52 protein-coding genes and 2 pseudogenes (1 of these 54 only partly in view) are annotated in these 57,225 nt (G+C 56.1%); 29 read left to right on the plus strand and 25 right to left on the minus strand.

Annotation, left to right across the window (positions count from 1 at the left end; translation table 11 throughout):
* A partial coding sequence (locus VGM55_RS23245; protein ID WP_331636871.1) for a hypothetical protein occupies nt 1–183 on the plus strand: 183 nt, incomplete at its 5' end.
* 144 nt (nt 184–327) lie between these two features.
* Here the strand turns inward: VGM55_RS23245 and VGM55_RS23250 are convergent.
* Entirely contained in the window at nt 328–1,362 is a 1,035-nt protein-coding gene (locus VGM55_RS23250) for an AI-2E family transporter (protein ID WP_331636872.1), read from the minus strand.
* A 458-nt stretch (nt 1,363–1,820) separates the two neighbouring features.
* On the opposite strand from VGM55_RS23250, the gene mdtJ reads away from it, so the two are divergent.
* From mdtJ to VGM55_RS23265, 3 genes are all read left to right on the plus strand, one after another.
* Nucleotides 1,821–2,198: a multidrug/spermidine efflux SMR transporter subunit MdtJ gene (gene mdtJ / locus VGM55_RS23255; RefSeq protein WP_331636919.1), complete on the plus strand. Its 378-nt coding sequence runs from the start codon at nt 1,821–1,823 to the stop codon at nt 2,196–2,198.
* The gene (gene mdtI, locus VGM55_RS23260; protein ID WP_154185820.1) at nt 2,185–2,514 is read left to right on the plus strand and encodes a multidrug/spermidine efflux SMR transporter subunit MdtI; all 330 of its coding nucleotides are present in this window, start codon (nt 2,185–2,187) and stop codon (nt 2,512–2,514) included. Before mdtJ ends, mdtI begins: the two co-directional genes overlap by 14 nt.
* A gap of 128 nt (nt 2,515–2,642) precedes the next feature.
* The gene (locus VGM55_RS23265) at nt 2,643–4,811 is read left to right on the plus strand and encodes a bifunctional diguanylate cyclase/phosphodiesterase (RefSeq protein WP_331636873.1); all 2,169 of its coding nucleotides are present in this window, start codon (nt 2,643–2,645) and stop codon (nt 4,809–4,811) included.
* A 3-nt stretch (nt 4,812–4,814) separates the two neighbouring features.
* On the opposite strand, the gene VGM55_RS23270 is transcribed toward VGM55_RS23265, so the two are convergent.
* The 4 genes from VGM55_RS23270 to VGM55_RS23285 all read right to left on the minus strand — a co-directional run bounded on the left by VGM55_RS23270 (nt 4,815) and on the right by VGM55_RS23285 (nt 9,262).
* Nucleotides 4,815–5,621, minus strand: coding sequence for a trypsin-like serine peptidase (locus VGM55_RS23270; protein WP_154185818.1), 807 nt, complete (start codon nt 5,619–5,621; stop codon nt 4,815–4,817).
* 308 nt (nt 5,622–5,929) lie between these two features.
* The gene (asr, locus tag VGM55_RS23275; RefSeq protein WP_331636875.1) at nt 5,930–6,301 is read right to left on the minus strand and encodes an acid resistance repetitive basic protein Asr; all 372 of its coding nucleotides are present in this window, start codon (nt 6,299–6,301) and stop codon (nt 5,930–5,932) included.
* Nucleotides 6,302–6,452: 151 nt separating this feature from the next.
* Nucleotides 6,453–7,937, minus strand: a complete 1,485-nt coding sequence (locus VGM55_RS23280; protein ID WP_331636876.1) for a carboxypeptidase M32 — start codon at nt 7,935–7,937, stop codon at nt 6,453–6,455.
* Between the two features lie 74 nt (nt 7,938–8,011).
* Nucleotides 8,012–9,262, minus strand: a complete 1,251-nt coding sequence (locus tag VGM55_RS23285) for an MFS transporter (RefSeq protein WP_331636877.1) — start codon at nt 9,260–9,262, stop codon at nt 8,012–8,014.
* A gap of 99 nt (nt 9,263–9,361) precedes the next feature.
* On the opposite strand from VGM55_RS23285, the gene VGM55_RS23290 reads away from it, so the two are divergent.
* The 3 genes from VGM55_RS23290 to bioD all read left to right on the plus strand — a co-directional run bounded on the left by VGM55_RS23290 (nt 9,362) and on the right by bioD (nt 12,428).
* Nucleotides 9,362–10,264 (plus strand): LysR family transcriptional regulator, encoded by a 903-nt coding sequence (locus tag VGM55_RS23290; RefSeq protein ID WP_331636879.1) that lies wholly within the window; start codon nt 9,362–9,364, stop codon nt 10,262–10,264.
* A 125-nt stretch (nt 10,265–10,389) separates the two neighbouring features.
* Nucleotides 10,390–11,607 carry a sugar metabolism global transcriptional regulator Mlc gene (mlc, locus tag VGM55_RS23295; protein ID WP_331636880.1) on the plus strand — a complete coding sequence of 406 codons (1,218 nt, stop codon included), beginning with the start codon at nt 10,390–10,392 and terminating at the stop codon, nt 11,605–11,607.
* 125 nt (nt 11,608–11,732) lie between these two features.
* Nucleotides 11,733–12,428, plus strand: a complete 696-nt coding sequence (gene bioD / locus VGM55_RS23300) for a dethiobiotin synthase (protein WP_331636881.1) — start codon at nt 11,733–11,735, stop codon at nt 12,426–12,428.
* On the opposite strand, the gene clcB is transcribed toward bioD, so the two are convergent.
* From clcB to VGM55_RS23340, 8 genes are all read right to left on the minus strand, one after another.
* On the minus strand, nt 12,381–13,673 hold the full coding sequence (gene clcB / locus VGM55_RS23305; RefSeq protein WP_331636882.1) for a voltage-gated ClC-type chloride channel ClcB: 1,293 nt from the start codon (nt 13,671–13,673) through the stop codon (nt 12,381–12,383). The genes bioD and clcB overlap by 48 nt on opposite strands.
* A 97-nt stretch (nt 13,674–13,770) precedes the next feature.
* Nucleotides 13,771–14,916 (minus strand): osmoprotectant ABC transporter ATP-binding protein OsmV, encoded by a 1,146-nt coding sequence (gene osmV / locus VGM55_RS23310; RefSeq protein WP_154185803.1) that lies wholly within the window; start codon nt 14,914–14,916, stop codon nt 13,771–13,773.
* 36 nt (nt 14,917–14,952) lie between these two features.
* On the minus strand, nt 14,953–15,591 hold the full coding sequence (osmW, locus tag VGM55_RS23315; protein WP_331636883.1) for an osmoprotectant ABC transporter permease OsmW: 639 nt from the start codon (nt 15,589–15,591) through the stop codon (nt 14,953–14,955).
* Between the two features lie 9 nt (nt 15,592–15,600).
* Entirely contained in the window at nt 15,601–16,506 is a 906-nt protein-coding gene (locus VGM55_RS23320) for a glycine betaine ABC transporter substrate-binding protein (protein ID WP_154185801.1), read from the minus strand.
* Nucleotides 16,507–16,524: 18 nt separating this feature from the next.
* Nucleotides 16,525–17,241, minus strand: coding sequence for an osmoprotectant ABC transporter permease OsmY (gene osmY, locus VGM55_RS23325; RefSeq protein WP_154185799.1), 717 nt, complete (start codon nt 17,239–17,241; stop codon nt 16,525–16,527).
* Nucleotides 17,242–17,554: 313 nt separating this feature from the next.
* Nucleotides 17,555–18,181 (minus strand): Tat proofreading chaperone DmsD, encoded by a 627-nt coding sequence (gene dmsD, locus VGM55_RS23330; RefSeq protein WP_331636884.1) that lies wholly within the window; start codon nt 18,179–18,181, stop codon nt 17,555–17,557.
* 13 nt (nt 18,182–18,194) lie between these two features.
* A complete protein-coding gene (ynfE, locus tag VGM55_RS23335) occupies nt 18,195–20,636 on the minus strand; it encodes a selenate/tellurate reductase subunit YnfE (protein ID WP_331636885.1) in 2,442 nt (813 codons plus the stop codon).
* A gap of 202 nt (nt 20,637–20,838) precedes the next feature.
* Entirely contained in the window at nt 20,839–21,111 is a 273-nt protein-coding gene (locus tag VGM55_RS23340) for a DUF1161 domain-containing protein (RefSeq protein WP_154186299.1), read from the minus strand.
* A gap of 239 nt (nt 21,112–21,350) precedes the next feature.
* On the opposite strand from VGM55_RS23340, the gene VGM55_RS23345 reads away from it, so the two are divergent.
* From VGM55_RS23345 to paaY, 7 genes are all read left to right on the plus strand, one after another.
* The gene (locus VGM55_RS23345) at nt 21,351–22,061 is read left to right on the plus strand and encodes a YnfC family lipoprotein (RefSeq protein ID WP_331636920.1); all 711 of its coding nucleotides are present in this window, start codon (nt 21,351–21,353) and stop codon (nt 22,059–22,061) included.
* A gap of 135 nt (nt 22,062–22,196) precedes the next feature.
* Entirely contained in the window at nt 22,197–23,615 is a 1,419-nt protein-coding gene (locus VGM55_RS23350; RefSeq protein ID WP_154185790.1) for a DUF3404 domain-containing protein, read from the plus strand.
* Nucleotides 23,605–24,264, plus strand: a complete 660-nt coding sequence (locus VGM55_RS23355; RefSeq protein WP_154186297.1) for a response regulator transcription factor — start codon at nt 23,605–23,607, stop codon at nt 24,262–24,264. The genes VGM55_RS23350 and VGM55_RS23355 overlap by 11 nt, the downstream gene beginning before the upstream one ends.
* Complete coding sequence (locus tag VGM55_RS23360) at nt 24,261–25,079, plus strand: DUF2861 family protein (RefSeq protein ID WP_331636887.1); 819 nt, start codon at nt 24,261–24,263, stop codon at nt 25,077–25,079. The genes VGM55_RS23355 and VGM55_RS23360 overlap by 4 nt, the downstream gene beginning before the upstream one ends.
* A gap of 89 nt (nt 25,080–25,168) precedes the next feature.
* On the plus strand, nt 25,169–26,356 hold the full coding sequence (locus VGM55_RS23365; RefSeq protein WP_154185786.1) for a glycoside hydrolase family 5 protein: 1,188 nt from the start codon (nt 25,169–25,171) through the stop codon (nt 26,354–26,356).
* Nucleotides 26,357–26,482: 126 nt separating this feature from the next.
* Nucleotides 26,483–27,409: a phenylacetic acid degradation operon negative regulatory protein PaaX gene (gene paaX, locus VGM55_RS23370; protein ID WP_331636889.1), complete on the plus strand. Its 927-nt coding sequence runs from the start codon at nt 26,483–26,485 to the stop codon at nt 27,407–27,409.
* Between the two features lie 14 nt (nt 27,410–27,423).
* On the plus strand, nt 27,424–28,020 hold the full coding sequence (gene paaY, locus VGM55_RS23375) for a phenylacetic acid degradation protein PaaY (protein ID WP_331636890.1): 597 nt from the start codon (nt 27,424–27,426) through the stop codon (nt 28,018–28,020).
* Nucleotides 28,021–28,145: 125 nt separating this feature from the next.
* On the opposite strand, the gene azoR is transcribed toward paaY, so the two are convergent.
* Nucleotides 28,146–28,751 carry an FMN-dependent NADH-azoreductase gene (gene azoR / locus VGM55_RS23380; protein WP_008459208.1) on the minus strand — a complete coding sequence of 202 codons (606 nt, stop codon included), beginning with the start codon at nt 28,749–28,751 and terminating at the stop codon, nt 28,146–28,148.
* A 213-nt stretch (nt 28,752–28,964) separates the two neighbouring features.
* Between azoR and hrpA the strand changes: the two genes are divergently transcribed.
* Nucleotides 28,965–32,864, plus strand: a complete 3,900-nt coding sequence (hrpA, locus tag VGM55_RS23385; RefSeq protein ID WP_331636891.1) for an ATP-dependent RNA helicase HrpA — start codon at nt 28,965–28,967, stop codon at nt 32,862–32,864.
* 624 nt (nt 32,865–33,488) lie between these two features.
* On the opposite strand, the gene VGM55_RS23390 is transcribed toward hrpA, so the two are convergent.
* The 3 genes from VGM55_RS23390 to VGM55_RS23400 are packed head-to-tail and all read right to left on the minus strand — an operon-like array spanning nt 33,489 to nt 35,303.
* The gene (locus VGM55_RS23390) at nt 33,489–34,148 is read right to left on the minus strand and encodes an anti-sigma factor (RefSeq protein ID WP_154189249.1); all 660 of its coding nucleotides are present in this window, start codon (nt 34,146–34,148) and stop codon (nt 33,489–33,491) included.
* Nucleotides 34,145–34,699 carry an RNA polymerase sigma factor gene (locus VGM55_RS23395; protein ID WP_331636892.1) on the minus strand — a complete coding sequence of 185 codons (555 nt, stop codon included), beginning with the start codon at nt 34,697–34,699 and terminating at the stop codon, nt 34,145–34,147. The genes VGM55_RS23390 and VGM55_RS23395 overlap by 4 nt, the downstream gene beginning before the upstream one ends.
* A gap of 43 nt (nt 34,700–34,742) precedes the next feature.
* Nucleotides 34,743–35,303 (minus strand): fasciclin domain-containing protein, encoded by a 561-nt coding sequence (locus VGM55_RS23400; protein ID WP_154189251.1) that lies wholly within the window; start codon nt 35,301–35,303, stop codon nt 34,743–34,745.
* 227 nt (nt 35,304–35,530) lie between these two features.
* Here VGM55_RS23400 and pqqU point away from each other — a divergent pair, with 227 nt between their 5' ends.
* Both pqqU and VGM55_RS23410 read left to right on the plus strand, forming a co-directional pair.
* Complete coding sequence (pqqU, locus tag VGM55_RS23405) at nt 35,531–37,672, plus strand: TonB-dependent receptor PqqU (RefSeq protein ID WP_331636893.1); 2,142 nt, start codon at nt 35,531–35,533, stop codon at nt 37,670–37,672.
* A 47-nt stretch (nt 37,673–37,719) separates the two neighbouring features.
* Nucleotides 37,720–38,178: a GNAT family N-acetyltransferase gene (locus VGM55_RS23410; protein WP_331636895.1), complete on the plus strand. Its 459-nt coding sequence runs from the start codon at nt 37,720–37,722 to the stop codon at nt 38,176–38,178.
* A gap of 19 nt (nt 38,179–38,197) precedes the next feature.
* On the opposite strand, the gene VGM55_RS23415 is transcribed toward VGM55_RS23410, so the two are convergent.
* The 3 genes from VGM55_RS23415 to VGM55_RS23425 all read right to left on the minus strand — a co-directional run bounded on the left by VGM55_RS23415 (nt 38,198) and on the right by VGM55_RS23425 (nt 39,947).
* The gene (locus tag VGM55_RS23415; protein ID WP_331636896.1) at nt 38,198–38,563 is read right to left on the minus strand and encodes a DUF4186 domain-containing protein; all 366 of its coding nucleotides are present in this window, start codon (nt 38,561–38,563) and stop codon (nt 38,198–38,200) included.
* A gap of 95 nt (nt 38,564–38,658) precedes the next feature.
* Nucleotides 38,659–39,171, minus strand: coding sequence for a PadR family transcriptional regulator (locus VGM55_RS23420; protein ID WP_126356239.1), 513 nt, complete (start codon nt 39,169–39,171; stop codon nt 38,659–38,661).
* Between the two features lie 11 nt (nt 39,172–39,182).
* Nucleotides 39,183–39,947: a siderophore-interacting protein gene (locus VGM55_RS23425; protein ID WP_331636897.1), complete on the minus strand. Its 765-nt coding sequence runs from the start codon at nt 39,945–39,947 to the stop codon at nt 39,183–39,185.
* Nucleotides 39,948–40,208: 261 nt separating this feature from the next.
* Here VGM55_RS23425 and VGM55_RS23430 point away from each other — a divergent pair, with 261 nt between their 5' ends.
* Nucleotides 40,209–40,430 (plus strand): YdcH family protein, encoded by a 222-nt coding sequence (locus VGM55_RS23430; RefSeq protein WP_038472217.1) that lies wholly within the window; start codon nt 40,209–40,211, stop codon nt 40,428–40,430.
* A 197-nt stretch (nt 40,431–40,627) separates the two neighbouring features.
* On the opposite strand, the gene VGM55_RS23435 is transcribed toward VGM55_RS23430, so the two are convergent.
* The 3 genes from VGM55_RS23435 to VGM55_RS23445 form a co-directional block, all read right to left on the minus strand.
* A complete protein-coding gene (locus VGM55_RS23435; RefSeq protein WP_331636898.1) occupies nt 40,628–42,016 on the minus strand; it encodes a hypothetical protein in 1,389 nt (462 codons plus the stop codon).
* Between the two features lie 128 nt (nt 42,017–42,144).
* Nucleotides 42,145–42,462: a N(4)-acetylcytidine aminohydrolase gene (gene yqfB / locus VGM55_RS23440; RefSeq protein WP_154189256.1), complete on the minus strand. Its 318-nt coding sequence runs from the start codon at nt 42,460–42,462 to the stop codon at nt 42,145–42,147.
* 39 nt (nt 42,463–42,501) lie between these two features.
* On the minus strand, nt 42,502–43,704 hold the full coding sequence (locus VGM55_RS23445; RefSeq protein WP_331636899.1) for an NAD(P)/FAD-dependent oxidoreductase: 1,203 nt from the start codon (nt 43,702–43,704) through the stop codon (nt 42,502–42,504).
* A gap of 172 nt (nt 43,705–43,876) precedes the next feature.
* On the opposite strand from VGM55_RS23445, the gene VGM55_RS23450 reads away from it, so the two are divergent.
* The 3 genes and pseudogenes from VGM55_RS23450 to VGM55_RS23460 all read left to right on the plus strand — a co-directional run bounded on the left by VGM55_RS23450 (nt 43,877) and on the right by VGM55_RS23460 (nt 46,775).
* The gene (locus VGM55_RS23450) at nt 43,877–44,383 is read left to right on the plus strand and encodes an RrF2 family transcriptional regulator (RefSeq protein ID WP_154189258.1); all 507 of its coding nucleotides are present in this window, start codon (nt 43,877–43,879) and stop codon (nt 44,381–44,383) included.
* 267 nt (nt 44,384–44,650) lie between these two features.
* Nucleotides 44,651–45,610, plus strand: a pseudogene (locus tag VGM55_RS23455) (PLP-dependent cysteine synthase family protein); the annotation flags it as partial.
* 22 nt (nt 45,611–45,632) lie between these two features.
* A pseudogene (locus VGM55_RS23460) lies at nt 45,633–46,775 on the plus strand (trans-sulfuration enzyme family protein).
* A gap of 266 nt (nt 46,776–47,041) precedes the next feature.
* Here the strand turns inward: VGM55_RS23460 and VGM55_RS23465 are convergent.
* Nucleotides 47,042–47,698: a GntR family transcriptional regulator gene (locus VGM55_RS23465; protein ID WP_154189261.1), complete on the minus strand. Its 657-nt coding sequence runs from the start codon at nt 47,696–47,698 to the stop codon at nt 47,042–47,044.
* Between the two features lie 184 nt (nt 47,699–47,882).
* On the opposite strand from VGM55_RS23465, the gene VGM55_RS23470 reads away from it, so the two are divergent.
* The 7 genes from VGM55_RS23470 to VGM55_RS23500 are packed head-to-tail and all read left to right on the plus strand — an operon-like array spanning nt 47,883 to nt 55,341.
* Complete coding sequence (locus tag VGM55_RS23470; RefSeq protein WP_154189262.1) at nt 47,883–49,376, plus strand: ABC transporter substrate-binding protein; 1,494 nt, start codon at nt 47,883–47,885, stop codon at nt 49,374–49,376.
* Nucleotides 49,373–50,233 (plus strand): ABC transporter permease, encoded by an 861-nt coding sequence (locus VGM55_RS23475; RefSeq protein ID WP_154189263.1) that lies wholly within the window; start codon nt 49,373–49,375, stop codon nt 50,231–50,233. Before VGM55_RS23470 ends, VGM55_RS23475 begins: the two co-directional genes overlap by 4 nt.
* Nucleotides 50,233–51,147 (plus strand): ABC transporter permease, encoded by a 915-nt coding sequence (locus tag VGM55_RS23480; protein ID WP_331636900.1) that lies wholly within the window; start codon nt 50,233–50,235, stop codon nt 51,145–51,147. Before VGM55_RS23475 ends, VGM55_RS23480 begins: the two co-directional genes overlap by 1 nt.
* Complete coding sequence (locus VGM55_RS23485; RefSeq protein WP_331636901.1) at nt 51,144–52,478, plus strand: M20 family metallopeptidase; 1,335 nt, start codon at nt 51,144–51,146, stop codon at nt 52,476–52,478. Before VGM55_RS23480 ends, VGM55_RS23485 begins: the two co-directional genes overlap by 4 nt.
* A gap of 37 nt (nt 52,479–52,515) precedes the next feature.
* Nucleotides 52,516–53,514, plus strand: a complete 999-nt coding sequence (locus VGM55_RS23490; protein WP_154189266.1) for a 1-aminocyclopropane-1-carboxylate deaminase/D-cysteine desulfhydrase — start codon at nt 52,516–52,518, stop codon at nt 53,512–53,514.
* A gap of 2 nt (nt 53,515–53,516) precedes the next feature.
* Entirely contained in the window at nt 53,517–54,512 is a 996-nt protein-coding gene (locus tag VGM55_RS23495) for an ornithine cyclodeaminase family protein (RefSeq protein ID WP_154189267.1), read from the plus strand.
* A complete protein-coding gene (locus VGM55_RS23500; protein ID WP_331636902.1) occupies nt 54,502–55,341 on the plus strand; it encodes a sulfurtransferase in 840 nt (279 codons plus the stop codon). Before VGM55_RS23495 ends, VGM55_RS23500 begins: the two co-directional genes overlap by 11 nt.
* Here VGM55_RS23500 and VGM55_RS23505 read toward each other — a convergent pair.
* Complete coding sequence (locus VGM55_RS23505; protein WP_331636903.1) at nt 55,318–56,946, minus strand: ABC transporter ATP-binding protein; 1,629 nt, start codon at nt 56,944–56,946, stop codon at nt 55,318–55,320. The genes VGM55_RS23500 and VGM55_RS23505 overlap by 24 nt on opposite strands.
* Nucleotides 56,947–57,173: 227 nt before the next feature.
* On the opposite strand from VGM55_RS23505, the gene VGM55_RS23510 reads away from it, so the two are divergent.
* Nucleotides 57,174–57,225: the start of a nickel/cobalt transporter gene (locus VGM55_RS23510; RefSeq protein ID WP_414648310.1), read on the plus strand. Its footprint extends 842 nt past the window's final position; the window shows 52 of its 894 coding nt (coding positions 1–52); its start codon is at nt 57,174–57,176; its stop codon lies off the right edge, out of view.

Here is a 57,225-nt window from a genome sequence, read left to right on the forward strand (position 1 = left end):
GCTCTCATCGCCCCCGGTGATGACCCAACTCAGGCGGGGTTGAGCTGCCGGGAGCAGCGAAAGAGAGCGATCGTCGGGAACGAATCGCGAACGACCCCGAATGTTTGGGTGATAGCCGGTGGGTTTACCGCTTCAGCGGCGATGAGCTTGCCGGGCGCCGGGGTTGCCAGGGAGATGGCGTAATCTCCCTGGCACGTTCACCGTGCCGGGAACGTGCAGGGAAAACAGATCTATGGGTGAACGGAACTCCGCAAAGTAACAGAATCCCATCGTGGTTTGGATCCTCTCTTCCCGGTGGGGAGAGGACCAGGGTAAAGAGCTCAACCTTCAAGACTTACTCATATCACTCAACAGCACGGCAATACTCTTGCCACCCTCCGTTTGTTCAAGCGCAATTTTTACCGCAATGGTCAGCGGAACAGAAAGCAGCATGCCTACCGGGCCAAGCAGCCAACCCCAGAAGATTAACGACAGAAACACCACCAGCGTCGACAGCCCAAGCCCGCGGCCCATTATTCGTGGTTCGAGGATGTTGCCGAACACCAGGTTAATCAGCAGGTAGCCCGCCACGACGATCAGCGCGTCATATAACCCGTTGAACACCAGAACCTGTACAACAGGCGGAATCGCCGCCAGCACGGACCCAATGTTTGGAATGTAGTTGAGCGCGAAGGCCAGCAGGCCCCAGATAAAGGCAAACCGGACGTCGAGTGCGGCGAGCATGCCCCAGACCACCAGCCCCGTGACGATGCTAATTGCCGTTTTAAGGACCAAATAATGGCTGACGCTATCCAGCGCGCGCTGAATGGCTCCCATGCCTTCTTCCGGACGGGACATCAGTTGCTGCAGTTTGCGCGGCAGCTGCGGGACTTCAATCAGCATAAACACCACGGTGAGCAGCAGCAGGAAGATGGAGGTCATCGCGTTAGAAAGCTGAGTGAGTAGGCCGGTCACCAGCGTCATCAGCGCGTTAGGATCAACGTACTTTATTAATTCGTCGACAGAAACCGAGATCCCTGCTCGCTGCAGCCAGGGCTCAATCGTCTTTAACGGTACGACCAGCGAAGAGCGGTACTGTGGCAGAGTGCGCGCCAGCTCGTTAAGCGAAGTGCCGAGGTAGGCAAGCAACAGCACCATACTCAGAATAATGACAACCACCACCAGGATAATCGCCAGCACGCGCGGCACCCGCACCCGTTCAAGGCGGTGAATCAGCGGGTTAAGAATAACGGCAATAAACAGGGCAAGAATAAAAGGCACAATGATATCTGCCGCGGCTTTAATGCCCACCAGAATAATGACCAACATACCCAGCATAATCACGGCTTTTAACGCTTTCAGAGTAATAATCGATTTAGCCATCGTTGCTGATTCTCCAGTTCGGCGGGTCGAAAAATAATACACCACTGTTAAAACATTCATCCATTAATTACGCTATTTTAAACGTTGAAAGCAGTTTAATACATTACTGTCAGGCTGCTGTGTAGCGTAAAGGAGTGTAAATATCAGGCGCCGATTTACCAAATTATGCTATAAAATTAGCGTGTTTAACTACCGAGGACAATTTTCTATCCGCAACTGACGAGAAGCAACACCGCGGATAAGTTGGAAAAATTATGGACAATATGTTCAGCACTTCTTTAAATCATCAATTCGTTTTCGTTATCTCCACATCTTCACTCTCCGGTGAGCAGCACTGGCGCAACGCGCTATAGTCCCTTTCTTCTGACAATTTTTTTGGTTTTTTAATTTGCTCTTGCTCGTCGTCTTGACGTGTCTTGCAGACTTTTTGCAGCACTATTTTCTCTGTCAGGAGAGAAATCATGATTTACTGGATTTTACTGGGACTGGCTATCGCTGCCGAAATTACCGGCACTTTATCTATGAAATGGTCAAGCGTCAGCGAAAATAACGCAGGTTATATTTTCATGCTGGTGATGATCGCGCTTTCTTATATTTTACTGTCGTTTTCGGTGAAAAAGATTGCCCTCGGCGTGGCCTATGCCATGTGGGAAGGGATTGGCATTCTGTTTATTACCCTCTTCAGCGTCCTGCTGTTCGATGAATCCATTTCGCCATTAAAAATACTTGGATTGACCACGCTGGTTGTCGGTATTGCGCTGATTAAATCCGGTACGCGAGCGAAAAAAGCGCGCCCGGTGACGCCAGAGAAGGGGGAGCATCATGCCGTCGTTTGAGTGGGTTCACGCTCTGTGGCTGCTGCTGGCTATCGTTCTGGAAATCGCCGCCAATATATTATTAAAACAGTCGGATGGTTTCCGTCGCCCGCTGTACGGCGTGCTGTCCCTGCTGGCGGTTCTGGCGGCATTCAGCGCTCTGGCGCAGGCGGTTAAGGGTATCGAACTGTCCGTCGCTTATGCGCTGTGGGGCGGGTTTGGTATTGCCGCGACCGTCGCCGCGGGCTGGATCCTCTTCGGCCAGCGACTCAACCGCAAAGGTTGGATAGGCCTCGGTTTACTGCTGGTCGGGATGATTATTATCAAAATTGCCTGATCTATCACGCTGCCCGCTAATTATTCGGGCAGCGCTTTCCTCCAGGTGTATTACGCTTATTTTACGGTAAAAGAGCCTTCTCTTAATTAATAGCCGGTTATCTCAACGTTATTTCACTTAAAAGAGAGATGAAATTGCGTAATCCCATTAGCTGGAAAAGTACGCCCGTTGCCGGAACCCTGTTTGCCATGGTCTTTATGGCAGGGATCGGGCTGATCGTTTCTATTATCGCGTTGCTGTACCTGTCCCTTCACCTTATCAGTAGTAAAACCAACGAGATAGATGAGCATCGAAGCGCGATGTCGGTGCAGGGGGCTATTCAGACCTCGGTCAACCGCGTGTGGGCGCTGGTCATTGACAATGCCGTGTGGGATGACGCCGTGAATCAGGTTTATCGCCCGGTACTGGACGTGAACTGGCTGTATAACACCTGGGGCGCGGGCTACAAAATCAATAACCTTTATGACGGCGTTTACGTGCTGGATGAAGGGTTCAATATCCTCTGGGGCTCTTTTCGCGGCCAGCGAGTGGCGGGGCGGGATATCAGCCTGCTGGGTAAGGGATTTGAAGCTCTGGTTCATCAGAATGCCCAAACGCTGAGGGACGATAAAAAGATTTTCGCCGGTATCACCCAAACTGAATATGGCGTGTCGTTTATCGGCATTGGCCTGATTCGTCCGATGCTGGGGCGGCTTCAGGTGCGCGACGCCACGCGCCGCTATCTGGTGATTGGCCGACAGATTAATAGCGGCATGCTTAAAGAGCTGGGTAACACGTTTCAGATTGAAAACCTGCGCTTAACGTCCAGCCCGTCGGTTTCGTCCAGCGTACCGTTAGACAGTACGTCAGGTGAGACGCTGGGCTACCTGAGCTGGCGGCCAAGGCTGCCGGGCGCGGAGGCGGCACATGCGGCATCGGCCGACATTATGCGCATTGCGGTGCTTGCCGCGGTGCTGATTCTGGTGTTTATCGCCATCAGTAGCCTGGGGTTGTACAAGCTGGCGCGTGGTGAAAAGCAGGCCAGAACTATCGCGCTGACCGACTGGCTAAGCCATTTGCCTAACCGCCGGGCATTGATCGAGCGGCTGGAAACCATCAGCAAGCGCGGCGATACCGATGAGAAAAGCGTGGTGTTTATCGATCTCGACGGCTTTAAGGACGTGAACGATATTTACGGGCACGACATTGGTGACAAGCTGATCGTCACCATTGCTCACGAGCTGCGCGACAGGGTGCCGGAAAACGGCATGCTGGTCAGAATGGGCGGAGATGAGTTTGCCATGATGCTCGGCGGCGAGCACGCCGGGGAACACTCTTCTGCCTTTGCAGGCTCGGTGCTGGATTTCCTGAGCCAGCCGATTCCCGTGGGGGAAAACACTATCCACATCAGCGCCAGTATCGGCATTGCCTGCGGTTCGCTGGTCGATTGCAGCAGCTCTGAGCTTTTCCGCCGTGCGGATATCGCCATGTACCATTCCAAAATTACCGGTAAAGGGCGCACCACTTATTATGATGCGGCGCTAAACAACGTTCGTGAGCGTCGGTTAATTATCGAAAATGATATTCGCGCAGGCCTGGCGCGGGATGAGTTTGAGGTCTGGTATCAACCTATTATTGATGCGCGTAGTCAGGTGATGACCGGCGTTGAAGCGTTGGTACGTTGGCCACGTCGTCCAGGGGGAGAGCTGTTACCGGATGCGTTTATCACCGTGGCCGAAACCAGCGGTCTGATTTACGCCCTGGGGCAGTTTGTACTTCGCCGCGCGTGCCGCGATTTACAGCCCTTTGAGGATTTACGGTTGTCGGTGAATATTTCCCCGGCGCAGTTCCGTGACCCTGAGTTTGAAGATAAGGTCGCCAGGGTATTGCAGGACACGCAGTTTTCGGCGCAGCGGCTGGAGCTTGAGGTTACCGAAAGCTACGTGCTGGAAAACCCGGAACGTGCGCTGGCGGCCATCCGTAATCTTAAATCTCAGGGGATGGCGGTGGCGCTCGACGACTTCGGCAACGGCTATTCGAGCATTGGCTATCTGCGCCGCTTTAATTTCGACACCATCAAAATAGACAAATCGCTGGCCGGGCTGGTGGACAGCGATGAGCAAGCGCTGGCCCTGGTCAGCGGCACGGTGCGGATTGCCAGCGCCCTGGGAATGGCGGTAACGGCGGAAGGGGTGGAAAACGACTATCAGCTAAAGCTGCTATGCCTTGCGGGTTGTGACCGGCTGCAGGGGTACTTCTTCAGCCAGCCGGTGCCGCTGGACGCAGTCTTATTGCTGCGCCAGCGGCATCAGGCATAGTGCTTACTGTGCCAGCGCTTCCAGCCGGTCGCGGAAGCCGGTGACAGAAATAGCCCGGTTATCCGCACGGTAGCGGTCTTTCGCCGCCGGTGCAGAGCTTTGCACTGCAATCAGCTGCCAGCCCTCGGCGGTATTCAACAGCAAGGGTGAACCGCTGTCGCCGGGCAGGGTATCGCACTGGTGCGACAGCACGGACGCTTGTGCCCAGCCGGTTATCAGGCAATTGTTATGGGTATACAGGTCGTCCAGATGATCCAGCGGATAGCCGGATTGCGTGACTTTGCGATCCTGCGTTTTTAACGCTTCGGTCAGGGCGTCCTTGTCGCCGGTAAACAGCGGCAGCGGCGTGATCCCCGAAGGCGGATTGCGGATAATAATCAGGCCAAAGTCATAGGGTGCGGCGCTCGACGGTACTATCCAGCCGTCTCCGTCCGGCTTAAGGCGGCGACCCAGTGATTTATCCACCCGGCCTTCAATATCATGAATTTCATAGCGCCATTGCCCTTTGTGGGAAATAAAGCGCAGTGCAATCGCTTTATCCGCTTTACCGCGCGGCGGCTGCAGCAGGCAATGTCCGGCGGTTAAAGCCAGATGCGGGGAAATGAGTGTGGCGGTGCATAGATTGCCGCTGGCGGTTTCCAGCTGGCCGATGGCATCCCAGGGGGCATCCTGAGGATTGGTGACGCGAATACGGTCATCTTTACCGAAGAACAGCGTTTTAACGTTAGCCGGGCTATCGTCATCATCCGCATGACCGAGTTGAGGTAAAAGGATCAAAGCTCCTAAAAACAACACAACACTTTTGCGCATAGCTTTCTCTGAAGGGGCTAATAATTATGGTTTTTATAGATGAAGTAACTATAGTCGGAACGGACCGAAAGTGGGAGTAAAAACAGCAGACTACGCTATCAGAGCCAGAAGCTCAGCGTAATAATACCGCAGATGATCAGCAGGGCGAGGATTAACTCGAAACTGTAGCGTCGCAACATTATCCGCACTCCAGAAATAAGTACGTGCTAAAGGCTGTGCCTTATTCCTAAGAAAACACCCGGCAAGCCGGGTGTCTTTGTAAACGTTTTAAGGTAAACGCTTTAAGCTAACGGGTTACCCCGTCTGGCTTATGCTGCTGGCTGTGCAGCTGGTTTAGCAGCGGCTTTGTGATGTTTTTTCACGTGTTTTTTAGCAGCCTGAGCTTTCTGTGCAGCTGGTTTTACTGCTTTTTTGTGGTGCTTTTTGGCAGCCTGAGCTTTCTGCTCTGTCGCTGGTTTAGCGGCTTTTTTGTGTTTCTTTTTAGCAGCCTGCGCTTTCTGAGCGGCAGCTTTTTTGTGTTTTTTATGGTGAGTTACTTTTGCAGCTGGTGCTTTAGCAGCAGGTGCAGCAGCGGTGGTTGCTGGAGCAGCAGCTGGCGCGGTAGCGGTAGTGTCAGCAGCGAAAGCAGCAGAAGACAGACCCATAGCAGCGGCAACAACCAGAGCTAATACTTTTTTCATTTCGACATCCTCGAATTTGTTTATATGTAACCCCACTGCGGGGCCGTTGAAATGAACTATAGGCTGGGGAGACTAAGTCTTCAGTGAGTGATTGGTATCGGCGTGTAACGTAATGTACAACGCCGGGTACAGACGACCCGGCGTGAGGTGTTTACAGGTAACGTGATTCTAAATGCTTGCGGAAATACAATGGGTTGAGATCTTCGCCCGTCGCATTTGTTATCAGCTGTGAGGTGGTGAAACGGCTGCCGTGCTGCCAGATATTTTGTTTTAACCAGTCAAACAGCGCCCTGAAATCGCCACCGGCAATCTCCTGCTCCAGGTTTGGCAAGGCGCGAGAGGCGGCGCTAAACAACTGTGCCGCATACATGGCACCGAGCGTGTAGGACGGGAAGTAGCCGAACGCGCCGTCGGTCCAGTGAATATCCTGCATACAGCCGTTGCGATAGTTACCCTCGGTGGACAGGCCAAGCCAGGACTGCATTTTCTCATTCCACAGCGACGGGATGTCGTCGACTTCGATATCGCCGTCGATAAGCGCCCGTTCAATCTCATAGCGCAGAACAACGTGCGCCGGATAGCTCACCTCATCAGCATCAACGCGAATAAAGCCGCGCTCAACCTGCTGGTTAACGTTGATAAAGTTGTTTAATTCGAACGCCGGCTGCGGGCCAAAACGCTCAATCACCTTCGGCAGCAATAGCTTCAGGAAAGGTGCGCTGCGGCCAAGCTGCATTTCAAAGAACAGGCTTTGCGATTCGTGGATAGCGGTAGAGCGGGCCAGGGAAACGGGCTGGCCAAGCCATTCACGCGGCAGGTTCTGTTCGTAGCGAGCGTGGCCGGTTTCATGGATCACGCCGAACAACGAGCTGAACAGCTCTTCTTCGTTATAGCGCGTGGTGATCCGCACGTCCTCAGGCACGCCGCCACAGAACGGGTGTGCGCTGACGTCAAGACGGCCACCGTTAAAGTCGAAGCCCAGTAGCGCCATGGTATCAAGGCCCAGCTGGCGTTGCGTTTCCGTAGCAAAGGGGCCTTGTGGAACAAGCGTTTTCTCTTTGGCCTGCTTGTCGACCACGTTCTGCAGCAGGTTCGGTAGCCAGTCACGCAGGTCGCCAAACAGCACGTCGAGCTTGGCGCTGGTCATACCTGGCTCGTAGATATCCAGCAGCGCGTCGTAGCGGGAAATGCCTTTTGCCTCCGCCCGCAGACGGGCTTCCTCGCGGCTGACGCGAACGACCTCTTTCAGGTTCGTGGAAAAACCCTGCCAGTCGTTGGCCGGGCGCTGGGTGCGCCAGCCGTGTTCACAGCGGGTGCCCACCAGCGATTTTTCTTCAACCAGCGCGTCCGGCAGCAACACGGCTTCCTGATAATGGCGGGTCATTTCGCGCAGGTTAGCGCGCTCAACGTCATTAAGATCTTCCTGAGCGGCGGCCTGCAGCAGAGTAGCGATTTTTTTGTCGGTCAGGATCTGGTGCTTAAGCACGCTAAGTTCAGCGAGGGCCTCGCCGCGAGCCTGACTGCCGTTAGCCGGCATCATGGTGGACATATCCCAGCCTGCAATGGCAGACAGGTGATCAAAACGGGACAGACGCTGGAAGGTTCGGGTCAGGTGATTATAGTTTTGCTTTTCCATATGGCCTCGTGAACAGGTTGTTAACGCCAAAGAAAATAGCATTAAGCTTACCTGAACACGAGAGCGGCAGCAGGTTAGTGTGCTTTGTGGTGTAAACGCGAGGCGACAAGCAGAGCGACCAGCAGCAGCGAGCCGATAAACGCCGCAACGCCGTTCCAGCCGAACTGGTGCCAGAACACGCCGCCGAGGGTGCCTGCGAGACTGGAGCCAAGGTAATAGCTAAACAGATACAGCGAGGAGGCCTGGCCTTTTGCGCGGCGTGCGCGTGGGCCAATCCAGCTGCTGGCAACCGAGTGGGCGGCGAAAAAACCTGCGGAAAATAGCAGCATCCCGGCAAAAATCACGATAAGCGAGGAGAAAACGGTCAGCGTCAGGCCAAGGAACATAATGGCCGTGAAGCCAATCAGCACCGGCCCACGGCCATATTTAGCGGTCATTGCGCCTGCTTTTGGCGAGCTCCAGGTGCCGGTGAGGTAGGCCACGGAGAGCAGGCCCACAATGGCCTGGCTGAGGAACCACGGCGCTTCCATCATCCGGTAGCCAATGTAGTTAAACAGCGTGACAAACGCCCCCATCAGCAGGAAGCCCTCGGCAAACAGCAGCGGCAGCCCTTCATCACGCCAGTGCAGGCGGAAGTTAATAAACAGCGTTTTTGGCCGCAGGCTGGAGGCGCGGAAATGCCGGGACTGGGGCAATATTTTCCAGAACATCAGCGCCGAGGCGAGGGCAAAACAGCCGATAGCCGCCACCGCCACGCGCCAGGTAAAGAAGTCGGTCAGTACGCCGGTAATAAGCCGGCCGCTCATACCGCCGATGGAGTTCCCGCTAATGTATAAGCCCATCGAGAAGGCCACCACGCTGGGGTGCATCTCCTCGCTGAGGTAGGTCATGCCGACTGCCGCAACGCCGCTTAAAGAGAGGCCGATAAGGGCGCGCATAATAAGAATGCCGTGCCAGCTGGTCATCAGCGTCGACAGCAGGGTACAGCATGAGGCCAACAGCAGCGCGGTCACCATCACCTGTTTACGGCCAATGGCGTCCGAAAGCGGGCCGGTAAACAGCAGGCCGATGGCCAGCATGGCGGTAGACACCGAGAGCGAAATACTGCTGCTTGCCGGGCTGACGCCAAATTCACGCGATAACACCGGCAAAATAGGCTGGACGCAATAAAGCAGGGCAAAGGTGGCAAGGCCGGCGGAAAACAGCGCCAGCGTCACGCGCATAAACTGGGGTGTACCTCGTTTGATATAGCTGACAGAGTGGGAAGCAGGGCTTTCGTCGGCATCCTCTGTCGGGGCGGTGCTGACGGTAGTTGTACGACTCAAGATAAATCCTTACGCGGGCGTTAACTTATTCTTTACAGAGTAGAAAAGTGTAAATGTTCTGTCTAATATATTAATAATCTCAAATGATACTTTAAACATATGAATATTGAGCTGCGCCATCTTCGCTATTTTGTCGCCGTCGCCGAAGAGCTGCATTTTGGCCGGGCGGCCGCCCGGCTGCGGATCTCCCAGCCGCCGCTTAGCCAGCAAATTCAAATCCTTGAAGAGCAAATCGGCGCCCGACTGCTGGCGCGCACCAATCGTAGCGTTAACCTGACCGCGGCGGGGCAGCAGTTTCTCAGCGATGCCCGGCAAATTCTTAGTCAGGTTGATGCCTCTGCCGCACGGGCCGCACGCCTGCATCAGGGGGAAACCGGCGAGCTGCGTATCGGTTTTACGTCCTCCGCGCCGTTTATTAAAGCAGTTTCAGACAGCCTGTCCCGCTTTCGCAAGCGTTACCCTGACGTGCATCTCCAGATGCGTGAGGTGAATACCCGCGAGCAGATTGCGCCTCTTAACGACGGTGAACTGGAGCTGGGGCTAATGCGTAATACGCGCCTGCCGGATACCCTGAACTGGACGCTGATTTTGCGTGAACCGCTGCTGGCGATGGTTCATCGCGACCATCCGCTGGCCAGCAGCCGCTCGGTATCGCTTAAGCAGCTTGCGCAGGAGCCGTTTGTTTTCTTTGATCCGCACGTTGGTACCGGGCTGTACGACGACATTATCGGCTTACTCCGACGTCATCATATCGTGCCGTACATCACTCAGGAGGTCGGTGAGGCGATGACTATCATTGGGTTAGTGTCTGCCGGGCTTGGCGTGTCAATTCTCCCTGCTTCGTTTCACCGCATTCGCCTGAGTGATGTTGTATGGTTGCCGATTGACGAGCAGGAAGCGGAGTCTGAGCTGTGGCTGGTGTGGCCGAAGCACCGGGAATTATCGGCGGCGGCAAAGCGTATCTCGGCGCTGTTAACCGAGGCGTCTTCAGGGCTAAAATAGGGCGAATGTGGCGGGATTATGTGCGGTAAATCACAACCCTACGTAAATATTTGACGACCCCACTTGAAGTGTTTAACCATAGCCTAAAAGTTTATTTCGAAGCGCGAAAATAAAGGGAGTACCACGTGGTTGCTGATAGTCAACCGGGCCATATCGATCAGATTAAGCAAACCAACGCTGGCGTTGTTTATCGCTTGATTGATACCCACGGTCCGGTGTCGCGAATCGATCTTTCCCGCCTGGCGCAGCTGGCTCCGGCCAGTATCACCAAGATTGTACGGGAAATGCTTGAAGCGCATTTGGTACAGGAAACGGAAATTCAGGATCCCGGCAGCCGGGGGCGCCCCGCGGTGGGCCTGATGCTTGAGACGGAAGCCTGGCATTACCTTTCAATACGCCTGAGCCGCGGTGAAATCTCTCTTGGCTTGCGCGATCTTAGCAGCAAGCTGGTGGTAGAAGATGTCGTGGAACTGCCGATTACCGACCCGCAACCGCTGCTGGAACGTATTGTTTTCCAGGTCGACCAATTCTTTATTCGCCATCAGCAAAAGCTTGAGCGCCTTACCGCCATCGCCATTACGCTACCCGGAATTATTGATACCGTGCGCGGCATTATTCATCGCATGCCGTTCTACGATATCTGCGATATGCCGCTGGGCGAAGCGCTCGAAAACCACACGGGTGTGCCGGTATTTATCCAGCACGACATCAGCGCGTGGACCATGGCAGAAGGGCTTTTTGGCGCCTCTCAGGGAGCCAGAGACGTCATTCAGGTAGTGATTGATCATAACGTGGGGGCCGGGGTTATCACCGATGGCCGCCTGCTTCACGCCGGCAGCAGCAGTCTGGTGGAAATTGGCCATACGCAGGTCGACCCGTACGGGAAACGCTGTTACTGCGGCAACCACGGCTGCCTGGAAACTATCGCCAGCGTGGAAAGCGTGCTGGAGCTGGCGCAGCAGCGTATGAGCCAGTCTATGGGCTCGATGCTGCACGGTCAGCCGCTGAACGTGGAATCACTGTGCGATGCCGCGCTGAGCGGCGATCTGCTGGCGAAAGACATTATTATCGGCGTTGGGCAAAACGTGGGGCGCATTCTGGCTATTATGGTCAACCTGTTTAATCCGCAAAAAATCCTTATCGGTTCGCCGCTTAACCGCGCAGCCTCTATCCTTCACCCGGCTATCACTGACTGTATACGCCAGCAGGCGTTACCTGCCTATAGCAGCCACACCATTGTGGAGGGGACGCAGTTTAATAACCGCGGAACCATGGCCGGAGCGGCGCTGGTAAAAGACGCAATGTATAACGGCTCTTTACTAATTCGCCTACTGCAGGGCTGATCTTACGCCCTGATTCACCAAATATTGCGCTATCTCAATCTGGCTACAGCGCCATTCTTTTAGACTTTCCCGGGTTAATTTTTCTCTTTATTTTTTTCTTGCTAGCATTACCTCGGGAGACAGTCATGCTTAAGCGTTTCTTTATAACAGGTACCGATACTGCCGTAGGGAAGACGGTGGTTTCACGAGCCTTGCTGCAGGCGTTGTCGGCCAGCGGTAAAAGCGTTGTCGGCTATAAACCGGTCGCGAAGGGCAGTAAAGAGACGCCAGAGGGGCTGCGCAACAGGGATGCGTTGGTACTGCAAAGCGTCTCGACGATCAAACTGCCTTACGAAGCCATTAACCCCATTGCACTCAGCGAAGAAGAGAGCAGCATCAGCCATCACGGGCCGATTAACTATTCGCTGCTGTCGAGCGGGCTGCAAAGGCTTTCCGACCAAATGGACCACGTCGTGGTGGAAGGCACCGGCGGCTGGCGTAGCCTGATGAACGATCTGCGCCCGCTGTCTGACTGGGTTGTTCAGGAACAGTTACCGGTGCTGCTGGTGGTGGGGATACAGGAAGGATGCATCAATCACGCCTTACTGACCGCCCAGGCCATTGCCAGTGACGGCCTGCCGTTTATCGGCTGGGTAGCTAACCGCATCAACCCGGGCCTTGCGCACTACGCTGAAATTATCGACGTGCTCAGTAAAAAATTACCGGGGCCGCTGGTCGGTGAGCTGCCGTATCTGCCCCGAGCAGAACAGCGCGAGCTGGGCGCATATATCGATTTATCCCGGTTGCGCAACGCTCTGACGGTAGACCGACTGCGGGCGTAGCCAGCGCGACAGCGTTGAGGCGATAACGCAGGTCAGCAGTAAACCGGGGAGCAGCGTAAACTCCCCGGTCATTTCACAGATCATCAGCGTCGCCATAATCGGCGCATGCGTTGTTGCCGCCAGCAAAGACGCCATTCCCGCCAGCCCCAGCAGGATAATCAGCGGTTCGCCCCCTCCCCATAGCCCACAAATCTGCCCAAACAGCATTCCCAGCGCCGCACCCATAAACAGCGTTGGCGTAAACACGCCGCCCGGTGCCCCGGAGCCGCTGCTTGCCATCACCGCCAGCAGTTTGCACAGCAATACGCCAGCCACAAACAGCAGCGCGGGTGGGCTGGTCAGAAACGACTGCACCACGCTGTACCCGTTGCCCCAGGCGGTTGGCGTCACCAGCGAAAGCAGGCCGACAATCAGCCCGCCGAGCGCCAGCTGTAACGGAGGAGACAGCTTAAGTCCGCGAAACAGCGTACTGCTCCTGGCCAGTAGCCACAGCATTAGCGGGCCAATGACGCCCGCCGTTAACCCGAGCAGCGCCATCAGCCCGTAGTGGGAAGGCAAAGGCGGGTCGAGCAGGGTGACGATGTAAAGCGGCGTCTGTCCGCCGTTCAGCAAGTGGGTCATCAGCAGGGCGCTGACGGCGGCAATCACCACCGGCCCCAGCGAGGCAAGCATCAGCGAGCCAAATAAGATTTCCGCGATAAACAGGCTTCCCGCCAGCGGCGCGTGGTAGGCGCTGGCCATTCCGGCTGCGGCTCCGCACGCGACCCATAGCTTCCACTCTTTGCCCGGGGTAAAGCGCTGGGCAAACACGGAGGCAAACACCGTTGCCAGCAGGATCATCGCCCCTTCACGGCCGATTGCGCTGCCGCTTGCCACGACGATCAGAGAAGCGGCGGACTTAACCAGGCTGGAAGGAACGTCCAGCCGGCCGTCGCCGGTTTCAATGGCTTCCATATAGTCGGTTGGCGCAGAAGGGCGCTGACGGGTTGCTCGCTGCCAGCCCCAAAGCAGAAGCCCGGCCAGCAGGCCGCCTGCCGCAGGTGTGAGTACGCGCCGCCAGGGGGCAAGCGCCGCCGCTGCCGCGACAAGGCTGCCGCCGCTATCGCCAAGGAAGGCGTTTTCAAGCAGATACATAGCCTGACGAAACAGCCAGACAACCAGCGCGGAGGCCAGGCCAATGAAGACCGCAATCACCAGGCGGCGAAGCATTTCTCTGATGTCAGGAAAGGCGTGTAAACGGTGCATAGCGCATAAAGTAGCGGGGGAATGGCGCTATTGTGGGGGAGAAAACGAATAAGCTCAAAAGGAAAATGCGCCACCCGTTGGCAGCGCATTAAGTTGATTAACTCTGCTGAATATTCAGCGCCCGACGCGTTCGGCCTGAGCTGAGGTAATCCGCAATATAATCCTGAGAAATTTCCCCGCTGTAGCGGCCATCTTCATCGGTGATCGGCATCCAGACCATATTGTGCTCGTAGAGCTTCGACAGCACGATACGCAGGTTTTCTTCCGCTCGCCCGGTTACGCGGAACGGGTGAATCAGATCGGAGCAGGTTCCGGTTGCGCCACGCGCTTCACGACGCTTAACGAAGCCCAGCGGTTTACCCTCGCCGTCAACCACCGTAATTGAGCGCATGTCGTTATCATCCATGGTGGCAAAGGCTTCTGCCAGCGGCGTGGATTCACGTGCGGTAATGGTCGGCTGCTGGTCGGTAACGTCACCTGCCTGCACCAAAAGCAGGCGCTTAAGGGTGCGGTCCTGGCCGACGAACGATCCCACAAACTCATTGGCCGGTTTTGCCAGCAGTTCATCCGGGCTGGCGCACTGGATGATTTTACCCTGGCGGAATACCGCAATACGGTCACCCAGCTTCAGCGCCTCATCAATATCGTGGCTGACCAGCATCACCGTTTTTTTCAGCTGACGCTGCATATCCAGAAACTCGTTCTGGATGGTTTCGCGGTTAATCGGGTCAACCGCGCCAAACGGTTCATCCATCAGCAGCACCGGAGGATCGGCCGCCAGGGCGCGGATCACGCCAATTCGCTGCTGCTGGCCGCCGGACATTTCGCGCGGGTAGCGGTTAAGAAAACGGTTGGGGTCGAGCGCCACCATGCTCATTAGCTCGCTGGCGCGCTCTTTACAGCGGGCTTTGTCCCAGCCCAGCATGCGCGGCACGACGGTAATGTTTTCTTCGATCGTCATGTTCGGGAACAGGCCGATTTGCTGGATAACGTAGCCGATATTACGGCGCAGGGTGACGGTATCCAGGTCGTTAGTGTTCTGGCCATTGATTAGAATATTGCCGCCGGTCGGTTTTATCAGGCGGTTAATCATCTTCAGGGTGGTGGTCTTGCCGCAGCCGGAGGGGCCGAGCAGCACGCACATTTCCCCTTCGGGCACGTTCAGGCTGACGTTGTCGACGGCGTTAAAGGTCTGACCGTTTTTCTGTACAAATTGTCGTGTGAGGTTTTCAAGTTTTATCATTATTAACTCTCCTTTGAATACGGCTTCACGGCGTGGTTACCACTTCGTGAAATGCAGCTGCAGGCGATGCAGCAGCCAGTCGAGCACGATGGCTAACAGGCAGATCATCACCGCGCCGGCAATCAGCATGCGGATGTCGCTCCCGCCGATGCCGTTGAGCAGCAGCAGACCCAGGCCGCCTGCGCCGATGACGGCGGCAATCGCCATGACGCCAATGTTCATGACTACGGCGGTGCGGATGCCGCCAAAAATCACCGGCAGCGCCATGGGAATTTCCACCCAGCGCAAGCGTTGCCAGAATGTCATGCCGATGCCGCGTCCGGCTTCACGCAGCCCCGGTGGAAGGCTGTCCAGCGCGGTGTGGGTGTTGCGCACAATCGGCAACAGGGAGTAGAGGAACACCGCCGTGACGGCAGGCACCACGCCAATACCCTGACCGATCAGCGAAAACAGGGGGATCATCAGGCCAAACAGCGCCACGGACGGAATGGTCAGCAAAATCGTGGCAAAGCCCAGAATCGGCGTAGCAAGCCATTTATGGCGCACGATAAGAATGCCCAGCGGCACGCCGATGATGATGGCCAGGCCGACGGCAATCAGGACTAACCAAAGGTGGTGCAGGGTAAGAGAGCCAATATACCCAGCATTATCAATCATATAATGTAACGTTTCCACGATACCTCCTTAGAGCAAGCCTTTCTGCTGCAGGAATTCACGAGCGACCTGCTGCGGGGTTTCATGGTCGATATCAACTTTGGCATTCAGGGTTGTTATCACCTCATTATTCAGCTCGGACGAAAGGGTGTTCAGCGCCTCCTCAAGCCCCGGATGCGAGTCCAGCACGTCTTTGCGCACGACGGGCGTGACAGCGTAACTTGGGAAGAAGCCCTTATCGTCCACCAGCGCTTTCAGGTCAAAGCCCTTCATACGCCCGTCGGTGGTGTAGATAAGCCCGGCATCGACAAAACCGTCGCGGATGGCGTTATAGACCAGCCCGGGGTCCATCTGGCGGATCTGCGGGCGGTCCAGCGGCATGTTGTAAACCTGTTGCAGAGGCTTCAGGCCGTCGCTGCGTCCGGCGAATTCGAGATCCAGGCCCAGCATCCAGTTATGTTTCGGGTCGGTCTGGCGAATATGTTCGATGCGTTCTACCAGCTGCGACATCGTGGTGATGCCTTCTTTTTCTGCCCGCTCACGCTTCATGGCGAAGGCGTAGGTATTGTTCATCTCGGCCGGTTTCAGCCAGACGAGGCCCAGCTTTGCATCCAGCTTTTTGACCGTGTTGTACGACTCTTCCGGCGTCATTCGCTTATTAATATGGTTGAAGATAATCAGCGAGGTTCCGGTGTACTCCCATGTCATATCAATCTGTTTGTTGATCATCGCATTACGGGAAATCACCGTCGCGATGTTGGTCTGGGGCGTAACCTGAAAGCCTTTTTTTGCCAGATACTGCGTGGTGATGGCCGACAAAATATGCTGCTCGGTAAAGCTTTTGGTGGCGAGAATCAGCGGCGCGGCCTGGGCCTGTGAGGCAATAAGTGATGCCGCGGCAAACGCCGCCGTCAGCACGCGTGAAAGCAGTCTCATAAACGCTCCTTATTGTTGTTATTTAGCGGTATGGGGGCTCAGCGCCCGGCCCAGGCTGGCGAGCGCCAGGTCAAGGATCAGGGCGAACAGTGCCGTCGCCACGGCCCCGAGGATCAGCGTTGGGAAGTCGTTCAGGTAAATTCCCGGGAAGATAAGCTCGCCGTAGCTGCTCGCGCCGATAAGAAAGGCCAGCGGCGCGGTACCGACGTTGATTGCGGTGGCAATACGTACGCCGGAAAGCATCACCGGCCAGGCGTTGGGGATTTCAACCTGGCGTAGCCGCTGCATTTTGGTCATGCCAATACCGTTGGCGGCCTCAATAAGCGATGCGGGGACGCTGCAAAGTCCGGCATAGGTATTACGTACGATGGGAAGCAACGAGGCGAGGAACAGGGCTATAATGGCCGGTTTGTCGCCGATGCCGATGATCACCATCGCCAGCGCCAGCACCGCAAGCGGCGGCAGCGTGTTGCCGATGTTGAAAATTTGCATCACGTACTCAGCCCAGCGGCGAGCCGCAGGTCTGCTCAGCAAAATCCCGCTGGGTATACCAACCAGCAGGGCGAGTGCCATAGAGCTGAAGACCAGAATTAAGTGTTGTTGCCCGAGGTAGAGTAAATCGACCTGGCGGGCTTTAAGGGTATCGAGGCCAATGCCCCAAACCAGTAGACCGAGCACTAAAATAAGCGCAAGCAGTCCGAGCAGGAACCGTGTTGCGAAGGATGCGTTTTGCATTGCAGTGTGTCTCCCTGTGTGCACGCGTTATCGCCGCCGGAGGGGCAGCCTGTTGTTATGCCATGTGTCGGCAGGGTGTCTGGAGCTATAGCAACGCAGCGGGGAGGATTCCAGTTTTGGCGACAATTAAGTGGCTAATGGTTTAGCAGATAAAGTAATGCCCAGACCTTATGGGTTCTGGGCTGGAAGAGAAAAGTAAAGATTTGTCTTAAAAATGTTAACATGAAGTGACGTTGTCACATTTGGTGGGGGGGATAAACCGGCGTTTTTTCAGAAAACCGGCGCTACCCGGCTTCCTGAGAGCCCAGGATTCTTAGAAGAACAGTTCTTTGCTGGCGACGGGCGTCAGCATGCCGTGTTGCCAGCCTGAAAGGGTGAGGCGGGTAAGCTCGGCAAGTCCGCGATAGAAATCATTAGCGGCGTTTTCGGTTAGTAAATTCAGATAACGCGTAGCCCAGGGAAGCAGGTGCCACGCAAGCAGTTCATCGAGCTGCCGCTGTTGCCCCTGTTCGGCAAGCCAGGCCGCCAGCATCAGCATTAGCCCAAAATGATCTTCAGGCTCGTTTTGCTCCGTTTGTGGGGCAAAGCCCTGCGCGCGCATCCACTGGCGAAGCTCAAGCATCGAGTCGCCAAACAGCACGTTTTCTTTATCCAGATAGACAGAACCCCAGGGCGGCGCGGGCAGCGCGTACGGGCCAATAAACAGGCGCTGATATTCTTCGCCTACCGGCGTGTCGCTGTCCGCCAGGCCTGTGGCCATCATCGAGGCTATTTCCGCAAGTTCGGGAGCCTGTACCGGCCATTCTTTTACCCACTCAGGGGCTGAGAGCATCCCGAGAAGCGAGGCACTGTCCGGATGGTCAGGGGCATGATAAAACAGGGCTCCGAGCACCCGACCGCTAAGGGCTACCGCCGACAGGCGTTGTTGTTCAGAGGTCATGACTGATTCCTTCTTAGATCTTTTTAATCTCAACGAGATTGGTGTGCTGCGGGTTGCCCTTTGCCAGCGGCGAAGGGCGGTGCGTGGTCAGCGTATTGATGCAGGCCCCGTGGTCGATTCGATCGGCCCCCATATCGGCGTCGTGCCAGGCGCCCTGGCCCATTGCGGCCACGCCAGGCATGATACGCGGCGTGACTTTTGCTTCAATATGAATCTCTCCGCGTCCGTTAAACACGCTGACCTTGTCGCCGTTGGTGATGCCGCGCCGTTTGGCGTCGAGCGGGTTAATCCAGACCTCCTGGCGCGCGGCAGCCTGCAACACGTCAATGTTGCCGTAGGTTGAGTGTGTTCTGGATTTGTAGTGGAAGCCAAACAGCTGGAGCGGAAACTCGCTGCGCTGCGGAGAGTCCCAGCCTTCAAACGTCGAAGCATACACCGGCAGCGGACTGATAGTTTCGTCTTTTTCGAGCTCCCAAGTGGCGGCGATATCGGCCAGTTTGCTGGAATAGATTTCAATTTTCCCGGACGGCGTTTTGAGTGGGTTAGCCTGAGGATCTTCACGGAATTTTTTGTAAGCCACAAAATGGCCCGCCGGATCTTTACGCTTATAAATGCCCATTTTACGCAGGGCTTCATAGGCCGGAAGCGCCGGGTCTTTGGCCAGCATTTTAGCGTACAGATACTGTAGCCACTCGCGCTGGGTTCGCCCTTCCGTAAAAGCCTGATGCACATCGGCGCCCAGCCGTTTTGCAACCTCACTCATCATCCAGTAGATAGGCTTGCGCTCAAACTTAGGCGCGGTCGCGGGCTGGATGAATATCAGGTAGCCCATATTGCCCGCGTAATCGTTAGGAATGATGTCCTCCTGCTCGACGGTCATCAGGTCCGGCAGCAGAATGTCGGCGTACTTTGCCGAAGAGGTCATAAAGTTCTCGATCACCACAATCATCTCGCACTGCTTGTCATCCTGCAGAATGGCGTGGGTCTTATTGATGTCGGAATGCTGATTGATGAGGGTATTGCCCGCGTAGTTCCAGATGAACTTGATCGGGACGTCCAGCTTCTCTTTTCCCCGCACGCCGTCGCGCCTGGCGGTCATTTCCGGGCCACGGGTGATGGCGTTCGTCCAGCTAAAGCAGGAGATCTGCGTTTTTACCGGGTTTTCCAGCACCGGCATACGTTCGATGGTGATGGTATAGGTAGATTCACGCGCGCCGCTGTTACCGCCGTTAATCCCTACGTTACCGGTCAGGATCGGCAGCATAGCGATGGCGCGTGAGGTCAGCTCGCCGTTAGCCTGGCGCTGAGGGCCCCAGCCCTGGGAAATGTACGCGGGTTTGGCGCTGGCAATCTCACGCGCCAGTTTGATGATTCTGTCGGCCGGAATGCCGGTAATGGCGGAGGCCCACCGCGGGGTTTTCTCAATGCCGTCGTCGCCTTCACCGAGAATATAAGCCTTATAGTGGCCATTACGGGGGGCATCGGCCGGCAGGGTTTTCTCGTCGTAGCCGACACAGTACTTATCCAGGAAGGGCCGATCGACCAGATTTTCGCTAATCATTACGTGGGCGAGACCCGCCACAAGCGCCGCGTCGGTGCCGGGACGAATGGGGATCCATTCATCTTCACGGCCTGCGGCCGTGTCGGTGTAGCGCGGGTCGATAACGATCATTCGGGCATTTGAGCGCTCGCGGGCTTGCTCAAGGTAATACGTGATGCCGCCGCCGCTCATGCGGGTTTCCGCAGGGTTATTACCGAACAGAACGACCAGTTTGCTGTTTTCGATATCCGACGTGCTGTTGCCGTCATTGCTGCCGTAGGTATACGGCATCGCGCAGGCGATTTGAGCGGTGCTGTAGGTGCCGTAATGGCTCAGAAAACCGCCGTAGCAGTTCATCAGGCGAGCCACCAATGAGGCGTAAGGGGACGAGCGGGTAATGTTCCCGCCGACTACGCCGGAAGAGTAGTTAATGTAAACCGCCTCGTTGCCATGTTTTTCGACGGTTTGTTTCAGGCTGGCGCTGACGATGTCCAGCGCTTCGTCCCAGCTGATGCGTTCAAACTTGCCTTCGCCTCGGGCGCCTACGCGCTTCATCGGGTAATTCAGGCGTTCGGGATGGTTGATCCTGCGGCGAATAGAGCGCCCGCGAAGGCACGCACGCACCTGATGATCGCCATAGGTATCCAACCCGGTATTGTCCGTTTCAACCCAGTAGACCTCTTCGTCGCGAACGTGCAGCCGCAGGGCGCAGCGGCTGCCGCAGTTAACCGAACAGGCGCCCCAGACAACTTTGTCTTTGATTTCCGGCGACAGGGCGTCAGCGACCGCGGCTGCCGCGTTACGCATGCCAAAAGGCAGTGAAATGCCGCCAGCGGCGAGCGCCAGGCCGCCAATTGCAGAAGATTTTACCAGGCTACGGCGGCTAATCCCGCCTGGATGATTGAGGTTCGACATCGCGCTCTCCATGACTTTTTGTCGTGTGGAAGACGTTATTATTTGTGTTTTGAGTTTTGGTGATTGCTAAGGCTGCCCGTCAGAGGGCGCCGGGGGAGAGTGTTACTTAATTAGGGGTAGGCGTTATTAACGCCAGTCAAAGTTGCGGCAGTTGAGGCAAATTAGATGAAGGAAAGCAGGGTGCCTGGCACCCTGCCAACGTTTATTGCGGTTCGTTTTCCGGCGCGGCGCCGCCAGCAATGCGGGTATAGACAATTTTTTGCGTATCGTTAGCGCAGTGACCAACGACCTGACCGCCGGCTTTGTCCGCCTGATCGTTCGGAACGATGGTGAGTGAGAAACCGGACTCCGGCACGCCGTTATTGATAATTTTCTGCTGAATGTCAGCTTTTACCTTTTCGCAACTGCCCTGTGCGGACAACGCCGGGGCAGCTGCGATCAGCAGTATCGTGCTTAACCAAACGGTACGTTTCATCATCTCTTCCTTATGTTGAGGTGAACGATAAGCTTGATGTCAAACGGCCGAAAAACGTGGTTTTCGGCCGTTTGGGGCAAACCAGAAAACATTATTCATTGTTTTTATTAGACCATAAGCCGGACTTAAAGAAACAATGAACATTGCCGTTACCCTTTCTATAAGAATAGCGCTTTTAGTGTAAAGTGTTGTATTTGCTTATATCATGTTGTGACATGAAAACAAGAGAGCGCCAAAACGTGAAGAAAATCATTATCCTCGGAACGCTGGCTTTAGGGCTGGCCGGGTGTGACAACTCACAGTCGCCGCAGGCGTACTCGCCGGAAATGGCCAGTTTTTCTAACGAGTTCGATTTCGATCCTATGCGCGGCCCGGTCAAAGACTTTAGCCAGACCTTGATGAATGCGCAGGGCCAGGTCCTGAAAAGAGTCAGCGGCGTATTGTCAGAGGAGGGCTGCTTTGACAGCCTGGAATTCCACGATCTTGAGAACAACAGCGGTGCAGCCTTAGCGCTCGACGCTAACTACTATGTTGATGCTATCAGTCGTGAAAAGCGCGTAAGGCTGCAGGGTAAATGCCAGCTAGCGGAGCTGCCTGCCGCGGGTATCAGCTACGACACCGATGACAATGATTTCGTGACGACCGCGAAGGGCAAAGATGTCCTGGTAACCTATCGGTACGACAGCGAAGGCTATCCGCTGGGGAAAATCACTAAGTCGAAAGACAGCGAGCTTGCCATCGTGGCAAAAGCCGGCGTCGATAAAAAGAAAAAGCTGGATTACAGCGCGGCCACCACCCTGAACGGTAAAACCGTCGGCGCGGTTAAGCAAACCTGTGATTACGACCGCCATTTTAACCCGCTGTCCTGCGACCTGGAAATGACGGATGACTCAGCCACGCCGCCAACCGTTACGCACTACACCATTAAAAATACGGTGGAGTATTACTGATAGCGGCTGGTTTATCGGGAAACCTGCCGTGTCGTATTGCAAGGATTGAAGGCGCCTTCTTTCTTCGCAATACTTTGACAACGTCCCAGCGCAACGTTACAACCTTGCCATCCTTTACCGATTAAGGCTCTTCTCGTGGCTCAGCGCCTTGTCCCGATCCTCCGTTCATTACTGCTCTGTTTATGCCTGGGATTATGGCTGCCTCAAAGCGCGGCGCGCGCGGCGCAACTCACCGCGGCCCTTGAGCAGTTCAGCACGGCGTTAAGCCATGCCGTTCCGGCAGCGCAGGTGCCGTTGCAAACCCTGCAGCAGCTGGATGTGGCCTTGCTGAAGCCTGAGTCGATGTACCCTCAATTTCAGTCCTGGTCACTGGCTGACCTGACGGTGCTGTATCAGCTTGATAAACGCTGCGTGAATAATGCCTCATTGCCAGCGTCCGTGCTGCCCTTTGTCCGGGCGCTATGCCAGCAAGAGAGACCGTCTGCCGCCTGGTTCAGGGCTAATCCCATCTACCCTTTAGGCGGAAGCAGCGCGTGGCACTATATATTACGCCACCCTGACGCGACCGCAGCGTTAAGAAGCTCGCTTCACGTGCGGGAGAGGCCTGACGATCTGGGCGGCGTGGGGACGTTGTCCGATAACAATCTGGACGCGCTGCTCGGCGGCCAGCAATGGCTGCTGCAAAAGGGTGAGCTGTGGCACCTCAGCCGCCAGCAATGGCAGCGTTATGACGCTCAGGTCTGGCAGCCCCTGGCAAATCAGGCCGGGATCAAGCTGGTGAATGCCGGGGGGCGCTGCGATCTACGGCTGGGGGCGCTGTGCGCTAATGCCAGTGAGGGCTACCGCGACCTCTGGCGCTGGCTGTTTGCTCTGTTGACGGTTTTTGCCGCGGTGGGGCTTGCGTGGATGGGCTGGCAGCGCCGCCGCTTACGCGAACGGCAGCGTTTTATTACGCAAATGCTGACGCATGAACTGCGCACGCCTATCGCTCAACTGAGCAATGTCGTTGAGCATTTTCGCCGCGACTTTGATCGGCTTCCCGAAGGGGCACAGCTTAATTTTGTCGCGCTGGCCAACACGCTTCAGCGCATGCGCCAGATGGCCGAAACCAGCAAGCACTATCTGATAGCAGAGCATCAGCGCGAGGCGCTGGAAACGCCAACCCAGGTACTGCTCAGCGAATGGCTCGATCATCTTTGTGCTGACCGGGACGGCCTGACCTATTGCCTGGCAGAGGATATGACCGTTGGCGTCGCGCTTTACTGGAGCAGCCTTTGCCTGACGAATTTATTGGATAATGCGTTTCGCCACGGCGTTCCTCCCGTGCGTTTGACGGTACGAAAAAGCAAAACTCAACTGCTTTTCCAGGTGAGCGATGGCGGTACGATGAGCAAAAATCCGCTGCTAAACGCACGCCGCTTGCGCTGGTCAGACAGCAGTCTTGGGTTGGGGCTAACCATCGTTCAGCGGGTCTCCCACCGCCTGAACGGCCGGTTAACGTTCAGCCCTTCACCAACCACCTTTACACTGGAGCTTCCCTGTGATGCCGGTTAATGCTTATTCGCTGCTACTTATTGAAGACGATCGGGTGCTGGGGGAAGGGCTGGCGGCGTTTTTACAGCAGGAAGGGTTCACCTGCCGCTGGCTCCGTACCGGCGAACATGTGCTTGATTATTGGTATCAGGCGGATTTGGCTATCCTCGATCGTCAGCTTCCCGAGGGAGACAGCCTGCGATTACTGCCGCAATGGCTTGCGAAAAAAGCCCTGCCGGTGATTGTACTGACGGCAAAAGTGAGCGTCGAAGAGCGGGTTGCCGGGCTTGAGGCCGGCGCGCGGGACTACCTCAGCAAACCTTTCGCTCACGTCGAGTTGCTGGCACGCATCCGGGCTCAGCTTCGCCCGTTAGGGGAAGGGGTTCTGGTTTGTGGTGAACTCAGTTTGCTCCCGGCGCGGCAGATTGCATTGTGGCAGCAAAAGGAGGTGTCGCTTACGGCAACGGAGTTTGCGCTGCTGGCGATGCTGATGCAGATGGCCGGACGCGTGTTCACACGCGATGAGTTGTTAAATCAGGTCTGGGGGTACCAGCATTTTCCGTCAACCCGAACGGTGGATACGCATATTTTGCAGTTACGACAGAAGCTGCCTGGTTTGCCAATCGCGAGCGTGCGTGGTATTGGCTACCGGTTGGATCTGCCGCAATGAAACGATGCCTGTTAGCCGCTTTCATCATCGCGCCGCTAAACCTTGACGCCGCGCTACCACAAACGCCGCTGGAGCCGGTTTATCATCAGCTGTTTAACCAGCGCGATGATCTTGCCATCGGCCAGTTGATTGACGTCTGGCCGCGGCTGAATAGCCAGGCACAGCGCCAGGCGTGGAAGGAGGCGCTCAATGCCGTGGTCAGCAAGCAATGCGGCAAAGACCTTCCGCCGGCGGCGCCTGCGTGGCTTGATGGCATAACGTTAACGTTGATGCAGCGAGATATGCCGCTCAGCCGGATTTATCGTCTTACCCTGAGCGGCAAAAGTTACCGCCATGACCTCAAGGTTTCGCTGCAACTACCGGGCGGTAACGAGGTGCTTTCCGCAATACCGGTACAGTACGAACCAGAAAGTGAATTTCGCGTCGAGAGTGAGGAGTTTAACCAGCCGCTGAGTGCGGGCGTCTATTTGCTAACCGTCTCAAGCGACGGCCAGCAATGGCAGCAACCTTTGGCCTTACAGGGTATCAGCGGGCTGGGACAAATCCAGCTGCATGGCCGCACGATTATCCTTAAGGCACCGCACGTTGCGGCAGCGTGCCCGGAGCCGTGGCTTGAGCAGTCGTTGCTTACCCGCGTCGACTATAACCAGATTTGGTGGTCGCGAAGCGACAAGATGCTGCTGACCCCCTGGCCCGCGCAGCCTGCCGACAACGTCTGGGCAACGGTTGCGGTGGTGAGCGCGGAGAATCGTGGAAGCGTAGCCGTACGTACTGAACATCGCCTTGCCGGACCATTGTCCACTCTGCAAAAGTAACGGCCGCGGGACTATCCTGACATTCCTCTGACAAATGCCTTCCGCTAACCGACAATAATGCTGTCTCTTCCGTTACTGAGGCATTTGCCATGAAACTTAAAGCACTTTTGGCGGGGCTGGTTTTGATTTCCACCTCATCGTTTGCCGTTGACAGCATCGCTTTCTGGAACTCTCCGCAGCACGGCGGTAACAGCTTTAACCGTCTGCCGCCTGACCAGGCCTATTTTTCTGCCCTTAAGGGTTACGGTGCGACCTGGGTAAGGTTGTCCTGGGATAAATGGCAACCGGCGCAGCGTGATTTTTTGATAGGGAACGCCGACAGCTATCAGGGGCTGATGAAACAGGATCTTAAAACGCTAAAAGAGACTCTGGAGCGGGCCCATGCCGCCGGGCTCAAAGTCGTGATTACGCCGCTTTCGCTGCCCGGCATGCGCTGGGCGCAGAACAATAATGGTCAGTTTGATGACCGACTGTGGCAGGACAAACGCTACTGGCAGCAAAGTGCGCAGTTCTGGCGCGACCTGGCTGAGCAATTAAAAGATAACCCGGCCATTGCAGCATATAACCTGGTTAACGAGCCTGCACCCGAGAAGCGGGGAGGGTTGCCGGAACATGCTTCGCTCGAGGAGATGAAGACCTGGTATAAAGCGCATCAGGGTACCGCGCGCGATCTGCCGGCATTTTATCAAACCGTGATCAAAGCGATACGTGAAGTGGATAAGACTACGCCTGTCATGGTAGATAGCGGCTGGTATGCCGCCGCCGACAGCTTCAGCTACTGGCCCACCGCTTTAAGCGACGGCCGCGTACTCTACAGTTTCCACATGTACGAACCCTACGATGCGACCAGCGCACCAAACTTCAAACGTCTCAAACCGTACGCATATCCCGGCGTCGTACCGTTTGGCGGTAAGCAAGAGGAGTGGAATGGCAGCCGCGTTGCCGGGTATCTCCAGCAGCCGTTCTGGTGGGCTAAGCAGCGTGGGATTGCAGAGAATCGTATGGTGGCCGGTGAATTCGGCTGTATGCGCCAGCTGGCCGGCTGCCGTCAATATCTTGAGGATGTTCTCAGTGCGCTGGATAAAACGCAGGCTCACTGGGCATTTTACAGCTTCCGGGAGGATGCCTGGGATGGGATGGACTACGAGCTGGGAAAAAGCAAAGTGCCCTGGGCGTACTGGAAAGCGATTGATGAGCATAAGCCGGATAATTTACCGCGCCATGCAACGCCTGAGTTTGAGCCGATAAGCCGTCGCCTGGCGCAGTCAATACGCTGAAATAAGTGTTACGCATTAGAGGTTTTTGATGATTATTTTGAATCGTATCTGCTAATTCGGTGATTTTAACCGGCTTTATTATGCTATGTTTTTTCACAGGAATTCCTATAGCGGCAATGAGGCAGGATGAGCAGCAAACTCGATCACTTTATTCAGCAGGCCGTTAGCGCGGTGCCCATCAGCGGCACCTCGCTAATTGTGTCTTTGTACGGCGACGCGCTGGCCCATCGCGGCGGTGAAATCTGGCTGGGTAGCCTGGCGGCGATGCTGGAGCCGTTGGGCTTTGGTGAGCGTTTTGTGCGAACGTCGCTTTTTCGTCTCAATAAAGAGGGCTGGCTCGACGTGGAGCGGGTGGGGAGACGCAGTTTTTACCGCCTGACGGAAATGGGCCAGAGGATGTCGCGCCGCGCTGAGTCGAAAATTTATTGCGCCGGGCAGCCCGCCTGGGACGGAAAATGGCTGCTATTGCTTTCTGAAGGCCTGGAAAAAACCACGCTGCAGCAGGTGAAAAAACAGCTTGTCTGGCAGGGGTTCGGTGCGCTTGCGCCAAACCTGATGGCTTCTCCTTCGCAAAATCTGGCGGACATTCAAAGTCTGCTGCATGAGGCGGGCGTTGCTGAACAGGTTATCTGTTTTGAGGCCGAATCTCCTCTGCAAGCGTCACGCGCGGCGCTGAAATCCCGCGTGGAAGAGTGCTGGCTGCTGACCGATAAAAATGAACGTTACGCCGAATTTATTCACTCCTTCCGGCCGCTGCTGCCGCTGCTGCGCGAGGCGGGTGGCGACGAGCTTACGCCGCAGCGCTGTTTTCATATTCAGCTGTTACTGATCCATTTCTACCGTCGCGTGGTGCTCAAAGATCCGCTGTTGCCGGACGAACTTCTGCCGCCGCACTGGCTGGGGCAGAGCGCCCGCCAGCTGTGCATTAATATCTATCAGCGGGTTGCCGCCGGGGCGCTTGCATACGTCAGTGAACTGGGCGAAACCTCGGTCGGCGATTTGCCTGCCCCGGTGAGCGGCTACCAAAAGCGATTCGGTGGACTCAACCCATAAGTTAAGGAGCCCGTATGTCCGTTTATCAGATTGATGGCCTGACGCCGGTCGTCCCGGAAGACAGCTATGTTCACCCGACAGCGGTGCTGATCGGCGACGTTATTCTTGGTCACCGCGTCTACATCGGCCCCAATGCCAGCCTGCGCGGGGATTTTGGGCGCATTATCGTTGAAGATGGTGCTAACGTGCAGGACAACTGCGTAATGCATGGTTTCCCCGAGCAGGATACCGTTGTTGAGCAGGACGGCCATATCGGCCACGGGGCTATTTTACACGGTTGCCGCATCGGTAAAAATGCGCTGGTCGGCATGAACGCGGTGATCCTGGACGGTGCGCAGATTGGTGAGAACTCGATTGTCGGTGCGGCGGCCTTTGTGAAAGGTAAAGCCGAGTTTTCGGCCAATACGATGATTATCGGCAGCCCGGCGAAAGCGATACGTGAATTAAGACCGGAGGAACTTGCCTGGAAAAAACAGGGGACGAAAGAGTACCAGGATTTGGTGATCCGCTGCCAGCGAACGATGCATCAGGTTGAGCCGCTGCGAGAGGTAGAGGCGGGGCGTAAACGTCTGGTGTTTGAGGATTTGCACCAGCCTAAGAAAAGCGGTTAATTCCCCTCACCCCGGCCCTCTCCCCCAAGGGGCGAGGGGGAAAACAGGTTTGGAGAATATTGTTTATCCCCTCTCCCTTCCAGGGAGAGGGTTAGGGTGAGGGTCAGTCACTCCAGGAAAAAATCTTACGCAGCAACGATGCTGTCGATTGCCGCTTTCGCGTCAGTCTGTGCTTTAGCCGCCACTTCCGGACCGTAACCAAAACCTTCAGCAAACACGTAGTTCACGTCGGTGATCCCGATGAAGCCCAGGAACACGTTCAGGTAAGGCACCAGCAGATCGGTTGGGGTGTCTTTGTGGATCCCGCCGCGGCTGGTCACAACCAGGGCACGTTTACCGGTCACCAGGCCTTCAGGGCCTTTCTCGGTGTAACGGAAGGTGACGCCAGCGCGAGCCACCAGGTCGAAGTAGTTTTTCAGCTGGGTCGGAATGTTAAAGTTGTACATCGGCGCGTTGAACACAATCACGTCGTGCGCTTTCAGTTCGGCAATCAGCTCATCAGACAGCGCGAGTGCTTCCTGCTGGCGCGGCGTCAGCGCAGCATCGGAAGGGCGCAGAGCTCCAACCAGTTCACCGTCCAGCACTGGAATTGGGTTTGCCGCCAGGTCACGAACGGTGATTTCGTCAGCGCTGTGTTTTTCACGCCATTGTTCAACAAAATAGTCGGACAGCTGGTTGGACTGAGAGTAACCTGCCAGGATGCTGGATTTCAGAACTAATACTTTGCTCATGGGGTGATTCCTTAGTGTTTGGTCAGTCGGACAATATGCCCGTTCGCTTGGACTTACTCTATTCACAATCTGATTACAGAGATAGCGCAATATATCGAACCCTATATTCGAATTTATTGAACAAGGCGTTAAAAACCGGGGTGTGATAAAATAGCTGAAATCAACGCCGTGACTTATCCGGTTGTGCCCGGTAGCGAAATAACGATAGATAAAATGGAAATGACGAAACCCTCGCTGTCCTCTTTGTTTGCCCGTCTTGACGGGCTGATGCTTCGCGACAGACAACGCTTTTCTCGCCGTCTGCACGGTGCGAAGAAAATTAAAAATGCTGATTCTCAACAGGCCTTATTCGACACGTTGGCCGCAGAAATAGACGCCGCGGCGGGTAAAGTGCTGCTGCGCGAAGCCGCGCGCCCGGCGATTACCTATCCTGAAAACCTGCCCGTCAGTCAGAAAAAACAGGACATTCTGAACGCCGTGCGCGACCATCAGGTGGTGATCGTGGCGGGTGAAACCGGCTCAGGGAAAACCACCCAGCTGCCGAAAATTTGTATGGAGCTGGGGCGCGGTGTTAAAGGGCTGATCGGCCACACTCAGCCTCGCCGTCTGGCGGCGCGTACGGTGGCAAACCGTATTGCGGAAGAGCTGCAAACCGAACCCGGCGGCTGCGTAGGCTATAAGGTTCGTTTCTCCGACCACGTCGGCGACAACACGATGGTTAAGCTGATGACGGACGGGATCCTGCTGGCGGAAATTCAGCAGGACAGGCTGCTGATGCAGTACGACACCATCATCATCGATGAAGCCCACGAACGCAGCCTGAATATCGACTTTCTGCTTGGCTACCTGCGCGAGCTGCTGCCGAAGCGCCCCGATCTCAAGATCATTATCACCTCGGCGACCATTGACCCGGAGCGCTTCTCGCGCCATTTCAATCATGCACCAATCATTGAAGTGTCTGGACGAACTTATCCGGTGGAAGTGCGCTATCGCCCGATGGTCGAAGATAACGACGATACCGACCGTGACCAGCTGCAGGCCATTTTTGATGCGGTGGACGAGCTTGGTCATGAAAGCGCAGGTGATATCCTGATCTTCATGAGCGGCGAGCGGGAAATTCGCGACACCGCAGATGCGCTAACGAAGCTGAATTTGCCGCATACCGAAATTCTGCCGCTCTATGCTCGCCTGTCCAACAGCGAGCAGAACCGCGTTTTCCAGTCCCACGTTGGGCGGCGCATTGTTCTGGCGACCAACGTCGCGGAAACCTCGCTGACCGTGCCGGGCATCAAGTACGTTATCGATCCGGGCACGGCGCGTATTAGTCGTTACAGTTACCGTACCAAAGTGCAACGCCTGCCGATTGAGCCGGTTTCCCAGGCTTCGGCCAACCAGCGTAAAGGCCGCTGCGGTCGCGTGTCGGAAGGGATCTGCATTCGTCTTTACTCCGAGGACGACTTCCTGTCGCGCCCTGAGTTTACCGATCCGGAAATTCTGCGAACCAACCTCGCGTCGGTCATTTTGCAGATGACGGCGCTGGGGCTGGGTGATATTCAGGCGTTTCCGTTCGTTGAGGCGCCGGATAAACGCAACATCCAGGACGGTGTCCGCCTTCTGGAAGAGCTGGGCGCCATTACCAGCGATGAAGATCATAGCGTTTACAAACTGACGCCATCTGGTCGCCAGCTTTCACAGCTGCCGGTCGACCCGCGCCTCGCCAAAATGGTGCTGGAAGCGCAGAAATTTGGCTGCGTGCGTGAGGTGATGATCATTACCTCCGCGCTGTCCATTCAGGATCCGCGCGAGCGCCCAATGGATAAGCAGCAGGCGTCGGACGAGAAACACCGTCGTTTCCACGATAAAGAGTCGGACTTCCTGGCCTACGTGAACCTGTGGAACTACCTCGGCGAGCAGCAAAAAGCGCTCTCTTCGAATCAGTTCCGCCGCCAGTGCAAGCTGGACTTCCTTAACTACCTGCGCGTTCGCGAATGGCAGGATATCTACACCCAGCTGCGCCAGGTGGTGAAAGAGCTTGGCCTGCCGGTGAACAGCGAACCGGGTGACTTCCGCTCGGTGCATTCGGCGTTGCTGACGGGACTCTTGTCCCACATCGGGCAGAAAGACACGGAAAAACAGGAGTATACCGGAGCGCGAAACGCTCGTTTCTCCATCTTCCCTGGCTCCGGCTTATTTAAAAAGCCACCGAAGTGGACGATGGTGGCCGAGCTGGTGGAAACCAGCCGCCTGTGGGGGCGCATCGCTGCCCGTATCGATCCAGAATGGATTGAGCCGCTGGCGCAGCACCTGATTAAGCGCTCCTACAGCGAGCCGCACTGGGAGAAAGCCCAGGGCGCGGTGATGGCGCAGGAAAAAGTCACGCTTTATGGCCTGCCGATTGTGGCAGCGCGTAAGGTGAACTACAGCGACATTGACCCGGCGCTGTGCCGCGAGCTGTTTATCCGCCACGCCCTGGTGGAGGGCGACTGGCAAACCCGTCACGCTTTCTTCCGCGACAACCTCAAGCTGAGGGCGGAAGTCGAAGATCTTGAGCATAAGTCTCGCCGTCGTGACATCCTGGTAGACGACGAAACGCTGTTTGAATTTTATGACCAGCGCATCTCCCATGAGGTGATTTCCGCGCGCCATTTCGATAGCTGGTGGAAAAAGACCCATCGCGAAACGCCGGATCTGCTGAATTTCGAAAAAAATATGCTGATCAGGGAAGGTGCGGAGCAGGTCAGCAAGCTGGACTACCCGAACTTCTGGCACCAGGGCAACCTGAAGCTGCGCCTGACCTATCAGTTTGAACCGGGTGCAGATGCTGACGGGGTGACGGTACATATCCCGCTGCCGCTGCTTAACCAGGTTGAGGAAGCCGGTTTTGATTGGCAGATCCCGGGCGTACGCCGTGAACTGATTATCGCCCTGATCAAATCTCTGCCGAAGCCGGTGCGCCGCAATTTTGTGCCGGCTCCTAACTATGCGGAAGCGTTTTTAGGCCGGGCTACGCCGCTGGAGCTTCCGCTGCTGGACAGCCTTGAGCGCGAATTCCGCCGTATGGCGGGCGTCACGATTGACCGGGAAGACTGGCACTGGGATCAGGTGCCCGATCATCTGAAAATGACCTTCCGCGTGGTGGACGAGCACAACAAGAAGCTTAAAGAAGGTAAAGACCTCAGCGAGCTGAAGGGCGGCCTGAAAGATAAGGTTCAGCAGACGCTGTCCGCGGTGGCGGACGACGGTATCGAGCAGAGCGGTTTGCACATCTGGAGCTTTGGTTCACTGCCGGAAAGCTATGAGCAAAAACGTGGCAACTACCGGATGAAGGCCTTCCCGGCGCTGGTGGATGAAAAAGAGAGCGTGGCGATTAAGCTGTTTGATAACCCGCTTGAACAGCAACAGGCGATGTGGCGTGGCCTGCGCCGTCTGCTGTTGCTGAACATTCCATCGCCGGTGAAATACCTGCACGAAAAGCTGCCGAATAAAGCCAAGCTTGGCCTCTACTTCAACCCGTACGGCAAAGTTCTGGAGCTTATCGACGACTGTATTTCCTGCGGTATTGATAAGCTGATTGCGCAAAACGGCGGGCCGGTCTGGAGCGAAGAAGGGTTTGCCACGCTGCATGAAAAAGTGCGCGCAGAGCTGAACGACACGGTGGTTGAGATTGCCAAACAGGTCGAGCAGATCCTTACGGCAGTATTTAACATCAACAAACGGCTGAAAGGGCGCGTGGATATGACCATGGCGCTTGGTCTGTCTGATATAAAAGCACAGATGAGCGGCCTGGTTTACCGAGGTTTTGTGACCGGCAACGGCTATAAGCGCCTCGGCGACACGCTGCGTTACCTGCAGGCTATCGAGAAGCGACTGGAGAAAATGGCTATCGATCCGCATCGCGATCGTGCGCAAATGCTGAAAGTGGAAAGCGTGCAGCAGGCATGGCAGCAGTGGTTGAACAAGCTACCGCCGGCCAGCCGCGAGAACGAAGAGGTGCAGGAGATCCGCTGGATGATAGAAGAGCTGCGCGTCAGCTATTTTGCTCAGCAGCTGGGAACCCCGTATCCTATTTCCGATAAGCGTATTTTGCAGGCGATGGAGCAGGTAGCGCTTTGAGTTTCGTAGTATCCCGTATGTAAGCAACGCGACTTTTCCGTTCACCTTTAGAGCCGTTTTCCTTGCAAGCTAAGCAAACAGTGAACGTGTCATGGGGAATTACGCCATTCCCCCTGACAACCCCCGGCGCCCGGCGAGCTCATCGCCGCTGAAGCGGTAAACCCACCGGCAATCACCCAAACATTCGGGGTCGTTCCCGACAGCTCAACCCCGCCTGAGTTGGGTCATAACCGGGGGCGCTGAGAGCCGGGGACAAGGGCGTGGCTGTTGAACCGGAAGCGATTGTGATGTTCAGCATGGCTGCGGGTTTAAAGCGCGGCACGGTTCCGGCTTAAATCGCCTCGGTTTTCTCTCCGACTGGCCAGGGTCCGGGCGTCGGGAACGGCCGGAGGCTGAGAGCGTCGGGAACGCATCTCAGCCGACCCAGGACTGGGAGATAAAACGGAGGTCTGCCGCTTCAGCGGTCGATTTATTTGGCCGGGAGTCCGGGGTCTCGGGGGAATGGCGGTGATTCCCCCGAGTCGTTCACCGTTGCGGTGGCTGCATATAAAACAGGACTGGAAGTGAACGGAACTTCATCCGAGTAACATGTGGATTACAGTAAGACACTCACCCCCAGCCTTCCTACAGTACCCCGCTATACACCACCGGCCCCGTTGGCTGACCGGTCGGTGAACCGCCCTGCGGCTCAAGGCTAATGGCGATCGTCACACCGCGTGACAACGTCACGCTACCGTTGCTCACCTGCGTCACTGCTTTGCTGTCCAATAGCCCGAGAGATACTGGCTTCGCGCCGACCGGAATGGCCCACAGCTGCAGGCTATTGCTGGCGGAGACGGAAGCCAACTGTAGCGGCGTGAGGCGCAGCGTTGTACGATCGCTGTCGGCGCTGACCAGCCACTGCCCCTGCTGGCTGCTGCTGTTAAGCACCATAAGCGGCGCAAGTTCTGGCGTTTTGGCGCTGAAATACGGCACCAGCGCAACGGCGGCAAGCCCGGCGGCGAGCGCCCAGCCAAGGTAGTTCCAGCGCCAGCGGGAACGCACGACGACGTTACGCTCAGGCGGCAGGCTAAGCTGAATTTTCTTCCAGACGGTTTCCGGCGGGGGTTGCGGTTGGATCCAACTGTCCAGCCCGCCGAGCAGGGTTTGCCAGCGGCCCACGAGCGCAGCAAGCTCCGGCTCGGTCTGGAGACGCTTTTCGAATCGCAAACGCGCACTGCCGCGCAGCGTACCCAGCGCGTATTCAGAGGCCAGTGCGTTATCTCTTTGTTGGCTGCTGTTCATAGTCCGACGCAATCCTTAAGGTGATCCAGCGCCCTGCGGATCCAACTTTTTACCGTGCCGAGCGGCTGCTGTAACCACTCGGCGATGTCGCCGTGGGACATGCCCTGATAGTAGGCCAGCACCACGCTTTGCCGCTGTTCGCTGCTGAGTCCTTCCAGACAGCCACGCAGGCGCCCTGCCTGCTGTTCGTCACACCAGCCGTTGTCTGCTTCGCTTTCCATATCGACGGCGTTATCGCTGAGTTCTTCTTCCTGGTTTGCCGCGCGGGATTGCCCGCTGCGCAGCCAGTCGATGCAGCGATTGCGAACAATATGGGTCAGCCAGGTCACGGGAGCGCTTAACGCGGAGTCGTAGCCAGAAGCCCGGTACCACACCGTAAGAAATGCATCATGCAGAATTTCTTCCGCCCATGCCCGCCGCTGAACGGTGCGCAGCGCGACGGCAAAAAGATGGGGCGAAGTCAGACGATAGAGTTGTTCAAATGCGCGGCGGTCGCCTTCAGCAACCGCCTGCATCAGTTTTACCTGCTGTTCTACCAGAATTTTATCCATATTTTTCTCGACCAGGCGACAGGCCTGAATCGAGTATAGACACTCACTTCGGCATCAGTACGGTATCAATAACGTCAATAACGCCATTTTTCTGGTTTACGTCATAAGTGCTGATATTGGCAATGTTGCCTTTCGCATCTTTAATTTGAATATTGTGTGGCCCGTTATTCATAAACCACAGCGGTTGGCCGTTCACGGTTTTTAATTCTGCGCTCCCGCCGCCCTGCTGGATTTTTTTCTCCAGCGCTTTCATGTCATATTTCCCCGCGACCACGTGATAGGTCAGGATGCTGGTCAGCGTGGCTTTGTTTTCCGGCTTGATCAAATTGCTGACCGTGCCCGCAGGCAGTTTGGCAAACGCGGCATCGGTTGGGGCAAAGACGGTAAATGGCCCTTTGCTCTGTAAAGTATCCACTAAACCAGCGGCCTTCACCGCCGCGACCAGCGTGGTGTGATCTTTGGAATTCACGGCGTTCTCAACGATATTTTTTGACGGATACATCGCTGCACCGCCCACCATCACGGAATCATTCGTCATTGAGGCAATGCTCAGCGTACTGAAAAAAGCGGAGGCGCACACGGCGGAAGCAAAATACTTGTTCATGTTGAATTCCTCAATTGTGGGGAGCAAGAGAGTTGCTCACATTCTGATATACGGGTGAGGATGCGCCGCTGGATGCAGTAAAAATAAAAAATATTTCGCCGTTTCTTTCACCACTCGCAACCCATTGTTAACGTTACGTGCGTTAATAATTTTCAAAACTTAAACACAGCAACTAACATATAAAGCTCACGATCCTGACAATTGGCGCATGCCGTAAACACCCCCTGATGAAAACAACCCAGAAAAACAGACTCCAGAGCAGTAAAACCGCACTTCTCCTGATCCCAGCATTCACCCCCTGCTTTACGCAAGCCGCCGACACAACGCAAACCGATGAGACCACGCTGCTGGTGACCGCTAAGCCTGCGACGGTTTCTGAGCTGGATACGCCAGCCGCGGTGAGCGTGGTTTCAGGCGATGACCTGCGCCAGGCCACGCCGCGTATCAATCTTTCGGAAAATCTTGGCGGCGTGCCAGGACTGCAAATTCAGAACCGCCAGAACTATGCCCAGGATTTACAGCTCTCGGTACGCGGCTTTGGCTCGCGCTCGATGTACGGCGTACGGGGCGTGCGCATGTATGTGGATGGGATCCCGGCCACCATGCCCGATGGCCAGGGACAAACGTCAAATATCGATCTTAATAGCGTGGAAAGTATCGAGGTTCTTCGTGGGCCGTTTTCCGCACTCTACGGCAACTCTTCGGGCGGCGTCGTTAACGTCACAACGGAAACCGGCCGTCAGCCGCCTACGTTCGAAGCCAGCAGCTATTACGGCAGCTTCGGTAGCTGGCGTAACAGCGTGAAAGCCACCGGCTCAACCGGCGACGGCGCGCAGGCCGGGGATGTGGACTATGCCGTATCCGCCTCGCGCTTTACCACGCACGGCTACCGCGATCACAGCAGCGCGCAGAAAAACCTCGGCAATGCGAAGCTTGGCGTTCGCCTGAACGATGTCAGCAAGCTGACTTTACTGTTCAACAGCGTGGACATTGACGCGAACGATCCCGGCGGCCTGACCGGGCAGGAGTGGCACGATAATCCAACGCAGGCGCCCCGCGCCGATCAGTACAATACGCGAAAAACAACGAAGCAAACCCAGGGCGGCCTGCGCTATGACCGGCAGCTCAGCGAGCGCGATGATTTAAGCGTGATGATGTACGCGGGCGTGCGTGAGACCACGCAGTTTCAATCCATTCCTGCGGCAGTCCAGAAAAGCCCTACTCATCCCGGCGGCGTGATCCAGCTGGCAAGGCATTACCAGGGCATTGATACCCGCTGGACGCACAACGGCGAACTCGGCGGCGTGCCGGTCAGCTTCACCACCGGGCTGGACTACGAGACGATGACCGAGAAGCGCAAAGGCTACGAGAACTTTGTTACGGTGAACGGCGCCACGGTGCTGGGCGAGCAAGGCAACCTGCGCCGCAACGAGCGCAACCTGATGTGGAACCTCGACCCGTACCTGCAAACCACGTGGCAGTTGACCGATAAACTCAGCCTGGATGCGGGCGTGCGCTACAGCTCGGTCTACTTTGATTCAAACGACTATTACATCGTGGGGAAAAACGGCGACGACAGCGGCAACGCCAGCTATCACAAATGGTTGCCTGCCGCCTCGTTAAAATATGCCGTTAATGACGGCTGGAATGTTTACACTTCCGCAGGCCGTGGGTTTGAAACGCCAACCATCAACGAGCTTTCTTACCGCGACAACGGCGCGTCCGGGCTGAACTTTGCTCTGCAGCCCTCTACCAGCACCACGGTTGAGGTTGGCAGTAAAAACCGCATCGGCAACGGCCTGTTTACCGCCGCCCTGTTCCAGACCGACACCGATAACGAGATCGTGGTCGATCAAAGCAGCGGTGGGCGCACGACCTATAAAAATGCCGGTGAAACTCGCCGCCGTGGACTTGAGCTTTCTCTCGATCAGCAGTTCGCCGCAGACTGGCGGTTGAAAATGGCCTGGACGTACCTCGATGCCACCTACCGCAGCAACGTTTGTGGCACAAACGACTGCAACGGCAACCGGATGCCGGGAATCGCCCGCAATATGGGTTACGCATCGTTGGGCTACGTGCCTGAAGACGGCTGGTATGCGGGCGCGGACGTTCGCTATATGAGCGATATCCAGGCCGACGACCAGAACGACGCCAAAGCGCCGACCTACACCACCGTGGGATTGAACACCGGCTACAAGCTTCAGCTGCAGCAAAACTGGCTGCTGGACATCTGGGGGCGAGTTGATAATCTGTTCGACCGCGATTACGTCGGCTCGGTGATTGTCAATGAAGGCAATGGCCGCTATTTCGAGCCAGCGCCTGGCCGTAACTACGGCGTGGGCGTTAACGTCAGCTATAGCTTCCAGTAAGCGTTTTCCCTCCGGCTAAGCCGGGGGGACATTTAAAAAGGAATTTTATGTCACCTATCCTGACCCTCCGTGATGCCACACGGGACGATATCGAGACGCTTTTCTCCATCCGTACCAGCGTCAATGAGAACCATCTTTCGCGCGAAGAAATGGCGGAAATGGGCATCACACCGCAGACTATTGCGGATATTATTGCCGAATCCCCATGCATCTGGCTGGCAGACGTTGATGGTCAGCCCGCTGGTTTTGCCATGGTGATTGCCGAAGAGGCCTGCCTGTTTGCGATGTTCGTCCTGCCGCAGTTTGAAGGTCTGGGCGTTGGTAAGCTGCTGCTGAAAAAAGCCGAGGCGTTTCTGTTTGCCCAACAGCCCACCATCTGGCTGGAAACGGCAGCAGGCAGCCGTGCTGCAAACTTTTATCAACGCCACGGCTGGCAGCCGGTGGGTGAGCAAGACGGCGAAGATATTCGCTTCGAAAAATCACGCCCCGCTGCTGTGAAACAGTAGTGCCCTTACGGCATTGAGCTTAAGGTTTTTGCCCCGTCATTTGTGCCGTTAGCCAGCGATATAAAATGCCCACCACATAGCGCTGCTCTTCATCGGTCAGCGCTCTTCCCGCCGGTATCGCGTGCCATTTAACCAGGCAGCCTCTGCAGCAGGTCGCCGTGGCATGTTGGGCAATAAAAACCGGGTGGCCGCGCATGGGCGTTTGTTTGCCGTCGTTTTTCGGCTCGGCAGGTGCCAGGCGGAGGGCGATAAACTCTTCGGCGTGGCGGGTGACGGTTTCCGGGCCTTTATCGATACAGTACTGGCGTTCTTTTGGGCCGAGCTGGAAACGCTGGCGAAACGGGGAGCGTGTAAGGCGCTGAAAAACGCTATCGGGATTGTTCACTGCGGCACATCTTTTCCGACTTTGAAAACGGTATGGTACGCTGTGAAGGCTAAATAGCAAGCCGGGGCGCTGAAAGCTCAACGCCCTGGCTGACACTAACTACGCTCGATGTCTTTGGCCGCCTGATCCAGCGTGTCGATGATTTTGTACAGCGTCTCTTTCGAAAGCTCAGTGCTGCCCAGTTTAGCGTGCAGCGCCGTTTTGAAGTTATGAATCGCCCGCTGTACCTCGGGTAAACGGCGGTTGCCGCCGAGAACGCCGAGGGTGGCCAGCCTGGTGGTCACCGCTTCCAGTTCGGACTGCTGCTGTTCAAGCGAGGTTTTTCCTTCTGCCGTCAGCGTGAAGGATTTTTTCCCGCTCTGCCCTTCGCCCACCGTGATTAAGCCCATTTCCTCCATCAGCGTCAGGTTAGGATAAATAATGCCGGGGCTCGGCACATATTCCCCTTTCGCCAGGCTTTCAATGGACTTTATAAGCTCGTAGCCGTGCGCCGGGCCGCCAGCCAAAAGATGCAGAATCAGCAGGCGGATGTCGTTGGCGTCAAACAGGCGTTCACGGCGATGGCGGGCACGCCCTTCCGGATGGTTTTGTTCATGATGAATACGCATGGTCGGTCGCCTTATTTGTCATGCCAGTAGGCAACGGCGCGGACCAGGTCTGCATCCAGGCCACGCTCTTCCAGCAGGTAATCACCCAGTGCTTTCGCCTGCTTTCCTTCGCCCACAATCCAGATGTAGTAGTCGTCTTCGGGGATCTCAACCTGCTTAAGGTATTGAGCTATCTCTTCGAACCTGAGCTCCTGCACGTTGGCCGACGGGAACGGGGCTAAATAGCTCAGGCTGTCGGTATTGTGGCAGTTGACCAGCACCTGAACCTGCACTTCCTGGCTCAGCGACTGGAGACGGCGGCGCACGGCAGGCAGGCCGCTTTCATCGGTCACGTAAAGCTGCCAGTGATAGTCCGTTGGCGTGACCAGAGAGCCGCGTGGGCCCCCGATGAACAGCTTGTCTCCCGGCAGCGCTTCTTTCGCCCAGCTGCTGGCGACCCCGCCGTCGTGCAGGTAGAAATCAATCGTTAATTCGCAGCGCTCCGCGTCGAAGTCCAGCGGCGTGTAGTCCCGCGACTGTGGACGCGCGCCCTCGCCCCAGACAATGCCCTCGCTGGTTATCTGCGGCGGGGTGAACTCCCCGTTTTCTGCCGGGAAGAAGACTTTAATGTGGTCGTCGAACCCCTGTGAGGAAAAGTCTGCCAGCTGCGGGCTGGTGAACTCGAGGCGGTAAAACGTATCGGCGATAAACGTTTTGGTTTTTACCGTTAACTCACGAAACTTCAGTTCATTACGAACCCGAACCGGCATTTTTTTAGCATTATTTTGCGTGGTCATAGCGTACCTTTTAGGCATGTAAGATATATCATAGACATATCTTAGAGCACGTCATACCGCCTGTCTTTATCATTTTGCGGCGTTAACCTGCTGGCATGTAAATGAGAATGACATGCATTTCAGCGCGGCGCTACCGGGATCGCAAATTGACAAAACGATACTTTTTTGACCTTTCCCTTATCGCAAATCAGGTTCTACACTGAGGTTGGCATCAGCCAGTTGTTCATCCACTCACCTACCATCTGACCAGGGAGGCCTGACATGTTTCCTGAGTACCGTGATTTGATTTCCCACCTGAAGTCCGAAAACCCCCGCTTTCTCAGCCTGTGTAATAAACACAACCGTCTCGATAGCGAGATTATGCGCAAGGAGGGGCCGCAAGGGACGGGATACAACGATGAAGTCGTGCAGATGAAGAAAGAAAAACTGAGGGTAAAACAAGAGCTTTACCAGATGTTGAAACAGGCCAGCCAGCCGGCCTGATAACAGAATGACAGGGAAGGGTTTACCCTTCCCTGAGGCTGCTGACAAAGTTCATTGCTCTAAAAAAGTCCAAAGCCTGGTCTAATAAAAACAATGAATAATGTTCTCTGGTTTGCCCCAAACAGTCGAAAACCACGTTTTTCGGCTGTTTGTCATCAATCTGGAGGAAGGGTTTGCCCTTCCCTTGCTGCAAACGGCTATACGTCCACGTTCAGTTCACGGAGAACTTCGGTCATTTTTCTGGCACCAGAAAAATTCAGATGGTCCCCGTCGCGGAAGTCTTCACGGGTAAATGCTGGGTTTTCTGAGAGGTCGATAAAACGCGAATGTGCAGCGTCAAGCCCGGCAAAGCAATTGCGATGCGTGAATTTCATCCAGACATCCAGGTTATCCACGTAAGCGGCCGGGAAAGGTGGCGTCAGCCAGACGACATGCTTACCGTGCTTTGCCAGCAGGGTGTCCATGAGTTTCACTCGTCGCTTGTTCTCACGCAGCGTTGTCTGATGATGAACCGATTTAGAATGTGCAATTCCACGCAGCTGCGCCACCTGCTGCTGCTGAGCCAGAGGAAGCGAAGCCATGCTGCCTATTAAACCGCGTGTGGATTCGCAAATTTGCGCCCTGAAGGTGGCATCCTCCAGCCCGGTAATTGTCTGCCCCTGCGCAGGAAATGGCATCACCAGGCGGCTAAAGACCTGAATACCGTCCGAGGCGGATTCGCCAGCACCTTGTATAAGATAATGGCTGTTCAACTGACTCCATGCATGAATAATCTGCTGGTTAAAGTCGTCTTTTGTTTTTAGCAGATCGCTGTACAGATCAAAAAAGCCAAGGCAATAAATAAAGTTCTGTACGTGCGGGTATCGCTCAAGAATATGAACCGTCAGCTGCTGGGCCTGCTTAAGCCCCAAACTGTGGGTAGAGATATTTACGCTGTGTTCCAACAGCACCTCAGGGCAGCCATAAAAGCTGTAGGAGTTACCAATAATGACCGTTTTAACTTCTGGGTTAGCCAGCGCGGTATATTGCTGCGCCAGCAAATGCGTGTACTTAATAGCCGTTGTGCTTAAGGGGATGAAATTATGAATCAGCAGATCATAAAACGAGATACAGGCGATGGCCTGAGGATGTTCTACCGCCAGAGCTACTTTTAACCCATGCGGGTCGTAAAGGATAAAAGGTGCGGAACTTGCTGCGATCCTTGCGTTGAAAACATCAATTTCCTGCTGGTTTTGCTCGTCAGCTCCCAGATAATAGAGATTATTGATCGCTGAATTTCTGAAGTGAGCCCTCAGCATTTGTAGCTTATTCAGTTCGCCAAAATAAAAAATATCGATACCGCTTCGCGCCAAAGCGCTTAGCCAAAATAAATTGAGGGATAAATAGAGCTGATTAGTATCCTGCTGCTTGCCTTCAAGCCAGTCGCCCAGGGCGTTAATCAAGTCTAGCGTGATATCGCTGTCATCAAGCAGCGTCTGGTTTGAGAAAAGATAATCGGCGAGCCTCTGCGGAGTCTGAGCTGCTTGTTCTGGGTTTTCAAAGGTCGAGAGGTAATGCTGAATTTGCTTTAAAAAATGATTCTGCATAATGGCATTATTATAATTGCAATAAATTAGCTCCCGATCCTATCATCGGGAGCTAAAAACCGATCGCGCAATAACAACCAACAATCCCGCTTATCCCTGGAAATCACCAGAAACGAGACTGTATTTTCTCAAGGCACGCTAACCAGACGGAAAGAAATTTCGTACAGCGCATTCAATCCCGGATAGATTTCACCAATCACCTGTTTAAGCTCTGCCAGCGTCATGTTCTCCTGGCGGGCATGCTCATCGTCCAGGGCGTCAAGCAGTACAGGCGTCACGCTGACGACGTCGATAGTGCAGAAATAAATGTCATCTTCATAGCGACCCACGCGTAAACGCTGGCCCGGCTGGAAATGGGATTCACTGCTGTCACGCAGGGTAATGGTTTTGAGTCCGGCGACAATGTCGTGCTCAAAGCGGCGGAAAAAAGTGATGTCGTTGGCCATGCTGCCTCCTGATAAACATTTGGCAGCATGATAAGTCGCTTAGACGAACGGCGCTAACGGATCCGCCGTTTCAAAGGCGATTTTTCTGTCTGCCACCGGCGGATAAATCAGTTCCTGGGTAATAGACAGCTTAATTTTCTTCGCTTCCTCGCGCACGTGGGTCACCTTCTGCTCCCAGCCTTCGGTAAACACCGCGCCCCAGTTGCCGAGATCGAGACAGGTGACGTAGTTAATCTGGCGATAAGGCAACGGCGCCACGTCCAGCAGGCTTGCCGCCACGTTATAGCCCACAAAGCGGCCCAGCATGATGGCATGCTGGCAGGTCATCAGCGCCAGGTTCCCCAAATCATCCGTCTCGGCACGAGCAACGTCACCGGTGGCAAAAATGGCTGGCTGCCCTTCCACTCGCAAAAACGCATCCACGTGTAGACGGCCTTGTTTATCACGCGGAGCATTAATCTGCGCCGTTAACGGACTGGCCTGCACGCCTGCGGTGAGAATCACCGTGCTGGAGTCAATGCGTTCGCCATCGGCGAGCACAATGCCGTTCGCATCGACTTCACGGACGTCAGTATTCAGCCGCCACTCTACGCCGAGTTCTTCGCTGGCAGCGGCAATCACGTCGCGCAGCTCGCTGCTGTAGCGCCCACCGATTTTATCGCCTCGTTCCACCACAATAACGCGGGCTTTTGTTTCTTCCCCCAGTACCGCACGTAATCTGCCCGGCAGTTCGGTTGCCATCTCAATGCCGGTAAACCCGCCGCCGCAGACGATGACCGTGTTGCGGGCTTCGCTTTCCGGCTGCAGCGCTAAGGCAGATATATGCTGTTCCAGGCGCAATGCGCTCTCAAGCTGGTCGAGGTCGAAAGCATGCTCTGCCGCACCTTTAATCAGGTCACGCTTCAGGTTGCTCCCCGTTGCCAGAACCAGACGATCGTACTGGCGGGGCGTGCTGTTGCCCTGCTCGTCCCGGTACCAGACACACTGATTTACGCTGTCGATGCGCTGTGCTTCACCTTTAACGAAGGTCACGCCGGTAACGTCGAACAGCGGCTGAAGCGGAGCGACCAGCAAAGCCACCTCGGTTTCGTAGAAGCGCGGGCGAACGCGCAGCTCCGGCTGGGGAGCCAGCACGGTAATCTCTATGTCTTCGCGATCGTACATCGTGGCCAGTCTTGCCGCACTCAGTGCCGCCCACATACCGGCAAAGCCAGCGCCCAGGATAAGGATCTTCTGTTGCATGGTTGTACTCCAATAAAGGCCCTCAGCGGCCAAAGACTGCGACTATACTTGTCGCAGTTAACTGCGACAAGATCTTTCGGAGTTTATTTTCATTCCCCTACTTTCGGGGTTATAGATTGCATAGCGCGGATAAAATCCCTACATTACCTGGATTAAATGAGTCGGAGGCAGTATGGCGTTTTACAGCTCAGGCGTGGAGTACGGCATCCACAGCCTGATATGCATGGTGGATGGTAAAGGCGAAGGCCGCGAAATGAACGTGCGTGAAATCGCCGAGCTGCAGGGCGTGCCCTACGACTATCTCGGTAAAATTTTCACCAAGCTTTCCAGAGCGGGGCTCGTCGTCAGCAGCGAAGGCAAAGGCGGCGGCTTTAGCCTTTCTCGCCCGCCTGACCAAATCAGCGTGCTGGACATTGTGGAAGCCATCGACGGTGAGAAAAGTATTTTCGACTGTAAAGAGATCCGCCAGCGGCTGGCCGTTTTTGACGAAGTGCCGCCCGAGTGGGCATGCGAAGGGATTTGCGGCGTGCGTGCCGTAATGAATATCGCCCAGCAGCGTATGGAAGAGGCGCTGGCCCAGCATACCGTGCTGGATCTGGCTCGCCGCATGTACCGTAAGGCACCGGATGAGTTTGTTATTGAGGTGCAGGACTGGATCCGCGACCGCCGCAGCAGCTAGCCTCTCGCTTAGTACAATTTTGCAGATTCAAAGCCAGCCAGCGCATAAGTCGCTGGCTTTTTCGTATAAAAAATCGGCAAACACAGCCAAACACGGCGTAATTTAGCCATCCCCCACTCCGGACATCCGAACGGCTTTCCTTCCCTACCGCCAAAACAGCACATTATATTACTTTCAGTTCTAAACAACGGGTTTATGTTCTTTAGATGCGGCAATTTGCCACCCTATCATCCCATACATGAACACTTTTCATGTTGTGAGAGAACGATGATCGCCGATTCCGTACTGGACCTGATAGGCCACACCCCGCTTCTGCGGCTCAACCACCTTGATACCGGCTGCTGTGAGCTTTTGCTCAAGCTGGAAAACCAAAACCCCGGCGGCTCGATTAAAGACCGCGTAGCCCTGTCGATGATTGAGCAGGCCGAGCGCAGCGGCAAGCTGAAACCTGGCGGCACGATTATTGAAGCGACGGCTGGCAACACCGGGCTTGGGTTAGCGCTGATAGCGACCCAAAAAGGCTACCCGCTTATCCTGGTGGTGCCGGACAAAATGAGTCAGGAAAAGATTTTCCATCTGCGAGCGCTGGGCGTGGACGTGCGCCTCACCCGCTCCGACGTCACCAAAGGCCACCCAGAGTATTACCAGGATTACGCCCTGCGGCTGGCGGCGGACATTCCGGGCAGTTTCTATATCGATCAATTTTCAAACCTGGCGAATCCGCTGGCGCACGCTACCGGAACCGCCGTTGAGCTTTGGGAGCAAACCGGGGGGCACATCGACGCCATCGTTGTCGGCGTGGGTTCTGGCGGCACGCTGGGCGGCCTGCAGCAATTCTTCCATCCGCATTCGCCGCATACCGAATTTGTCCTGGCCGATCCCTGCGGATCGATTCTCGCCGACGTGGTTGAACACGGGCATTACGGTGAAGTGGGCAGTTGGCTGGTGGAAGGCATCGGCGAAGACTTTGTGCCGACGCTTGCCAACTTCGAGCGCGTACAACATGCGTACCGCATCAGCGATCGGGAAGCCTTTGCCACCGCCCGCGCACTCTTAACCCACGAAGGCATACTTGCTGGCTCCTCTACCGGCACCCTGCTTTCCGCCGCCCTGCGTTACTGCCAGGCCCAAAGCACGCCAAAACGCGTGGTGACTTTCGCCTGCGACAGCGGTAACAAATATTTATCGAAAATGTTTAACGATCAATGGCTCAGCCAGCAAAACCTGGCGTAACTATTAAGGAAAATTCATGAATAAGTTTGCCACCCAAAGCGTACACAGCGGCACTTTTGATGATGCGCACGGTGCAGTAATGCCGCCGATCTACGCCACCTCCACGTTTGCTCAGCCCGCTCCGGGCCAACATACCGGCTTCGAATACTCTCGCAGCGGCAACCCAACCCGGCAGGCGCTGGAAACGGCGATTGCCGAACTTGAAGGCGGCCAGCGCGGTTACGCGTTTTCTTCCGGCCTGGCGGCGATCTCAACCGTGCTCGAACTGCTCGACAGCGGCAGCCATATTATTGCCGTTGACGATGTGTACGGTGGCACCTAGCGGCTGATTGAAAACGTGCGCAAACGCAGCGCCGCCCTGCAGGTTAGCTGGGTTAAGCCAGACGATCTCGACGGTCTGCAGGCGGCTATCCGCCCTGAAACCCGGATGATTTGGGTAGAAACGCCGACCAACCCGCTGCTTAAGCTTGCCGATCTTGCGGCGATAGCCGACATCGCCAAACGCCACCGCCTGATAAGCGTGGCCGACAACACTTTCGCCTCTCCCGCGCTCCAGCGCCCGCTGGAATCCGGGTTCGACATCGTGGTGCACTCGGCAACCAAATACCTGAACGGCCACTCTGATGTCGTTGCCGGTCTGGCGGTGGTTGGCGCAAATGCGGAGCTGGCGCAGCAGCTGGGCTATTTACAAAACGCGGTCGGCGGCGTGCTTGACCCGTTCAGCAGCTTCCTGACCCTGCGCGGGATCCGCACCCTGGCGCTGCGTATGGAACGCCACAGCAGCAACGCCCTACAGCTGGCACAGTGGCTGCAGGCGCATCCTGAAGTTGAGAAAGTCTATTTTCCGTGGCTGGAAACGCACCCGCAATATCCCCTTGCTCGCCAGCAAATGTCTCAGCCCGGCGGCATGATTTCGATTGTGGTTCGCGGCGATGAAAAGCGTGCCGAGGAAGTGATCCGCAAACTGAAGTTGTTTACCCTTGCGGAAAGCCTTGGCGGTGTAGAAAGTCTGGTCAGCCAGCCTTTCAGCATGACTCATGCCTCTATTCCACTCGAACAGCGGCTGAGCAACGGCATTGTGCCGCAGCTGATTCGCCTGTCGGTCGGGATTGAAGATGCCGGAGATTTGCAGGCCGATCTGGCGCAGGCGCTGAGTTAGCTAATTATTTACTAAAATACGGCGATAAATATTGCCATTAATATACTCTAGATAATTCGACTTGCAGGAAGGCGGCAAGACCGGGAATCCTCAGTCACATAGCTAACTATGTGACTGAGGTGAGCGGGTGCAGTCAACGCACCTGCGGCTTGAAGTATGAAGAGTATATAAATAATGGCCTTATGTATGCAAAACCTGGAAACATCCAGAGCAACACAAAAGGCCATTTATTTGCTGTGCGTAAATAAATTAAGGCTGTTTGTTATTTAGCCAAAGTATTGGCGACGCAAAATATCTGCACCGTCATCAATCGCTTTATGAATTGCCTTCACGCTACGTTTTTCGTCTTTGTCAGCTAAGGCTTCCAGCAAATCATCGTAGTTATGATGACCCTGACTCATTTCTTCCGACTGTGGATAGAGATAATTGAAGCAAGGGCCAATACGTACCCACAGCTGCTCAATTAACACGGTGAGCGTTGGCATATCCGCATACTCAAATAGCTGGAAGCGGAACTCCCGGTTAGCCTGCAAGGCGGCTTCGACGCTGATATGTTTCGCTTCAAGAAACGCATCACAAAGCTGCTGCAAGCGGGCCAGCCGGGTTTTGTCCATGTACCGCGCCGCCTGCTCTACCGCCATACCCTCCAGATTCTTACGGATGGTCGTAATTTCATGATAACGCCCCAGAGAAATTTCAGGCACCAAAAAAGCCTGTGCTGGCGTGGCATCAAGCGCCCCGGAAGAGACCAGTCGCAGCAGCGCTTCCCGAACCGGCGTAATACTGGTGCCAAGCTGCTCCGCTATCTCTTTAGTGACTAATCTGGCACCGGGTTTTAAGGTTCCCACGATCAACGCACTCTTTAACCTTGCCTCAACTTGCATGGTTAAACTCATTCTTTGCGCTTTTTCTAAGTCAAGCATGTTTATTTCCTATAGCAAAATAACTACTTTGTATTTGCAGTTTAATAACTGGCTTGTCATCAATGGAGTATATAGGATATATCATGTACTCTTACCACAAATTTATACCACCATGCGAATTAACCTGACGAAACATTCGATATCCGTCAATAATTTAGACGGTAACGTATAGGGATTGACTACAATGAAAGCATCCGGCCGTAAACTCGCAACTCTGGCTGTATTAATTAGCCTGGTAACCCCCTTTAGCTACGCAAGTGAATTAGTCATAGCTCAACCCGCTTCTGCCACCGCGATGGATCCGGGTTTCCTTAAAGAAGCCGCCACGCTGGTGGACAATATTTTTGATACTCTGGTCCTGCGTGATAAAAACATGCAGCTCCAGCCCGGCCTTGCCACCTCATGGAAAGCACTGGATGACACCACGTGGCAATTTGACCTACGGCCTGGCGTCACCTTCACTAACGGTGAACCGGTCAACGCCGCGGCGGTTAAATTCTCTATCGACCGCATTCTTGACCCCGCCAACCACGCCCCCACCATTTCATACATCCGCACCATCAAATCTGTAGAAGTCACGGGGGACGACCAGGTTCGCATTCATACCGACGGCCCGGACCCGCTTCTGCCGACGCGCATGAGCCGCTATCCAACCTATATCGTACCGCCTGCTTATGTAAGTAAAGTCGGTGCTGCGGAATTTGCACGAAAACCTATCGGTAGTGGAGCATATACATTAAAAGAATTTATACCAGATGAACGTGTAGTTATGCAGGCTAATCCACACTATTGGCGTGGAAAACCAACAATTGAGCAGGTGACATGGCGCCCAATCCCGGAAGCTACCGCCCGCATTACTTCCCTGTTAACAGGGGAAGTGCAGCTGGTTGACAGCGTTCCGGCCGACCTGGTTACAACACTAAAAAATAAGCCAGGTATTCACCTTGAGCAAGTCAAAGGTGGTGGTCTGACCATTTATCTTGGTCTCAAAAATGGTGAGAAACCTTTAAGTGATGCTCGTGTTCGCCAGGCATTGTCGCTGGCGCTGAATCGTCAAGCCTATACCCGCCAGCTGCTGCACGGTTTTGGTACCCCAACCGGCACCATGGCCGGAGCGAAGGACTTTGGCTACCTCAATATTCCAGCGCCTGAGCAGGATGTTGCCAAAGCTAAAGCGTTGCTTAAGGAAGCCGGTTATCCGGACGGTTTTACCCTGAAATTCCAGGCACCGCGTCGTTATATCGCCAGCGCCGAAGTGGCTCAGGCGATTGTTCAGGATTTAGCGGCTATCGGCGTGAAAGCACAGCTTGAGGTCCCTGAGTGGTCGGTTTATACCCAACAGGTGGCCTCCGGCAAACAGGCGGAAATGTACATGCTGGCGTGGGGCTCAACCCAAACGCTGGACGCCGATGCCGCGCTGTACCCTATCCTGCACTCCGGCGAACCGTACTCCACGGTCAGCAATCCTGAGCTGGATAAGCTGCTGAACGCCAGCCGCTCCACGGTTGATGCGAAAAAGCGTGAAATTATCCTGCAGGATATTCAGAAAGTGGTCGCCAAAGAACAGCCGCTTATCCCGCTGTACCGCGAGGATTCTCTGTACGCCAATAGCGATAACCTGACCTTTACCGGCCGTGCCGACGCGCGTATCCCGCTGTATGATCTGAGGCTGAAATGATTTTCCCCGGACGCGCCCTGACCCGCCGCCCTCGTCGCCTGATTTCAGGTGACGGCGTGCTGGGGGGCTTATTGCTAGGCACGGTGATCCTGCTGGCGCTGGTAGCCCCGTGGCTGCCGTTGCCTGACCCGTTAACCAATAACCTGGCGGATACCTTCCTGCCGCCGGGCAGCGAAACGGCGGGCGGCATGCACTGGCTTGGTACCGATCAGCTCGGGCGCGATTTGCTGTCAAGGATCCTGGCGGGTACCCGCCTTTCCCTGACGGTGGTGTTACTGGCGGCGGCAATTGCCGCCGTTATCGGCACGCTGCTGGGGATGCTGGCGGGCTATATTGGCGGCTGGCTGGATGCCGTCATCATGCGCCTGATGGATATTCAGCTGGCGGTGCCGTTTATTTTGCTGATTTTGCTGGTGATGGCGCTGTTTGGCACCTCGCTGGAAAACATTATCCTGATCATGGGCGTGACCAGCTGGGCGATTTACGCCCGCGTGGCGCGCGCCAAAACGCTTGAACTGCGCGAGCTGGAATACATTGAAGCGGTGCGCGCCATGGGTTTTTCCACGCCGCGTATACTGCTGCGCCACATTCTCCCTAACCTCGCTACGCCGCTGGTCGTGCTGCTGACGCTGGATATCCCAAGGCTTATCGTTCTCGAAGCCTCTATCGGTTTCCTTGGTATGGGGATCCAGCCGCCTACGCCCACCCTCGGCAACCTGATTGGCGAAGGGCGCTCCTACATGCTGCTGGCGGAATGGCTTGTCCTGTGGCCGGGGCTGATTATTGCGGCCCTCGTTGTCGGCTGCAACCTGCTCGGCGATAGCCTGCTGCGTAAAACCCACACGAGGCTTGACTGATGCTGCGCTACATTCTCTCTCGCTTCGCGCAGGCCTTACTGGTGATGTTTGGCGTCTCGCTGCTTATCTTTTATAGCTTGCACCTGACCGGCGACCCGGCTGCGGTGATGATGCCGCCCGGTTCTTCCCAGCAGGAAATTGATAACTTCCGCCATGCGATGGGCTTTGACCGCCCGCTGCTCTGGCAGTACGGCCATTACCTTACCGGCCTGCTGCATGGCGATCTTGGCCTGTCGCTCCGCTATGAGCAGCCGGTGACAGAGCTTATCGCCCAGCGCGTACCCGCGACGCTTCTGCTGGCCGTTTCCGCCCTGCTGTGGAGTACCGCGATCGGTCTGCTTCTTGGCCTTATCAGCGCCGTCTGGCGTAACAGCTTCTGGGATTTACTTGCTCGCCTGTTCGCCTTTAGCGGCCAGGCTGTGCCGGTGTTCTGGCTCGGCCTGCTGATGATTATCTGGTTCAGCCTGCATTTGCGCTGGCTGCCCTCCAGCGGCTACGGCTCCTTCAGCCACCTGATTATGCCGGCCATTAGCCTGGGCGCCTATTACATGAGCGCCATCGCCCGCCTGGTTCGCGCCAGCCTGATAGACGTTCTGGCGCAGGATTACATCCGCACGGCCCAGGCTAAAGGGCTCAGCGCGTGGCGCATTCTCATTCGTCATGGCCTGCGCAACGCGCTGATCCCGGTAGTGACCGTTCAGGGAATGTATTTCGCTTCCCTGCTGGGCGGCGCGCTGGTGACCGAGATTATCTTCGCCTGGCCCGGCATTGGCCGCCTTGCGGTACAGGCGATTCAGAACCGCGACTTCCCGCTGGTGCAGGCGATTGTCCTGCTGGCCGCGCTGGTGTTCGTGGTGGTGAATTTAGTGATTGATTTGCTTTACGTGGTGCTGAACCCGAGGATCCGGTTATGAAATCTCTTGATGCAACCCTGGACCTCCTGCACCAGCTCACACCCTTCCGCAGCGTGGCGGGCTATATCGACCAGCAGCGTGACCTCGCGCTATGGCTTGAGCGGTGGCTGATTGAAGAAACCGACGCCGAAGTGCTGTATCCGGTGGGCCAACAGCTTCAGGATGGTGCGCCGCCGCTGGTTCACGTGCGCATTGACATCGGTTCGCCGCGTACCCTCGTGCTGTACAACATGTACGACGTGATGCCCGCCGACGAAGAAGGCTGGGAGGTCGATCCGTTTGTCGGCGGCATTAAACACTGGTCGGATAAAGGCGACGTATTTATCTCCCGCGGCGCAGAGAACAACAAAGGCCCACTGGCAGGCATGCTGATGGTAGTGCGCGACCTCTATCACTCCGGGCGGCTGCATACCAACATTGAGATTCTGCTGGAAGGCGAAGAGGAGATTGGCAGCGGCAACCTGCGGCGCTACCTTGCCCGCCAGCCTTGTCCGGTAGCTCCCGCCGAAGCAGTTCTTTTCCCTTCTCTGTGCGAATACGGCGGCGGTGCCCCGCGAATTTACCTTGGCTTCACCGGCCGCAGCGGTGGCCGTCTGGTGGTAAAAGGCGGCAGCTGGGGCGGCCCTAAAGCGGCTATTCACGCCAGCAACGCGGCGTGGATCGATAACCCCGTCTGGCGGCTGGTGCAGGCGTTAAGCACCCTTGCGCCCCCTCACGCTAATGGCGTACTCGAAACGGGCGAGCTGGATGAAGAAGCCAGTTCGATTCTCGACGACCTTGCGCTCGATTTTAACCTGGCCGACGAACTGACTTTCCGGCGCAGCGAGAAGTTCTCCATCAGCGGTGACGGCTACAGCAGCCTGGCTTACCTGCTGGGCAGCGCGGTGCTCAATATTTCAGAGATAGCCAGCCTGCCGCACGGTGCTCAGGGCGTCATACCTCCTGAAGCCTTCGCCGATGTAGTGCTAAGAACGCCGCCCATCGTTGATGGCGAACGCCTGATGCAGCGCATGAAGGAACAGCTCGCCAGCCCGTCGCTGGCTGGGGCAGTGCTGGAGCCAGGGGACAGCTATCCGGGCTACCGCTTCAGCATTGATGACGCGGGCGTGCTGGAACTGATGGCAAGCTATCAGCAGCAGCAGGCCAGGCCGCAAATCTGGCCGTGGGCGCCCGGCTGCGCGCCAGCCTACGCCTTCGCCGCCGTTGCCCCTGCCTTTTTGATAGGCGGTCTGGGCTACGGCGGTAACGCCCACGGCGTGAATGAATTCGTCACGCTCAGAGGCTTACAACGCTACCAACAGTCGCTTAATGACTGGCTACTCGCCTTTTAAATAATGGCCAGCACTCGGGAACCAGACAGGATAATGCATGAAAAATGTGAATGATTTTGAACGTGTTACGCTAGGATTCTTCCCCACGCCGCTGGAGGCTTTACCGCGCCTTAGCGAGACGCTGGGCGTGAATTTAAAGATTAAGCGTGACGATTACAGCGGCTTTGGCGGCGGTGGAAATAAAGTCCGTAAGCTGGAGTACCTGATGGCCGAAGCCTGCCGCGAAGGCGTAAAAGTGGTGATAACCACCGGCGGCCACCAGTCTAACCATGCCCGCATGGTCGCTGCCGCGGCGCGTAAGTTTGGCATGAAGCCGGTGCTGGTTCTGCGCGGTGACGAGCCGCAAACTTACCAGGGTAATCTCCTGCTGGATAAGCTGTTTGGCGCCGAGCTGCAGTTCCTCGACCCGGAAGGTTATTTCACCCAGATTGAAGGCGCGATGCAGGCTCATGCTGACGCAGCAGCGGCGCGTGGTGAAAAGCCGATGATCATTCCACTGGGCGGCGCCACGGCCCTGGGCGCGCTGGGCTACGTTCGCGCGGTTGAGGAAATGGATGCCCAGCTTCGCGCCGCGGGTGAATCCGCCCCGGATATTATCGTGGCCCCAACAGGCTCCGGCGGAACCCTCGCCGGGCTGTACGTTGGCGCGCGACGCTACTGGCCCAAAACACAAATTATCGGCATCAGCGTCAGCGCTAAAGCGGACTGGTTCCAGACCCGTATTTCGGCCATGGCCGATGACTGCGCCCGCCTGCTGGACTGGGATCAAAGCTGGCGGCCGCAGGATATCTGGATCGAAGATGGCTTCGTCGGCAGCGCCTACGGTGTGCCTTCAGACGGCGGCATTGAGGCGATTTATCAGGTTGCTCAGCAGGAAGGCGTGCTGCTGGATCCGGTTTACACGGGTAAGGCAATGCACGGCTTAATCACGCTGGCAGAACAAGGCCGCATTCCTGCCGAAAGCGCCGTTATTTTCATGCACTGCGGAGGATCCCCGGCGCTCTATCCGTTCGCTCAAAAACTCCTGGAGCACTGATCATGCAGATAGTGAACCGTCAGCAGGTTGCCGAACTCGGCGGCAATGACCCCATTAAGGCGTTGCAGGACGTTGAAGACACCGTGCGGCTGCTAAGAAGCGGCGATGCGGTGATGCCTGCAGAAAGCCATGTCGACCTCGACACGCCGCTGGGCAAGGTTTACGCCCTCCCGGCAAGGGTTGGCGGACGGTTCAATGCCACAGGCGTGAAATGGACGGCGCACCGTCCTCGCGCCGCTGACGGCTATCCGCAGGCTATGGCGGCTACGTTGCTCAACCGCGCGGATAACGGCTTACCAATTGGCCTGGTGGAAAGCGGCAGCCTGACCGCAACCCGCACGGCGGCGGTGTCTGCCCTTGCCCTGAAACTGGCGACTCCTCGCCGCCCTTCGCGCGTTTTATTGCTTGGCGCAGGCGTTCAGGCTCGTGCCCATCTCGATATGCTCGCCGTACATTTTCCCGATCTGGACATGGTCTACTGCTGGAATAAAACGCCGGAGCCGCTCGCCAACATGCTCAGCCATTCGGGCGACCTGCCCTGGCCCGTCACGCAGTTTGAAACGCTGAGCGATGCGCTGCGTCAGCACTGGGACGCGCTGATAACCTGCACCAGCGCCAGCGAGCCGTTTTTACGGCCCGGTATCTGGCGTGCGGGGACGCTGGTGCTGCAAATTGGCTACCACGAAGTGGCCTTTGAAACGATTGCCGCCGCCGACAAGGTGGTGGTAGACCGTTGGGGCGACTTCAAGCTCACCAGCGCAAAAAGCCTGTTTCAAATGTACCGTGCCGGGCTTTTTGATGAGAAAAACGTGGCGGCAGATTTAACGAATTTGCTGGTCGATGGCTGGCGTCCTGCGGAAACGGACAGGGTTTATTTCTCCTCCTTCGGTCTTAACGTGTTTGATATCGCTCTCGCCGCTCGCGTTCTGCAGGCTGCCATAGCTCAGGGCAAAGGCAACAATCTGCCTTTTGGCTGGGAGGCTGCCGATGCTGATTAGCGCCAGTGAATTGCAAAGGCGCCTGGCTGGCGGGGAGCAATTTGCGTTACTCGACGTGCGTGAACGGGAACAGTGGCAAATCGCTTCGTTACCCGGCGCGTTCAGCCTTAACGTCTACGACTACTTTGTTCCCGACTCCACGCCGGAAGGCTACGCCGCAATGGCCGGGGCCTTTGTTCATGCCTGGCAGCAGCTCAGCGTGACCAGCGGAGCCACGCCGGTATTCTTCGAGCAAAGCGTGGGGATGCGTTCCCCGCGTGGGCTGTGGTTCTTATGGTTCGCCCTCGGGACTGACGGGCTGATTTTAGACGGCGGCGTGGATGCCTGGGCCGCTGCAGGCGGGAAACTAACGCCGGGCCACGGCGCACAGGCGGTTGTCTCTGCCGTTGGAGCACCAATCTGCCAGCCGGCCATGCCGCAGCTGGCCGCTACCCGCAGCGAAACGATCGACGCCGATCCTGCCTCAACACAGCTGCTTGATGCCCGCAGGCCAACAGAATATGACGGAAGTTTCGTGCACGAGTGCTGCGCCCGAGCCGGACGGATTCCAGGCTCAAAACTCCTTTATTGGGAAGATGTCGTCGACAATGGCCGATTTAAATCCGCCGAAGCGCTGGCGAGCCTTGCGGCCGAAGCCGGATTTACGCCGTCAAAAAGAGTGATAGCCTGGTGCCACCGTGGCGCTCGCGCCGCGACGGTTCTCGTGGCATTGAAACTTGCTGGCTACCAGGATGTGGCCGTTTACGTCGGCTCCTGGCACGAATGGGCGAGCCATCCGGAATTACCGCTGCTTAGCGGGAAGGAATCACCCCGCCTTACGCAGCCGTAGAGCCTGCTGAATATCCGGGGCGGCGGCAATCAGCTGCTTCGTGTATTCATGCTGCGGCCGGTCTAGCACCTGCTTCGTTGCTCCGGTTTCCACTATTTCACCGCGATACAGCACCACAACCCGATCGCACGCCTGTCGGACGGCGCCAAGGTCGTGGCTGATAAACAGGACGGTTAGGCCCAGGCGGTCGCGCAGATCGGCGAGCAGCGCAAGGATCTGTCCTCTTACGGAAAGATCGAGTGCCGAAACGGCCTCGTCGGCCACCAGCAGTTCAGGCTCCAGCGCCAGCGCACGGGCGATTGCAATACGCTGGCGCTGGCCGCCGGAGAAGGCCGAAGGCAAACGTCCTGCCGCGTCGGCATCCAGGCCAACCAGCTCAAGTAATTCATTCACCCGGTGTTGGATTTTCCCTGCAGGCCTTAGCTTGTGAACGCGCAACGGCTCGGCAATCTGCTCGCCGACCGTCATTTTAGGATCCAGGCTGGCGTACGGATCCTGGAAGATGATCTGCGCCCGCCGCCGCATTTCCAATTGCTGCTCGCGGCTGGCGCGGCGTACGTCCAGGCCATCGAAAATAAGGGTACCGCTGTCCGCCGGAATCAACCCAATCGCGGCCCTGCCCAGCGTTGTCTTGCCCGAACCTGACTCGCCGATAAGCCCGACAATTTCGCCCCGCTCAATTTCAAGACTGGTAGGTTTAAGCACCGTCTGGCGGCTGGCAGGGAAAAACGGCAGCGCATGCGCCTGAGGGTAGCTTTTGGTCAGCTGCGACAGCTGCACCAGCGGCGAGCGGGTGACATCTTTACGCCTAACGGTCTGGGGTTCAGGCTGGGAGGCGGCAATCAGCCTGCGGGTATAGTCCGCCTGCGGGTTGGTTAGCAGCGTCGGCACGTCGCCCTGCTCAACAATATTGCCCTGATACAGCACGCAGGCGCGATCCGCATAGCGGGCAACCACGCTTAAATCGTGGGTGATGAACAAAATGCCCATCGCCATTTCCTGCTGAAGCTCCTGCAGCAGGGCCAGAATTTGTGCCTGAATGGTGACGTCCAGCGCGGTGGTTGGCTCGTCGGCTATCAGCAGCGCGGGCTTGCAGCTGATGGCGCTGGCAATCATCACACGCTGGCGCATCCCGCCGGAAAGCTGATGAATATACTGTTTTGCCCGCTGCCCGGGGTTTACAATCCCGACCCTGTCCAGCAGCGCGACCGCCTCGCGGTGCGCCTGCTTCCAGCTGAGCTTTTGGTGGCGAACCAGCACTTCTGCAATCTGCTCGCCCACCTTTAGCACCGGATTCATGCTGCTCATCGGCTCCTGAAAAATCGTGGCGATTTGCTGCCCACGAAGCTCTCGGGGATATTGTTGACCGACGGCTGACACGATCTGCCCGTTAAAAATAACCTCACCGCCCGCTTGCAGAACGCCCGCCGGAAGCAGGCCCATCACCGCCAGCGAAGTTAGCGTTTTTCCGGAACCAGACTCGCCCACCAACGCCACGATCTCTCTTCGTTCAACGCTGAATGATGCATTCTGCACCAGGGGTTTTGCTTCCAGCGTACTGATGCAAAGTGAGTTAACGGATAACAGCGGGCGTTGATCGGCCATAAGGGTTCCAGACGGGAGCTAACATCGTGATTTTTGAGACTATAATATCTACCCAGGCACCACAAGATGAATTGCTGATAGCTTATTCATTTGGTCATGTCCCCGGGAGTTATTTATACTTTAGCCACGCCAGCCATAAGTGATTACCGCCATGACGACTCAGACTCTCCCCCGCCGCTGGGCCCTGCCGGCAGGCCTGCTGGCATTAGTTAAGCGCGCTGGCGCTGGTGTTCGTCAGCCATCACTGGAGCGCCTTTATCCAGTGGTGCCTGAGCATGC

This window comes from Cedecea sp., assembly GCF_036500665.1.
In the GTDB taxonomy this organism is placed as follows: Bacteria; Pseudomonadota; Gammaproteobacteria; order Enterobacterales; family Enterobacteriaceae; genus Cedecea.

Excerpts from the sequence above, each read along its gene's own strand:
- VGM55_RS23425 (WP_331636897.1), bottom strand. The coding sequence starts at position 39,947 with ATGACCACGCAAAATAATGCTAAAAAAATGCCGGTTCGGGTTCGTAAT.
- clcB (WP_331636882.1), bottom strand. The coding sequence starts at position 13,673 with ATGCACCGTTTACACGCCTTTCCTGACATCAGAGAAATGCTTCGCCGC.
- VGM55_RS23365 (WP_154185786.1), top strand. The coding sequence starts at position 25,169 with ATGAAACTTAAAGCACTTTTGGCGGGGCTGGTTTTGATTTCCACCTCA.
- dmsD (WP_331636884.1), bottom strand. The coding sequence starts at position 18,181 with ATGACCTCTGAACAACAACGCCTGTCGGCGGTAGCCCTTAGCGGTCGG.
- VGM55_RS23430 (WP_038472217.1), top strand. The coding sequence starts at position 40,209 with ATGTTTCCTGAGTACCGTGATTTGATTTCCCACCTGAAGTCCGAAAAC.
- osmV (WP_154185803.1), bottom strand. The coding sequence starts at position 14,916 with ATGATAAAACTTGAAAACCTCACACGACAATTTGTACAGAAAAACGGT.
- VGM55_RS23270 (WP_154185818.1), bottom strand. The coding sequence starts at position 5,621 with ATGCGCAAAAGTGTTGTGTTGTTTTTAGGAGCTTTGATCCTTTTACCT.
- bioD (WP_331636881.1), top strand. The coding sequence starts at position 11,733 with ATGCTTAAGCGTTTCTTTATAACAGGTACCGATACTGCCGTAGGGAAG.
- VGM55_RS23445 (WP_331636899.1), bottom strand. The coding sequence starts at position 43,704 with ATGCAACAGAAGATCCTTATCCTGGGCGCTGGCTTTGCCGGTATGTGG.
- azoR (WP_008459208.1), bottom strand. The coding sequence starts at position 28,751 with ATGAGCAAAGTATTAGTTCTGAAATCCAGCATCCTGGCAGGTTACTCT.
- VGM55_RS23290 (WP_331636879.1), top strand. The coding sequence starts at position 9,362 with ATGAATATTGAGCTGCGCCATCTTCGCTATTTTGTCGCCGTCGCCGAA.
- asr (WP_331636875.1), bottom strand. The coding sequence starts at position 6,301 with ATGAAAAAAGTATTAGCTCTGGTTGTTGCCGCTGCTATGGGTCTGTCT.
- VGM55_RS23435 (WP_331636898.1), bottom strand. The coding sequence starts at position 42,016 with ATGCAGAATCATTTTTTAAAGCAAATTCAGCATTACCTCTCGACCTTT.
- VGM55_RS23340 (WP_154186299.1), bottom strand. The coding sequence starts at position 21,111 with ATGAAACGTACCGTTTGGTTAAGCACGATACTGCTGATCGCAGCTGCC.
- mdtI (WP_154185820.1), top strand. The coding sequence starts at position 2,185 with ATGCCGTCGTTTGAGTGGGTTCACGCTCTGTGGCTGCTGCTGGCTATC.
- VGM55_RS23450 (WP_154189258.1), top strand. The coding sequence starts at position 43,877 with ATGGCGTTTTACAGCTCAGGCGTGGAGTACGGCATCCACAGCCTGATA.
- VGM55_RS23495 (WP_154189267.1), top strand. The coding sequence starts at position 53,517 with ATGCAGATAGTGAACCGTCAGCAGGTTGCCGAACTCGGCGGCAATGAC.
- VGM55_RS23400 (WP_154189251.1), bottom strand. The coding sequence starts at position 35,303 with ATGAACAAGTATTTTGCTTCCGCCGTGTGCGCCTCCGCTTTTTTCAGT.
- hrpA (WP_331636891.1), top strand. The coding sequence starts at position 28,965 with ATGGAAATGACGAAACCCTCGCTGTCCTCTTTGTTTGCCCGTCTTGAC.
- VGM55_RS23320 (WP_154185801.1), bottom strand. The coding sequence starts at position 16,506 with ATGAGACTGCTTTCACGCGTGCTGACGGCGGCGTTTGCCGCGGCATCA.
- pqqU (WP_331636893.1), top strand. The coding sequence starts at position 35,531 with ATGAAAACAACCCAGAAAAACAGACTCCAGAGCAGTAAAACCGCACTT.
- VGM55_RS23465 (WP_154189261.1), bottom strand. The coding sequence starts at position 47,698 with ATGCTTGACTTAGAAAAAGCGCAAAGAATGAGTTTAACCATGCAAGTT.
- yqfB (WP_154189256.1), bottom strand. The coding sequence starts at position 42,462 with ATGGCCAACGACATCACTTTTTTCCGCCGCTTTGAGCACGACATTGTC.
- VGM55_RS23475 (WP_154189263.1), top strand. The coding sequence starts at position 49,373 with ATGATTTTCCCCGGACGCGCCCTGACCCGCCGCCCTCGTCGCCTGATT.
- VGM55_RS23280 (WP_331636876.1), bottom strand. The coding sequence starts at position 7,937 with ATGGAAAAGCAAAACTATAATCACCTGACCCGAACCTTCCAGCGTCTG.
- paaX (WP_331636889.1), top strand. The coding sequence starts at position 26,483 with ATGAGCAGCAAACTCGATCACTTTATTCAGCAGGCCGTTAGCGCGGTG.
- VGM55_RS23265 (WP_331636873.1), top strand. The coding sequence starts at position 2,643 with ATGAAATTGCGTAATCCCATTAGCTGGAAAAGTACGCCCGTTGCCGGA.
- VGM55_RS23480 (WP_331636900.1), top strand. The coding sequence starts at position 50,233 with ATGCTGCGCTACATTCTCTCTCGCTTCGCGCAGGCCTTACTGGTGATG.
- VGM55_RS23410 (WP_331636895.1), top strand. The coding sequence starts at position 37,720 with ATGTCACCTATCCTGACCCTCCGTGATGCCACACGGGACGATATCGAG.
- VGM55_RS23485 (WP_331636901.1), top strand. The coding sequence starts at position 51,144 with ATGAAATCTCTTGATGCAACCCTGGACCTCCTGCACCAGCTCACACCC.
- VGM55_RS23250 (WP_331636872.1), bottom strand. The coding sequence starts at position 1,362 with ATGGCTAAATCGATTATTACTCTGAAAGCGTTAAAAGCCGTGATTATG.
- VGM55_RS23505 (WP_331636903.1), bottom strand. The coding sequence starts at position 56,946 with ATGGCCGATCAACGCCCGCTGTTATCCGTTAACTCACTTTGCATCAGT.
- ynfE (WP_331636885.1), bottom strand. The coding sequence starts at position 20,636 with ATGTCGAACCTCAATCATCCAGGCGGGATTAGCCGCCGTAGCCTGGTA.
- VGM55_RS23420 (WP_126356239.1), bottom strand. The coding sequence starts at position 39,171 with ATGCGTATTCATCATGAACAAAACCATCCGGAAGGGCGTGCCCGCCAT.
- VGM55_RS23470 (WP_154189262.1), top strand. The coding sequence starts at position 47,883 with ATGAAAGCATCCGGCCGTAAACTCGCAACTCTGGCTGTATTAATTAGC.
- VGM55_RS23355 (WP_154186297.1), top strand. The coding sequence starts at position 23,605 with ATGCCGGTTAATGCTTATTCGCTGCTACTTATTGAAGACGATCGGGTG.
- osmY (WP_154185799.1), bottom strand. The coding sequence starts at position 17,241 with ATGCAAAACGCATCCTTCGCAACACGGTTCCTGCTCGGACTGCTTGCG.
- VGM55_RS23490 (WP_154189266.1), top strand. The coding sequence starts at position 52,516 with ATGAAAAATGTGAATGATTTTGAACGTGTTACGCTAGGATTCTTCCCC.
- VGM55_RS23500 (WP_331636902.1), top strand. The coding sequence starts at position 54,502 with ATGCTGATTAGCGCCAGTGAATTGCAAAGGCGCCTGGCTGGCGGGGAG.
- VGM55_RS23360 (WP_331636887.1), top strand. The coding sequence starts at position 24,261 with ATGAAACGATGCCTGTTAGCCGCTTTCATCATCGCGCCGCTAAACCTT.
- VGM55_RS23390 (WP_154189249.1), bottom strand. The coding sequence starts at position 34,148 with ATGAACAGCAGCCAACAAAGAGATAACGCACTGGCCTCTGAATACGCG.
- paaY (WP_331636890.1), top strand. The coding sequence starts at position 27,424 with ATGTCCGTTTATCAGATTGATGGCCTGACGCCGGTCGTCCCGGAAGAC.
- VGM55_RS23395 (WP_331636892.1), bottom strand. The coding sequence starts at position 34,699 with ATGGATAAAATTCTGGTAGAACAGCAGGTAAAACTGATGCAGGCGGTT.